Source organism: Dapis brunnea BLCC-M229 (assembly GCF_050015995.1).
Taxonomy (GTDB): Bacteria; Cyanobacteriota; Cyanobacteriia; order Cyanobacteriales; family Microcoleaceae; genus Trichodesmium.
This window is the reverse complement of record NZ_JBNHEP010000058.1, coordinates 1-44,373: the sequence shown is the minus strand read 5'-3', so window position 1 is coordinate 44,373 and position 44,373 is coordinate 1. Positions and strand designations below refer to the sequence as shown.

Annotated in this window: 20 protein-coding genes and 1 pseudogene; 12 read left to right on the top strand and 9 right to left on the bottom strand. The window is 36.0% G+C overall.

Features of this window, described 5'->3' with window-relative positions:
• The 5 genes from ACP6PM_RS06430 to ACP6PM_RS06410 form a co-directional block, all read left to right on the top strand.
• A partial coding sequence (locus ACP6PM_RS06430; protein ID WP_426582913.1) for a two-partner secretion domain-containing protein occupies positions 1-2,720 on the top strand: 2,720 nt, incomplete at its 5' end.
• Between the two features lie 132 nt (positions 2,721-2,852).
• On the top strand, positions 2,853-4,535 hold the full coding sequence (locus ACP6PM_RS06425) for a ShlB/FhaC/HecB family hemolysin secretion/activation protein (protein ID WP_426582911.1): 1,683 nt from the start codon (positions 2,853-2,855) through the stop codon (positions 4,533-4,535).
• A gap of 713 nt (positions 4,536-5,248) precedes the next feature.
• Positions 5,249-5,827, top strand: coding sequence for a Uma2 family endonuclease (locus ACP6PM_RS06420; RefSeq protein WP_426582909.1), 579 nt, complete (start codon positions 5,249-5,251; stop codon positions 5,825-5,827).
• Between the two features lie 44 nt (positions 5,828-5,871).
• Complete coding sequence (locus ACP6PM_RS06415; RefSeq protein WP_426582907.1) at positions 5,872-8,526, top strand: CHAT domain-containing protein; 2,655 nt, start codon at positions 5,872-5,874, stop codon at positions 8,524-8,526.
• A 102-nt stretch (positions 8,527-8,628) separates the two neighbouring features.
• Entirely contained in the window at positions 8,629-9,159 is a 531-nt protein-coding gene (locus tag ACP6PM_RS06410) for a GNAT family N-acetyltransferase (RefSeq protein ID WP_426582905.1), read from the top strand.
• Positions 9,160-9,601: 442 nt separating this feature from the next.
• On the opposite strand, the gene ACP6PM_RS06405 is transcribed toward ACP6PM_RS06410, so the two are convergent.
• On the bottom strand, positions 9,602-11,038 hold the full coding sequence (locus ACP6PM_RS06405) for a BCD family MFS transporter (protein ID WP_426582903.1): 1,437 nt from the start codon (positions 11,036-11,038) through the stop codon (positions 9,602-9,604).
• Between the two features lie 369 nt (positions 11,039-11,407).
• Here ACP6PM_RS06405 and ACP6PM_RS06400 point away from each other — a divergent pair, with 369 nt between their 5' ends.
• From ACP6PM_RS06400 to ACP6PM_RS06390, 3 genes are all read left to right on the top strand, one after another.
• Positions 11,408-12,352: an aldo/keto reductase gene (locus ACP6PM_RS06400; protein WP_426582902.1), complete on the top strand. Its 945-nt coding sequence runs from the start codon at positions 11,408-11,410 to the stop codon at positions 12,350-12,352.
• A gap of 1,118 nt (positions 12,353-13,470) precedes the next feature.
• Complete coding sequence (locus ACP6PM_RS06395) at positions 13,471-15,900, top strand: calcium-binding protein (RefSeq protein ID WP_426582901.1); 2,430 nt, start codon at positions 13,471-13,473, stop codon at positions 15,898-15,900.
• A 741-nt stretch (positions 15,901-16,641) separates the two neighbouring features.
• Entirely contained in the window at positions 16,642-19,371 is a 2,730-nt protein-coding gene (locus ACP6PM_RS06390; protein WP_426582899.1) for a calcium-binding protein, read from the top strand.
• A 521-nt stretch (positions 19,372-19,892) separates the two neighbouring features.
• Here the strand turns inward: ACP6PM_RS06390 and ACP6PM_RS06385 are convergent.
• From ACP6PM_RS06385 to ACP6PM_RS06375, 3 genes are all read right to left on the bottom strand, one after another.
• Entirely contained in the window at positions 19,893-21,119 is a 1,227-nt protein-coding gene (locus ACP6PM_RS06385) for a DUF1501 domain-containing protein (RefSeq protein WP_426582897.1), read from the bottom strand.
• A 459-nt stretch (positions 21,120-21,578) separates the two neighbouring features.
• On the bottom strand, positions 21,579-23,060 hold the full coding sequence (locus tag ACP6PM_RS06380) for a DUF1800 domain-containing protein (protein ID WP_426582895.1): 1,482 nt from the start codon (positions 23,058-23,060) through the stop codon (positions 21,579-21,581).
• Between the two features lie 920 nt (positions 23,061-23,980).
• Entirely contained in the window at positions 23,981-25,717 is a 1,737-nt protein-coding gene (locus ACP6PM_RS06375) for a trypsin-like peptidase domain-containing protein (protein ID WP_426582893.1), read from the bottom strand.
• 465 nt (positions 25,718-26,182) lie between these two features.
• On the opposite strand from ACP6PM_RS06375, the gene ACP6PM_RS06370 reads away from it, so the two are divergent.
• Both ACP6PM_RS06370 and ACP6PM_RS06365 read left to right on the top strand, forming a co-directional pair.
• Positions 26,183-29,416 (top strand): EAL domain-containing protein, encoded by a 3,234-nt coding sequence (locus ACP6PM_RS06370; protein ID WP_426582891.1) that lies wholly within the window; start codon positions 26,183-26,185, stop codon positions 29,414-29,416.
• A 585-nt stretch (positions 29,417-30,001) separates the two neighbouring features.
• Complete coding sequence (locus tag ACP6PM_RS06365; RefSeq protein WP_426582889.1) at positions 30,002-31,252, top strand: CapA family protein; 1,251 nt, start codon at positions 30,002-30,004, stop codon at positions 31,250-31,252.
• Between the two features lie 308 nt (positions 31,253-31,560).
• Here ACP6PM_RS06365 and ACP6PM_RS06360 read toward each other — a convergent pair.
• The 3 genes and pseudogenes from ACP6PM_RS06360 to ACP6PM_RS06350 all read right to left on the bottom strand — a co-directional run.
• Positions 31,561-31,779 (bottom strand): annotated as a pseudogene (locus tag ACP6PM_RS06360) (Uma2 family endonuclease); the annotation flags it as partial.
• Between the two features lie 500 nt (positions 31,780-32,279).
• Complete coding sequence (locus tag ACP6PM_RS06355) at positions 32,280-34,190, bottom strand: hypothetical protein (RefSeq protein WP_426582887.1); 1,911 nt, start codon at positions 34,188-34,190, stop codon at positions 32,280-32,282.
• Positions 34,191-35,404: 1,214 nt separating this feature from the next.
• On the bottom strand, positions 35,405-36,448 hold the full coding sequence (locus ACP6PM_RS06350) for a Gfo/Idh/MocA family protein (protein ID WP_426582885.1): 1,044 nt from the start codon (positions 36,446-36,448) through the stop codon (positions 35,405-35,407).
• 1,248 nt (positions 36,449-37,696) lie between these two features.
• Here ACP6PM_RS06350 and ACP6PM_RS06345 point away from each other — a divergent pair.
• Positions 37,697-38,149, top strand: coding sequence for a COP23 domain-containing protein (locus tag ACP6PM_RS06345; protein ID WP_426582883.1), 453 nt, complete (start codon positions 37,697-37,699; stop codon positions 38,147-38,149).
• A 1,276-nt stretch (positions 38,150-39,425) separates the two neighbouring features.
• Here ACP6PM_RS06345 and ACP6PM_RS06340 read toward each other — a convergent pair.
• Positions 39,426-42,104 (bottom strand): AAA-like domain-containing protein, encoded by a 2,679-nt coding sequence (locus tag ACP6PM_RS06340; protein WP_426582881.1) that lies wholly within the window; start codon positions 42,102-42,104, stop codon positions 39,426-39,428.
• 422 nt (positions 42,105-42,526) lie between these two features.
• Here ACP6PM_RS06340 and ACP6PM_RS06335 point away from each other — a divergent pair, with 422 nt between their 5' ends.
• Entirely contained in the window at positions 42,527-42,964 is a 438-nt protein-coding gene (locus ACP6PM_RS06335; RefSeq protein WP_426582879.1) for a helix-turn-helix domain-containing protein, read from the top strand.
• Positions 42,965-44,062: 1,098 nt separating this feature from the next.
• Here ACP6PM_RS06335 and ACP6PM_RS06330 read toward each other — a convergent pair.
• Positions 44,063-44,373 (bottom strand): HEAT repeat domain-containing protein (locus tag ACP6PM_RS06330; RefSeq protein ID WP_426582877.1); only part of this gene is annotated, 311 nt, incomplete at its 5' end.

Below are 44,373 nucleotides of genomic sequence, written 5' to 3'. Positions count from 1 at the left end.
GCGTCTACTTCATAAATCCAGCAGGAATTGAAAATATATTAACTAGAATAACAGGGAATAATGCCAGCAATATATTAGGAAAATTAGGAGTAGATGGAGCAGCCAACTTATTTTTAATCAATCCCAACGGTATCTTCTTCGGCTCCAACGCCAGCCTAGACATTCGCGGTTCATTTATCGCCACAACCGCCGACGAAATCAGATTAGGAGAAAATGGATTATTCAGTGCCACAAACCCACAAAATAATAACTTATTATCTGTAGCACCATCAGCCCTATTTTTCAATCAAATAGCAACCCAAACAGGAAATATTATTAACCAAGCAACAGAAACAGGATTACAAGTACCGACAAGAGAAACTCTAGGATTAATAGGAAAAAATGTAGTTATTGATGGTGGAAAACTCACAACAAAACAAGGCAGAGTCGAAATAGGCAGCGTCGGAGCTAATAGTTTAATAAAATTAGAAAACACAAAAAATAATTATGTATTAAATTATTTAGAAGTAGAAAATTTGAACAACATTGAAGTGAAAAATAATGCAGTAGTAGACGTAAGTGGAGAAGGAAGTGGAGAGATACAAATACAAGGAAAAAAGATACAAATAAAAGAAAAATCAAGAATTATAGCCAACACATTAGGAACCCAACTAGGAGGTAACATATCATTAACCGCCAGCGAATCAATAGAAGTAAATGACAGCTTAGTAAACGCTGATGTGGAAATAGGTGCAACAGTCAATGGAGCAAATATCACAACCAATAGTCCAGGTTTAACACTCGCAAATGGAGGACAGATTAAGACAGCAACATTTGGAGAAGGACAAGGTGGAAGTATTGAAATCAATGCTGTTGATGTTGAAGTTACTAACAGTTTTATTAGTGCTGACAGCAATAATAATAACGATATCGCCAGAACTACCGGAAAAGGAGGAAACTTAACAATTAAGACTCAACGTCTCACCTTGAAAAATGGTGGGAGACTGCTAGCAGTTACATCCGGTGCAAGTCAAGGGGGAAATATTATGGTCAATGCCAGAGAAATCAAAGCATCTGGAATCTCCCCAGATGGTAACTTTGCCAGTGGTATAGACAGTCGAGTTCAATTGGGAGCTACAGGAAAAGGTGGCAACTTAACAATAAATACCGAACGTCTAATACAAACGGACGGAGCAGCAATTCAAGCGGGAGTTTTCAGTTCCGGTCAAGGCGGCGAGATTACAGTCAATGCTAGAGAGATTGAGTTATCTGGTAATGGTATAAGTGAGAATTTATTTCCAGAACTATCATCTGTCTTCGAAAGCCAAAATCCTGAAGTTCCCACTTCTTTGTTCACAACTGTTTTCCCTGGTGCCACAGGAAAAGGTGGAAACTTAACAGTCAATACCCAAAGTATGACCCTGCGAGATGGAGCGTTAATTAGTACAGGAACATTTGGTTCAGGTAACAGTGGAGATTTAACAGTAATAGCAACAGAAATTAATTTGATAGGTGTTAGACCTATTAGTCAAATTGCTAGTGGTTTGTTTACCTCAGTTTCTTTACCAGAGGCAACAGGCAATGGAGGCAACTTAACAGTCAATACCCAAAATCTGACCCTGCGAGGCGGAGGAACAATTACTACAGGAACATTTGGTTCAGGTAACAGTGGAGATTTAACACTAACAGCAACAGAAATTAATTTGATAGGTACTAACTCTAATGGTCAAATTCCCACTGGTTTGTTTACCACGGTTTTCTTTGGGGCAACAGGGAACGGTGGTGACTTAACTGTTGATACAGAAAGCCTCCGCCTCATAAAAGGTGCGCAAATCGGAGCAGGTACGTCTGGTGTGGGTCAAAGTGGAGATGTTACCATTAACGCCACTGACAGCATTGTTCTCTCTGAAGTCAGTGATTTTACTGGTGACTCCAGCGCTATCACTGTTAGCAGTTCTGACAGTGGGGAAGCAGGTTCCCTGAATATTACAGCTCCATCTATTCAGCTCAACAATGGTACTCTCAGCGCTGAAACTACTGCTGGAAACCAGGGCAATATTACTATACGAGCTTCAGAAATTAACTTAACGAATAATAGTGAAATTACTACAAATGCTACCAATTCTGCTACAGGTGGCGATATTAGTATTGATACTAAATTTATCATTGCTTTCGATAATAGTAATATTAGTGCTAATGCTTTAGAAGGTAAAGGCGGTAGTATTGCCATTGCTGCAGAAGGTGTGTTTCTCGACAATAGTAGCCAAATTACTGCGACTTCAGCTTTGGGTATTGATGGTTCGGTAGACCTGAATACTCAGGTAGACCCGACTCAAGGGGTAGTAAAATTATCTGCTACGGTCATAAATGCTGAGTCATTAGTGGCACAAAATTTATGCGTAGCAACGAGTGAGCAAAAACAAGGAAGTTCTTTTGTGATTACAGGTAAAGGTGGTCTTCCCCCAAACCCGACTCAACCATTGACAGTATTGAGGGGAACTGTGGGGTGGGAAAGTAATACACAAGAGGACACAAAAGTGGTGATGTCTGAGTCTCAACAATCAGTGATGGTTTATCGTAGGCCAAAAAATCAGAATTTGCCAAAAATTACTCAGGCAATGGGTTGGGTTATGACTCAATCTGGTAAAGTAACTCTGACATCTACTGCAAATAGAATTAATTCAGCTAGTCCACAATTAATTCATCCTAGTTGTTATCTATTTTTAGGGAGTAGGGAGTAGGGAGTAGGGAGTAGGGAGTAGGGAGTAGGGGACTTTGCTGATTTTAGTAAGGTGTAGAAAAAGCTCCTTGCTAGCTCCTGACTCCTGAGTGCTGACTCCTGAGTGCTGATAACTGATAACTGATAACTGAATATGATTGTCTGGATAATAATTCTAATTTTTTTCCCCTATTTTTCTGTTTCTAAACCTGTGATTGCTCAAATAACTCCTAGACCAGTTAACCCTATTCCTCAACCCTTACCACAAGTAAAACCATTACCACCACCAGATGATTTACTCCAACCACAACCAGTTCCATCTCTATCTCCCCAATCTCCTCCTCTGCAAATTCCTGGCAAGATTACTGTAAACCAATTTGCTGTTGTTGGTAGTACAGTTTTTAGTCCAACAGAATTAGCAGAAGTTCTCAAACCTTTTACAGATAGACCTATTTCTTTTGCAGAATTACTTGAAGCACAAACAACAGTAACTCAGCTATATTTTGACCAAGGATATGTTACTTCTGGAGCTTTTATTCCACCACAAACTTTGCAAGATGGTACTGTTGTTATAGAAGTTATTGAAGGACAAGTTGAAGAAATTGAAATTTCCGGACTGAAACGACTTAATTCTAGTTATATTAGCAGTCGTATTGAACCTGGTATTGAAACACCTCTAAATCAAAATCAGTTATTTCAATATCTACAGTTACTACAACTCAACCCCTTAATTGAAAGATTATCCGCTAATTTAACAGCAGGAACTCGTCCTGGTTTAAGTAGGTTAGAAATAGAAGTAGAAGAAGCACCTGCTTTTTTTGCTCAACTTTCTGCTGATAATTTACGTTCTCCTAGTGTAGGTACTGTTCGTCTTCAAAGTCAAATTTCTCATAATAACTTGACTGGGTTTGGCGATCGCTTTAATGTTACTTACTATCGTACAGAAGGTAGTGATACTCTTGATGACTTGAGTTATACTCTCCCAATTAATTCTAAAAATGGTACTATTAGTTTGCGTCATCGTCGTACGAGTAGTGAAATTATTGAAGATCCTTTTAATGAACTAGATATTGATACAAATTCTCAGACTTATGAGATGAGTTTTCGCCAACCTATTTATCAAACTCCTAGTACAGAAATTGCTGTAGGTTTAACAGGTTCTGTAGAAGAGTCAAAAACTACTCTTTTAGATGAACCTTTTCCAGGTTCTATTGGTGCAGAAGATGACGGGGAAATTAATATTTCTTCACTGCGTTTTTTTCAGGAATATGCTTATAGAAGTACCACAGATGTATTTGTGGCAAGGTCAGAATTTTCTCTAGGGATAAATGTTTTTGGTGCTACTGTGAATAATCAAGCTCCAGATGGGAGATATTTTTCTTGGCGAGGACAAGCACAATATTTACGTTTATTAGCACCAGAAACAGTTTTTTTAATTAGGTCAGATATTCAGTTAGCTCCCAGAAGTTTGTTTCCCCAAGAACAGTTTAGTTTAGGAGGAGGATTAAGTGGACGGGGATATCGTCAGGATGCTTTACTTGCTGATAATGGTATGTTTATTTCTACTGAGTTTCGGTTTCCTATTCTGCGAGTAAGAAGGTGGGATGCTACTTTACAATTAACTCCTTTTGTTGATTTTGGTACTATTTGGAATAGTAATGAATTAGAATTAATTGAGGATACTTTATCTTCTGTTGGTGTGGGTTTAAGATTTCAAGTTGGAACTCGTTTTTCGGCTCAATTAGATTGGGGAATTCCTTTTATTGATATAGATACTAATGGAGATTCTTGGCAGGAAGATGGTGTATATTTTTATCTTAGATATAGAGCGTTTTAAATAATTAATAATTATTAATTAACAATTAATAATTAAGGATATTCTAGGATGGCTGTGATAAATTACTAGAAAATAAACTCCATAAACTTTGCTATGTAAGAATTATATTCAATAATGGATAATGGATAATTGATAATTGATAATTACCTATCCCTAAAAGGAAGAGGATTGAATAAAAGGAAAATTTTTTCTTGTTTATCCTTCAAAGGAGAGGCTTTAAACCTTAATTATTTGGTCAAATAAATTCAAAATTAAAAATTATTAATTCGCTCATTATCACCTCTGCCTGTTTGCGCAGCATTCCGCAGGAAAGTCAGACGCTGGAAATCAGGAAAATATTTTTGATTTTTTCGTTAGGTACGAATGAGTCTTGAATCCTTAATTAAACAATTATTGAAATTAAGGAACGAACCAAAATTTTTGAACTTTGAATTTGGAATTTGGAATTCAAAAAATGGTCATAGAAAAAAGCAATTATAACAAAAATACCTTTTTATTTGGTTAAATACTCTGCTCTTTAAGGGTTTAAGGTCTTTTAAACTACTAAGAACCTATAACCAGTCTAGGAGAGCCATAATTAATAATTAATAATGAAAACTATCTCTAATTATAAATTGTAAATTATCTATTGGTAATGAAGCTGATAGCTTACTGCTGACTGCTTAAAACACATGGTATAATGATAAGTAATAACAATCAAATAAACTGAAATTATGAGTTTTTTAACATTAAATTTAGACACCGTTAAACTGAGTGACGAACAATTCTACAAAATCTGTCAAAATAACCGCGAATTACAATTTGAACGTAATACTAAAGGAGAATTAATTATTATGTCCCCCGTTGGAGGTGAAAGTGGCAATAGAGAAGCTGACTTAATTATTGATTTGGGAATCTGGAATAGACAAACTGGTCTAGGTTATACATTCAGTTCTTCGACTATTTTTAAGTTACCTAATGGTAGTGACCGCTCTCCAGATGCAGCTTGGATTCGCCGAGAACGCTGGGAGTCTCTGACTACACAACAAAGGCGTAAATTTCCGCCTATAGCGCCAGATTTTGTTCTGGAATTAAGGTCAGCAACTGATAATTTAAAAATGTTGCGTTCTAAAATGATGGAATATATGGATGCAGGGGTTTTATTAGGGTGGTTGATTAATCCCCAAGACCAGCAGGTAGAAATTTATCGTCGAGAGCAAGATGTGGAAGTGCGTCATCTTCCCACAGAATTGTCTGGTGAAAATGTGTTGCTCGGATTTAATTTAAGTTTATCTCAGTACTTTGAAATCTAGAGCAATAATAGAGTTTGATACTGAATTTATTCTTGGTTAAATATATGCTTAAAACCTGCTTTCTTTATTCTGCCTTTTTTATTCTGCCTTCTGCCTTAATGTTGGGAATTCAAACAAAACAAGTTCAGGCGATTTCTCCCAACAATAATCAATTCAAAGCTAGCAAAATAAATTGGGATATACTAACTCAAGCATCAACTATATCGGCTAGTAGATTGGAAGCAAAAGCACAACAACTTTTTGAAAAAGGAGATTTTTCTGGAAGTATACCTTTGTTAGAAGCAGCTATTAATAATTATGCAAATCTAGGAGATGATTATGGTCAGATAAGAGCGCTCAGAAATTTAGGTTTAGTTTATCTCAAACTAGGAGAATGGCAAAATTCAGAAGTAACACTTAATCGCTGTTTAAATTTAATTCAACAAATATCAAATAATCAAAAAACAGCACAACTTACTGCTAGTGTTTTAGAAGTAAAAGGTCAGTTACTATTATCTATTGGTCAAGCAGAAGCAGCTTTAAATACTTGGAAAGAAGCCAGTCAAATTTATAAAGAGATTGAAAATTATCTAGGATTGATTCGTAGTAATATAAATCAAGCTCAGGCTTTACAAGCATTGGGTTTATATTCTCAGGCATTTAAACAGTTAGAAATAACTAAAGAAAATTTGCAAGACCAGCCAGATACTATAGTTAAAGTAAAAGCATTACAAAGTTTAGGTGATGTACTACGAGGAACAGGTCAGGTACAAGCATCTCAAAAAGTTTTAGAGTCTAGTTTGGCAATAGCAGAAAATTTACAAGCACCAGAAGAAATAGCCATAATTTTAATTAGTTTAGGTAATACAGCTATACTTTTAGAAAATCCTGAAGCTGCTAATTTATTCTATCAAGAAGCAATAGAGGAATCACCTGTAGCAGAAATTAAAATTCAAGCAATTCTCAATCAGTTAAATCTATTCGTACAACAAAAAAAATATTTCGCTGCTACAGAATCAGTAAGAAATATTGATGATTTACTGAATCAATTACCAATTTCTCAACTTGCCATTTATGCCAGAATTAATTTAGCTAAAAGTTTACTAAGTTTACAAATAATAGTATTAGCAAATAGCAATAATAAACCATTATATTCGACAGCAAAAATTTCTGATTATTTGGTAACAGCAGTTCAACAAGCAAGAAATTTAGGAGACACAAGAGCCGAATCTTATGCTTTAGGCAATTTGGGAAAATTATATGAGCATAACCAACAATTGAATGAGGCGAAAGATTTAACAGAAAAAGCTTTAAATTTAGCTCAAGCTATTAATGCTGCTGATATTGTTTATCAGTGGAAATGGCAATTAGGTCGCATTTTGACAGCTCAAGAAAATAAAGAAGACGCTATATTAGCTTATTCTCAAGCAGTAGAAACTATCCGTACTCTGCGCAGTGATATAGTTGCCGTAAGTTCAGAATTAAAGTTTGATTTTCGAGATAGTGTAGAACCAATTTATCGTGAGTTAGTAGATTTACTTTTACAACCGTCTGAGTCTGGTCAAAAAGATATTATTAATCAAGAAAATTTGAGAAAAGCACGAAAAGTAATTGAAGCTTTGCAGTTAGCTAAACTAGATAACTTTTTTCGGAATGCTTGTTTAGATGCTCAACCAGTAGAAATCGATCGGGTAGATAAAAATGCAGCTATTTTCTATACAATTGTTTTGGGCGATCGCCTGGCAGTAATCTTAGCTATACCAGAACAACCTCTAGTTTATTACACAACAAATATATCAAAACTAGAAGTAGAATCAACTGTTCAAAATTTGCTGGATGCTATGGCAAATCCTCAAAAACGAATTTTTCTCGAAAACTATTGGGAACCCGCTCAAAAAGTATATAATTGGTTAATTAATCCTATTGAAAAACAATTAGAAGCTAATCAGATAAAAACTTTAGTATTTGTATTAGAAGGAAACTTGCGTAATATTCCTTTAGCTAGTCTTTATGATGGTGAGAAATATTTAGCTCAGAAGTATAATGTGGCGATCGCTCCTAGTCTGGAGTTAATAGATCCCCAACCATTAGCACGAAAGGAACTGGAAATACTGAGTATGGGAATAACTGAAAGTCGTCAAGGTTTTCCACCGCTGCCGAATGTGAGAAAAGAATTAGAGGATATTCAAAATCAAACTTCCAGTGAGATTTTACTTAATGAGTCGTTTACAGAAAATAAAGCTAATACTGAAATTGCTAATACTACTTATCAAGTAATTCATATAGCAACCCACGGCGAATTTAGTTCTAATGCTGAAGATACTTTTATTTTGACTTGGGATGAGAAAATTGATGTTGAGGAATTACGAAATATGATTAAATCAGGTATTCAACAAACCCGACCAATAGAATTATTAGTATTGAGTGCTTGTCGTACCGCTGCTGGAGATAACCGAGCAACATTAGGATTAGCAGGAATTGCTGTAAGAGCAGGTGCAAGGAGTACCATTGCTAGTCTGTGGTATGTGAGTGATGAAGCGACTGCTGCATTGATGAAAAATTTATATCAAGAGTTAACAAACCCAGAAATTACTAAAGCAGAAGCTCTGAGTCGAGCGCAACAACAACTTTTAAAGGATGCTCAAACAGGAATAATCAATCCAGAATTTGAGCATCCTTATTTTTGGTCAACTTTTATTTTAGTTGGTAACTGGTTATAGGGAATAGGGAATAATACTTTGTAGGTTGGGTTGAGGAACCAAAACCCAAAAGTTAATTTCTGAGAATATAGCAATCCTATTTTATTAACGCTAAACAAAAATATGATTAGACAAATAATTGAATCTGACTGGGGTTGCATTGCTGAAATTGAAAAGCAAGCTTATCCTTCCATTACAGAGTCTACTGGTGTCCGTAGGACGAATGCAGAGTCTATTGATGTCCTACGCGCGAAAAATATGCTTTCTCCTGAAACTTGCTTTGTATTTGAAGTTGATTCTATAGTTGTGGGTTTTTGTTTATCACACCCATATCCCGCAAACTCTGCTCCCAGCTTAGATAGCAAGATTGATGAAGTAATTCAAAATTCAAATTTGCTGATTCATGATATGGCTGTTAAACAAAGTCATTCTGGACAGGGTATTGCCACCAAACTATTTAACCATCTATTATCTGTTGCTGTAAAACTTAATTATCATTCTATGTCTCTCGTTGCAGTCCAAAATGCTTTTTCTTTCTGGGCTAAATTTGGTTTTGAGATTGTTGAAAACTTTTCTGTAGACTCATCCTATGACGAAACATCGGTATTAATGAAATTAGAAAATATTGCTGAAGAACTAGAATATATTCATTAATGGATAATTACCTCTCCCTTTTAGAGCTATCCCTTATAAGGAACTCCTGAAAACCTTATGGGAAGAGGGGGAGCGGGGGAGCAGGGAGCAGGGGAGAAGGGAGAAATAGTTATAGTAGCTAGGCAAAACTACTTAATTTCTCAAAACAAATGTAATGCATGAATACATTTTTTCTGTGAAAAAAGCCTTTTAAAGACCTGCACATAACTTGTCTGTAATGTCTAAGTTTTATGTTAAGAAAGATATTTATAAAGCATAGCTTTTAGAGAGAGGATTGACCTAGTAATATAGAACCAGGTTATATAAAATATGTTTATGATTCTATAATTACTTCAATATTCAATCTCCCCATCTCCCCATCTCCCCACCCCCAACTATACAATTAAGTATTCAACTATATTTGATATAAGGGGGTATTTAAAAAAGTCAAAATCTTTATTTTCTAATCTAATTCTCCTTCTAAGATAGTAGCGATCGCCACACTTGCATTGTCTTGAAATTCTCGTACATTGACTCTATTTAGGAGAAAAATTGACATTATCATTCCTATTCCTGCTAGTACAAAAACTAATCCATAAGAAAACATTGGTACATCAAATAAAAGCCGACCAAAATCCAACGCAGCACCACCAATAACTGTAGATAATCCTCGTGCCATTGCTTGTGCTAATCCCCAAGCACCAATAAAAGTTCCTGCTGTTTCTGCCACGGTTAAATCTAACATTAAACTGAGAGAAGCAGTAGTAGTTAAACCAGCAGCTAAACCATACAAAAATAAAGCACTTTTAAATAAAGAAGGCTTGCCAGTAAAGCCAGACATAACTATCAAGATAAAACTAATTGTTGTTGCCACACATCCAACTTTTAAAGAATTTTTCTTGCCCAATCTCGGTACTACTAAAAATCCTGTTGTACCTAATCCAATTAAAGTTCCCATTCCCGAAACAGCATTCAATCTAGTAGTTTCAGAAATTGGCATAGAAAATATTTCTCCACCATAGGGTTCTAAAACTGCATCTTGCATAAATAAACTAATAATTAGTACGAATACAAATGTAAAAAATAAACCTGTTTGCCGATTAGCTGTTAAAATCTTTAAAGTTGTTGCCAAAGTAATTTTATCTTCCCGGTTAGCAATAGTTGAACGACTGCGATAACGAGAGTATTTTTGTTCAACTCCCACAGTACCAACAAAAGCCAAAATCAATACAATTGCCGGTACTTTAATAAACAAATTATTAACAGATGCTTTAACAGTTTCTAATGGCGCATCCACACCAACTTGTTTAAGTAAAATACTACTGGTAATCGCTCCAATAATAATTCCTACCATCAACATTGACCATACTATACCGACAACTTTAGAGCGATTATCTTCATCAGAAATATCTACTAATAAAGCAGCAAAAGGTGTTCCACTGGCACTTAAAGCCAAACCATAAATTATAAACATTAAACCTAACATACCAATCCAAAAATAAGTAGGATTAGTCCAACCATTAGTTGCTAAACTATCACCAACCTGCCACATAACTTGCACAGCAAAAAAAGCAGTCACTGTAAAGAAAACTGCTCCTATCCACATATAACCAGTGCGGTGCTGACCAAATAAAGGTTTAGCATCAGACATTTGACCAAACCAAACTCTTGCTGGTGCCATAAATTGATATAATGACAAAGTTATTGCTACGATTGTGGCTGGTATTACTAATTCAGTAATCATTACTCGGTTTAAAACTCCGAGAGTTAAAACTGACATTATTCCCAAACCCATTTGATAGAAACCTAATCTAAACATGGTGAATAAATTAAGTTTGGGTGGAATTTTTTGATTGTCAATATTATCTGGTTTTCCGACTTGTAAATCTTCGATTGTCATGGCTATATTAATAGTAATGAATTAACATTTATTTAGAAACTGTTTGTCAACTCATAAAAACCTCTCTCCAAACCTCTCTCCTACGAGGAGAGAGGCTTAGAAATTAACCCCCATTCCCTTGTAGGGAAGGGGGGCAGGGGGGTTAGGTTTTTAGGATTCATCGGTTCCACGCAGTAGTTCTAAAAATAGCTTCTTAGATAGAAATTTGACTGACAATAGCTTGTCTAGGCGTAGGTTGGGTTGAGGAACCGAAACCCAACATTATTAAGGTTTTGTTGGGTTTCACTCCGTTTAACCCAACCTACATTTTTAGATGTGTTAGTCTACTACTAAACAAATCATTATACCGTAATTAGGAAATTTTTTTGCATGGCAACAACTACTTTAGGTAAAACAGGAATAACTGTTAATCCAATTTGTATCGGCACCTGGGCTTGGGGCGATAAACTTTTTTGGAATTATGGCAGTAATTATGGCGCAAATGAAGTAGAAGCTGCTTTTAAAACTTCCTTAGAAGCTGGCATAAATTTCTTTGATACTGCTGAAGTTTATGGCAATGGTTTATCAGAAGAATTGCTGGGAAAATTTATGCAAGAAACTGAACAACCTGTGCAAATTGCTACTAAATATGGTCCTGTACCTTGGCGTTTTTTTCCAGAGTCTGTTGCTGATGCTGTAACTGCTAGTCTTAAACGATTAATAGTGCCGAAAGTTACTCTTTATCAAGTACATTGGCCGTTCACATTTTTGATGAGTCAAGAAACTTTATTAAATGCTTTGGCAGATGAGGTTAAGCAGGGAAGAATTGAAGCGGTTGGTGTTAGTAATTATTCTGCGGAAGAGATGCGTCAAGCTTTTGAAATTCTGGAAAAACGGGGAGTAATGTTAGCAACAAATCAAGTGAAATATTCTTTGCTTTCTCGTCAAATAGAAGCTAAAGGAATTTTGAATAAAGCTAGAGAATTAGGAATTACAATTTTAGCTTATAGTCCTTTAGCTCAAGGATTATTAACAGGCAAATATACCGTCGAAAAGCCACCTATGGGCGCTCGTAAATTTGATTCTCGTTTTCAGAAGAGTGGTTTAGAAAAAATTGCACCTGTCATGTCTTTGTTAAAACAAATTGGCGAAAAATATGACAAAAGTCCGGCACAAGTTGCACTCAATTGGTTAGTGTTTCAAGATAGTGTAATTCCCATTGCTGGTTGTAAAAATTCTGAACAAGTTCGACAAAATGTAGGAGCAGTAGGTTGGGAAATGACTCAGGAAGAATTTAATCAGTTAGAGGAAATTACTCGTCCTTGGTTAAATTGAAGATGGGAGTGGAAGCAATTCCTATAGCAGTTTTCAGGTAGATGACCTCAAGTCAGATACAACAACCCTTTTAGTAGCGTGTCTAGATTAAAAATGTGGGTAAGTTTGCTGCTTGGTTAAGACCTCTCCCCCGATCCCTCTCCTGCTCCGAGAGGGGAGTTTCTCCCCCTTCCCTACCAGGGAAGGGGGTTGGGGGGTTAGGTTTTTTCAACCCACAATTTTAGTCTGGACGCTCTACTACCTCGTCTAGCTTGAAAATGTGGGTAAATTTGAGTCAATTTTGAGTCAATGAAGACCTCTCCCCCAACCCCTCTCCTGCAAGGAGAGGGGGGAGGTTTTACCCACAATTTTAGTCTGGACGCGCTACTACTGTTTTCTACTTCAAAAGGACTTACACAAAGTATGGAACCATATAACACTTGTAGGGGTTAACGGCCGTTAACCCCTACTATATATAGCGGTTATGCGTAAGTCCTGTTCAAAAAAAACTGCTGTAAATTCCTCCTAATGGGTACTCTAGAACATTTTCTCTGTTGATTTTTTCAACCACTGAATAAACCTGAATTTTCCTGAATAAAACTGAATTTTCCTGAATAAAACTCTCTTACATTTGGCGTAGATATCAGCCAAAATACCATCATACATTTGTCGTATATATACGCCGAAATACTGAGTAATAAATACTTATAAAAGATTAAATTAACATCTACTTCAAATAGCTAATTTCCAGTCCCAGAGTGAATTATCCCTGCATCAGTTTCTGGAAAAAATCGAAATTTGCTAGATAAATTTTCTCTCTAAAAAGTTCAGGAAAATTCAGGTTGAAAACTCCTGAACTTTCCTGAACTTTTATGTATTGTTTCTTCCGGATATCTCTGCAATACTAATATCAACAAGGGAAAAGAAAACAACTTCTGCCCAATCAAGCAAACAACAAACGATTAATTTAAGGAGAAATAACAATGTCAAGCTCTACTTTTTTCTCAAATAGAAGCGGATATTACTGGTTTACAGGTAAGTACTACGAGCTCCGTCTTGATGAAAATACAACCCCGAAACACATAACTGGTAATTATACGAATGGTAACGAATATTCAGATGGCAGTTACGGTCGTGTCTTGTATGAAAAATATACTTTCTACGATAAGATTATTGGTAACGATTCAGCTAACAGAATTAGTAGTCACGATCACAGGAGAGCAGGTTGGAATGTTCAGATCGGCACAAATAGTACCAGGTCAGTCACTAGAAGTTGGAATGACTCATTTGACGATCACTTTGACGGAAAAGATGGTAATGACGCACTCTATGGTAAAGGTGGAAGTGACACCCTCATTGGAGGTCTTGGGCATGACCTGTTGTACTCAGGTAGTTTGGTTAATGGTGCAAGCGATCAGCTAACTGGTGGGCCTGGCAGCGATACCTTCTTCTTGGGTGATTCCACCCTGGGAGAGTCAACTGTAGTTTCGGGATCGGGTGTTGACTGGGGAAATCTAGCTCTGAGCTTGGCTGGAGATGTCTCTGACCTAGCTTTTACACTTACTCCAGGTTTAGGAACCATCGGCAAAGTTACTAAAGAAATTGTACCGACAATATTTGATGTACTCAAAGCCACCTCAAATGAGGGGGAAACAGTTGTAGGTCCGAAAGCTGACACAGCTGGTTCTGCCACCATCACAGACTTTAACCCCGTCGAGGATGTCATAATAATTCCCAAACCAACAAGTGGTACGATCTCTCTGAATGAAAATTTTAATGGCGATAATTTGTTCCAGGTTATTTGGGACCCAGGGGAGAATGATCAGAATTTAACCACTGACATTATTGCAACGGTTAAACTGGATGATGCATTCAGTAGCCTTGAAGGTAATAATGATAACCAAGATATTAAGAAAGCCTGGTATAGTAGTCTTGAAAGCCGAGCGTTGATAGTTGATTCTGAAGATGCACAAGACTATAAAAGTAATACACCCCTCCAGATTCCCGCGGCACAGCGTGAAAACCTAGGAAACGAATTTATGGTTATTGGAGCCCATGGTGAATATGAGATAAGCGGCGGCAATAATGGCAACTATATGTATGGGACACAACATAACGATGTCATTGCTGGCTATGAAAGCAGCAGTACAGCACAGACTGCTGGTGATGATGTAATGTACGGATTTGCGGGAGACGATGAATTTGCAGGTGGACAAGGAACCGACCGTATTTATGGTGGTGATGGTTCTGATACATCGAACTACGCCCATTCCCAGGCTGGTATTAATGCTGATTTAAAAATAGTGGGTACTAATGAGTACGGTAGCTATGCTGAAGTCAGTGATGGTTTTGGAACTTATGATCAGCTCTACAGTATTGAGAATATCGTTGGCAGTGTGTATGATGACACAATTAAAGGAGATGATAATGCCAACGCTTTTGTTGGTCTGGGTGGTAATGACACTATCTATGGTGAGGGTGGTGCTGACATTATTGATGGTGGCGATGGCCAGGATTCTCTTGAGGGTGGTAATGGCGCTGATACGATAAAAGGTGGCGATCGCCCGGATTATCTGGATGGTGGTGAAGGCGACGATTCTCTTCATGGTGGAGCGTTTAAGGACACACTCATCGGTGGTAAAGACAATGATACTCTCAATGGTAGTTGGGGCCGTGATCTGCTCAAGGGTGGTATGGGCACTGATGTTCTCTATGGGGATCACAGCCACGATACTATTTATGGGGAGATGGGCACCGACGATCTCTATGGTGGTGAGGGAAATGATATTCTCAATGGTGGTAAGGGCTATGATACTATGACAGGTGGTGCTGGCGCTGATACTTTTATCTTGGGTGGAAACAGCCAAAAAGATATCATCACTGACTTCAATAGCGATGAAGGAGACACAATTGATATTGATAAGTCTATCTACGGTTTCAGTAGTGTCAGTGACCTCAGCTTTGATGGAATTACAGGTGAGTTAAAAGTTTCTGCAACTGGAGCTACGATTGTAACTCTGGAAAATCCAGTTAACTTTACTTTTGACGACATCTATCTTGACGGTGTTCAAAACACAGATCCTCTGGTAGTTACTGGAATTATCGAAGAAGGTACTAATGGCAACGATTATCTTGAGGGTATCCATACTCCCGATATTCTCAACGGTGGCGAGGGTAACGATACTTTGATCGGGTATGGGGGCGAAGATATTCTCACTCCTGGTTATGGTGTAGACATTCTTACCGGTGGTGCTGATGCTGATACATTTGTTTTTGATGTCAACGAGCGTCCTACTAGCCGTACTGCTAATGATAATTCTACTGATTTTATTACTGACTTTTCCACTGGAGAAGATGTAATTCACATTGACAAATCTGCATTTGGCACTCATACTGATAATATCACACGAAGAAGTCTTGAGTTTGATTACGATTCTAGTTCCCAATCAGGAGTTCTGTCGATTGGGTATTTAATAGGGAATTATGCCCTAGAAACAAAGATAGTTACTATTGAGAATCTAGCAAGTGCATCTGAATTTAATATGGGTACTGATGTTCAGCTCGTTTAGGTAATTGTTTAAACTATCAAAATCAATTCAATTAATTAGCTAAAATAGGTGATTTTTTCTTGAATCATCTGTTTTTTCGAGTCAGGAGTCATATCATGTCCGCTTGAATACTTATACTTTGGTGGAAGGAAGGTAGAGAGCAGAAGGCAGAAGGAAAAAAGTAGAATAACTTTCTAATATCATGTTCGGATAATCACTTATAATAAAGTTTTTGGGTTGAAGCCCTATCTACAGTTTGGGCTAAAGCCCTACTACGAACTTTAATTATAATAACTATTTAACCGAACATAATATAATGGGTTCTATAGAACATTTTCTCTATTGATGTTTTCAACCACTGAATAAAACTGAACTTTTTAGAACATTTACTCTATTGATTTTTTCAGCCACTGAATAAAACTGAATTTTCCTGAATAAAACTCTCTTACATTTGGCGTAGATCTACGCCAAAATACTGAGTAATCAATACTAAAAAAAATTTTAAAATTAACATCTAAAAAATAGCTGCTTTCCAGTGCCACCCTAAATCATAGCCACATTAATATATAGTAAAAATTGCAATTACTCAGACAAATTTTCCCTCCAAAAGTTCAGGAAAATTCAGGTGGAAAACTCCTGAACTTTCCTGAACTTTTCTGTATTGTGTTTTCCGGATATCTCTGCGATAGTAATATCAACAAGGGAAAGAGAACAAACTTTTCCCAATCAAACAACAAACTATTAACTTAAGGAGACAAAACAATGGGATGGGATTTCGGACCAAAAACACAAACTGGAACTAATGGTAACGATAAGCTTGTAGGAAAAACAGGGTCTAATTCATATTGGCACATACTTGATGCGGGAATGGTCACTACATACTTCTCTTACAAAGACGAAATAGAAGGTCTAAACGGACATGATACACTTGTCGGAGAGAAAGAGAGCGATACTCTTATAGGAGGAAACGGTAACGACTGGCTCTATGGTGGTAGTGAAACTACAGATCCAAATAGCGATAGTGGCTATAAATTTGTGCAGAATAATATTAAAAGCCATGACAGAGGAGCTGGAAACGATTCTCTGGTAGGAGGTAATGGAAACGATGCTCTGTTTGGAGGAGCTGGAAACGATACTCTGAATGGAGGTGCGAACAATGACATACTGCAAGGCGGAAACGGTACTGATTCTCTAGTTGGAGGACCTGGCAACGATGTGATTTTTACTGGTAAATTATCCTCAGGTAACAGTGACATCATATATGGTGGAGCAGACAAAGATATATTTTTCCTAGGTGATACAAGGACAACTGTAATTCCAGGGAGTCTTGATGCTGAAGGATTTGGGAACGCAATAACTACTGACATAACCGATTTGGGTTTTACTTTGCTCCCTGGCGCTGGTACTCTGACCAAGGCAGTCAAAGAAATTGTTCCCATGATTGTTAAAGGGGTAAATTCAGTAGTTGATGGTTATGTTGATGCACCCCCTGCAGGAGAATACGCTAAAGTTAAGGACTTCAACCCTTTAGAAGATGTAGTTATAATTCCCCTAAACTACGACAGTAGTACGGGTGAAGATCCCAACGTTTTCATTTCAGATGCGACAAATACCCAAAACTTTTTAAGTTTTTCATACGATCAAGCAGGTTCTACTGACATCTTTGCCACTTTGAATTTTGCCAATGCTGGAGATATTTTCCCTGGAGATACAGCTTTACCATCTGAGTATGTTAAATCAGTCCGAGAAAGCATTTTAGATAATGCAGTAATTGTGGATAAAAATGGGGTGTCTCAAGGTCTAAACAGCAACGGTTCAACAAACAAGATTCTAAATACAAATGAATTCAGCACACAAATCCAAGCAGAAATCAATAATATGGAAAACCCATTTTTGATTATGGGTGCGATTGGACCTGTATCGGTCGAGGGTAATACCTCTGGAAACTACCTTTACGGTAGTAACTTTAATGATGTGATTTATGGTTATACTTCCCAGGAAACAGTAAACAAGTCTTCAAGTACACTCAACTTTACACCAGGATCGGATGGTCACGATCAGCTCTTTGGTTATGGGGGTAATGATAGATTGTTGGCAGGTGCAGGAAATGATACCCTGAGAGGAGGTGACGGTTCTGATGCAGCAGACTACAGCGACTCTACCGGCAGAATTGAAGTCAATTTAAAAACCAATACTGCTAAGGACGGTTATGGAACTATAGATACGTTAGATAGTATTGAGAATATTGTTGGTAGTAATGTAGGTAACGACGAGATTTTCGGAGATCAAGAGGATAACATTTTCGAGGGTCTCGACGGTGATGATAGTCTCTATGGTGACGGTGGTGCTGATCTTATCGATGGTGGCAATGATGCTGACTATATCAAGGGTGGTGATGGCAACGATTCTCTAATCGGCGGAGTAGACTACAAACCTATTGATGGAAACGACACTATCTATGGTGAGGGTGGTAACGATTATATCCATGGTGGGGATATGCACGATTATCTTGATGGTGGTGATGGCAACGATTCTATCTTTGGTGGCTCGGATGCGGACACACTCATCGGTGGTAAAAACAATGATACTCTCAATGGTAGTTGGGGTTCGGATCTGCTCAAGGGTGGTATGGGCACTGATGTTCTCTATGGCAGTCACAGCAACGATACTATTTATGGGGAGATGGGCACCGACGATCTCTATGGTAATGATGGAAACGATATTCTCAATGGTGGTAAGGGCTATGATACTATGACGGGTGGTGCTGGCGCTGATACTTTTATCTTGGGTGGAAACAACAAAAAAGATATCATCACTGACTTCGATAGCACTGAAGGAGACACAATTGATATTGATAAATCTATCTACGGTTTCAGTAGTGTCAGTGACCTCAGCTTTGATGCAGTTACAGGTGATTTAAAAGTTTCTGCAACTGGAGCTACGATTGTAACTCTGGAAAATATACCTGTCCTTGCAAGTGACGACATCTATCTTGACGGTGTTCAAAACACAGATCCTTTCGTAGTTGCTGGTGGGATTATCCAAGAAGGTGGTAATGGCAACGATTATTTTGAGGGTGACAATGGTCCCGATACTCTCAACGGTGGCGAGGGTAACGATACTTTGCTCGGGTATGGGGGCGAAGATATTCTCACCCCTGGTTATGGTGTAGACATTCTTACCGGCGGTCTGAATGCTGATACCTTTGTTTTTGATTACAACGATCGTCCTAGTGGCTGGACTGCTAAAGATAATACCACTGATTTTATTACTGACTTTTCCACTGGAGAAGATATAATTCACATTGACAAATCTGCATTTAGCAGTGGTAATGTCAGACCATACTTTGATTACGATTCTAGTTCCCAATCTGGAATTTTGTCAGTCTCGTATGTAACTGGGAATGCTGCCCTAAGATCGAATATAGTTACTATTGAGAATCTCGCAAGTGCATCTGAATTTAATATGAGTAATGATGTTCAGCTTATTTAGGTAATTGTTTAAACTATCAAAATCAATTCAATTAATTAGCCAAAACAGGTGATTCTTTCTTGAATCATCTGTTTTGTTGAGTTATATTAAATCCGTTCAATAATTAATAATTAAGAATTAATAATTACTTCTTCTTATAACAGATAGGATTGGCTAAAAGGATTTTTTTTCTTTTCTTGGTCGATTTGATATGGGGTTTAGCGCTCCGCTAACGCCATATCTCGACCGCTTTTCCTCCATGAATGGAGAGGCTTTATACCTTTATTTTTCGGTAATGTCGGTATAAATAAAGCAGAGAAAGCGGGTTTATATCAAATGCCCTACTATTTTTAAGAATTGAGTTTGACTAATAGCAGTTTAAATTCTTAAAAAGTATTCCTGAAATTGACGGCAGATGAATCTTCAAACCTAGATTCATCTGCTTTGTTTGTGGTTCTATTAGTGGCCTAATAATTGATGCGATCGCTATTAGCCACAAAGACTACACTGTCGAACTTTTTAACTTCTCTAGTTGCCTCTCCTTACAATAAAGGTAAACTCTGATTAGAGTAATAACCAGGAAACACCCGTGATATTTGCGATCGCTCAAAACCAAGATGCTGTTGTAAAACACTAGAAATCACATTGCGGAAATCCGTTGTCACAGCTAAATCCCGTTTTTGGAACAATTCTGATTCATCTAAACCCGGCCACTGTCCGTAAACCTGACCCCCACGCACACCACCACCCAAGACCCACATTACGTTACCATGACCATGATCGGTGCCACCATTACCATTTTCTTTAACTGTGCGACCAAATTCTGACATTACTAAAATCGTGGTATCTGAGTAAAGCGGCCCTAATTCTTGAACTAGAGTCATTAAACCTTCCCCCAGAGGTTTTAATCTTCTTGCTAAAGCACCTTGACTGTTACCTTGGTTAACGTGGGTATCCCAATTACCAACAGCAAGAAATCCTAACTGAGTTCTGGAGTCACCAACCATTATTTGAGCTAAATTTTTAGCATCAGCAGCAAAACCTTTTGGTGGTGGTGCGCCCCCGGAAGCTTCTTCCATTTCTTTCTCCAGGTCAGCAAGTAATAAATCTCTTGCCTGACGACCTTCTTGGTAAACCCTACTCAGTTCATCATTACCGCTATAAAGGCGATCGAATGCTTCATAGATTCTAGGGCGATCTATTGGCAAAGCGCGGGTTGACTTTCTCCCTGTGGGGAGACTGGCAACTGGCATTTTACCCATGAGAATGCGGGGTGGTGTATCTCCTAAGTTAACTGCTTGAGTAGGTCTATCTTTTGGGAGATTTGCTAATAGGCGGTTCATCCATCCATCAGGAATTTTTTTATTACCTGGAATACCTGTTTCCATATAATATTGGGCATCAAAATGAGAGCGAGTATCGTTGTTTAAACCGCAAGCGTGAATAAAAGCTAAACTACGATTTTGCCAGAGAGGGATGATACTTGCTAGAGCAGGATGCAAACCAAATTGACCGTCTAAATTTATTGCTCCGTTTTCTTCTCCTGGGGCGGGAATTGCTATTTTTGGTCGTACATCATAATAAACGTCTTCTTGATGGGGAATAACTACATTTAATCCATCGACTCCTCCTCGGAGAAAAACAACTATTAATCGTTTACGATTATTGGTTTGAGCTAATCCTTTTGCTACCCAACCATGACTGCCAACAGAGATAATTCCTGAAGCAGATAATAAACTTGTTAATTGTAAAAATTTACGTCTTTTCATACTGCCTCCTAAATCAGTTATCAGTTATCAGTTATCAGTTATTAGCACCTCCTATAAGTTACAGTTTGAATGGTAAACTTATTGTAGTGGGGGAATCTTGCCCACGATATGTATACCTCACGAGCAATAGGAAAGGCTTTCATTAATGGATAATTAGAGCATTAGAGACCGGACTTATATCATGTCCGGTTAAATAGTTATAATTAAAGCTAGTAGTAGGGCTTTAGCCCCAAGTATAGATAGGGCTAAAGCCCTACTACAAACAATATACTTTTTTATCACTAATCATCCGAACATAATATTACGCAAAAAATGAAATTATACGCCATCTGTAGGGTTTAACGGCCGTTAAACCCTACTATATATGGTGGTTATGTGTAAGTCCTGAGAGAGTTAGATAGATTAGAGATTTAAAAAACTCTTTCATTATCAATTATCCATTATCAATTATCCATTAATTTATTTTCCCATCATTTCTGGACTACCTAAAATTAAGGCTGCTTGTAAATTACCTGGACTATTGCCAATTACGGCTTGAGTTTGGGCAGAAAAATTATTTCCTAAAGTTGCCCTAAGTTGCTGATGATTTATCCGTCTTGGTTTCCCTTGGTTTAGTTGACCACGAGATATAATTGTAGCAAAGCTAATTCGACGCATCATGGCATCGGGATTTAACCATGCTTCTTGAGTATTTTTATAGCCGTCAGGAGTTTTACAGCCATAAAGCTTCATTCCTAATTGGTCTAAAATTCTTTTAATTCTGCCAAATCTTGGTTTTTCGGTGCCCGTTGCTCTAGTAGTAGAAATAATATATTGATAAGGGGTTTTAAATTTGCTACCATAATATTTTTCATTCCAGAATTCAGGACTATTAAATAAAGTTTCTAACACATAACGAATGTTGCCATTAGTTTCTTGAAAACTTTTAGCGAGTTTATTAACTAAGCTACCAGGAGGTGTATCGGCAACAAAATATTGAGCTAATTTATAACTAATAAAACGGGCAGTAGATGGATGGCTCGCGAGAATATCTAAGGCTTTTTCTCCTTCTTCTATTCCACTACCTTTAATCGGTACTCCTAGAAATATTTTGTCACTATAATCATGGCGATTTGAATCGAACTTAAATCCAGTACCATCTCCACCACGACGTTGTATTCCCCAACCTGTAAAAATTCTTGCTAAAGTTATTATATCTTGTTGTGTATAGCCTCCATTTATTCCGATAGTATGAAGCTCCATAAGTTCACGGGCATAGTTTTCATTTAAGCCTTTAAATCTGCCACGGACACCTTGACTACCAGGAGCAGTATTAAGCCAATTATCTAAATAAAATAACATGGCTGGATGATGGGCTATTGCTCCTAATAAATTACGAAAATTACCAAGTGCATTAGGTCGAATAGCGTCTCTTTCGTAAGTACCTACCAAGAGGCGAGTTAAGTTACCTTTATCTACAGAAATATTGAAGTGGTTAAACCAAAAATCTACCATTACTTCTTGTAGTTGTTTGTTGCTAAATATCGCATTAAGTAAACGTACATTTTCTGATTCTCGTAAAACATTTCTGGTACTTTTGTTCATTTGTATTCGTTGTTTTTGAGTAAAGTCTTTAGCTCCTTTTTTGAGTGGAGGGACAGTTTTTTTATATAATTCTGTGGGAGCTAAGTAGAAGTTAGTTAACTTAGCCATTCTCTGTGTTAGTTGAGGAGATTCTCTAATAGTTTCTGGTCTCAGTTGAGATTGAATATAATTATCAATTCCCATAGATTGAACTCGTCCTATATCTCCTGGTCTAGGACCAAAACTGAGACGATTTAAAACATGGATTGTTTTGGTAGTAATAGATTGACTATCGGCATAGCTAGGACTTGGTAATCCTAACAAAATAATTAAGCCTAATAGCAAAGATATAATCCAGTACCTAGAGGCTTTTTTCATCAATTATTCCTCCTGAAATACTCTCAGATTTTGAATTACGGAATCTTATATTTGCCTCTATTCGTGTACAAATATGATTCTGATAAAGAGTTTTTAAGTAGAGCAACCTAATTAAATATAGCACTACGCATTATGGTTAGGAAACTTATAAATGCTTAAACTTAGTCAGGGATTATTTTTGACTTTTGAATGCATGACTTTTAACTTGCGCGTAGCGCTATATCACTATGTAATTGTGATTATCACAGAGTGTAAGGAAGCAATTTAAAGGGTTTTTGCTGGCGATATATCTTGTTAAAAATAGGTAATTCAAGAATTAATAATTAAATAATTCACGCTTTGAAGCCTCCCCTTGGATAGGGGAAAAAGCGGTCGGAAAGCGGAGCATTCCGTCAGGATGGGATGGATGGGTTACCTAACCATATCCAATCGACCAAGAGAAAAGAAAATATTCCTTATATTCAATCCTCTCGGTTAAAACCCGAGGTAATTATTAATTATCCATTATCCATTAATGAACTTGTTACATAGTTAGATTGATTTGCGTCTAACTATTTAGTAGACAGTTTTTACTGAATAATTAAGGTAAAAAGCCTCTCATGAGTAAGGAGAAACAAGCGGTCGGAAAGCGGAGCATGACCTAGGATGGGATGGCGAGGTCTCCCGCTCTTTCAGAGCCGCTCCGAATTGCACCATATCCAATCGACCAAGAGAAGAAAAAATTTTCCCTACCGCGTCAATCCAATCCGTTTTAGGGAGAGATAGTTATCAATTATTCATTATCAATTATCAATTATTTAAAATGCCATCTACAAAAAAGTATAACTTAAGTATTTTGATTTTACCACAATAAAAATTATCCGTAAAAATCAGGAATTATCTTATATTCTCTAAGTTCCTCAACTTGGTTTTTGCCGAAATTAAGGAACTTTCCAAATATTAATCTTCCGGTCCCAACCACCACTAACTATTGTTTGCCCATTAGGACTAATTGCTACTGAACTAATATAACTGTTGTGTCCGCTTAAACTTCCTTTTAATTTACCTGTACTTAATTCCCAAAATTTGATTGTTTTATCCCAACTACCACTAATTAAAGTTTTGCCATTAGGAGTAATAATTATTGACCAAACTCCATCTATATGTTCTTTTAAACTATGAATTAATTTACCTGTCTGTAAGTTCCAAATATTAATCATACCATCACTACTACTACTGGCTAATATCTGACTATCAGGACTGAAAATTACAGATAAAGTTGAGAGAGAATTAGTATTGATAGTACGAACTAGCTGACCTGTTGGTAAATTCCACAATTTAATCTGATTATCTTTACTACCACTAGCTAAAAATTGCCCATCTGGACTAATTGCGATCGCATTGATTATCTCAGAATGTCCTTCTAAGGTTTGGAGCAATTCCCCACTACCCAAATTCCAAATTTTAATGGTTCCATCCCAACTGCCACTTGCTAAAATTTGACCGTTGGGAGCGATCGCTACTCCATCTACCACATCAGTATGTCCTGTAAGAGTTCGCACCAGGCTAATATCAGTAATATTTTTATTTTTGGGTAGTTTCCATATTTTGATAGTTTTATCATCACTACCACTGATAACGAATTGTTCATCAGGAGTCACTGCGACTGAGTTTACTGACTCTGGATGCGCTTTCCAGGTAGCTATAATTTCCCCATTCTGAGTATCCCACACTGAAATCATACCGTTACTGCTACCCATAACGATGTAAGCATTTAGAGCAACTATAGAATTAACTATGCCACTAATTTCATCAGTAATTGCTTTTGCGAGAGTAAAGTTGACAGCAGTTTCGGTTCCGTTTTCTTCGGTGGAAGTAGTTGTAGAAACAGAATTTGTTGTTTCTGTTGGAGTTACTGGGGTTTGAATAGTTTGAGGTACTTGGGAAACAATTGGCAATGAAACCCGTTGTCGCCAGTTCCAAAAAGTATTAATTTCAATACCTCCTGAGACAATGACATCAGAGTTTTCTTGTAATTTGACAATACCGTTAATAGCTACTAAGCGACCTTCTGTATCTAGCACTGGTCCGCCACTCATCCCTGCTCTGACTAAATTATCATAGAGTAAACTATAACCAGCAACAGGTTGCTGACGACCTGTCACCACTCCTGGGGTACTGAGAAAAATTCGTTGCTTGATGTTGCTGCCAGAACGAGGCCATCCCCCGACAAATACGTTTGTTCCGGGAACTAACTGAGTTGGGTCTCCTGTTTCCACAATGGGGTAGTTTTGAGAACTGCTAAACGGTACGATCGCTAAGTCTACATTTGGCACTTGTTTGATTAGGGTATAGTAAACTGGGTGCATTTTTCCATCAGGTGTGCGTACTTGGTAATCTCCTACTTTATTAACAACGTGCCAGTTGGTGAGTACATAATATGTGTCTCCTTGTTTTTCCACAATTACTCCTGAACCACTTCTATTTTGTCCGTCAATTCTAACTGTAATTTCTGCTGCGATTTTGTTAATTTCTGATTCTGTCGCTCCAATAGCAATTTTTGGTGTTATTAGTGGAATAATGGTTGCGAGTCTAACAATAAAATTCCTGATATTTGTTGTATTTATATTGAGTAGATTGCTAATAATAATTATGATAATGATTCTCTTGAATTTCATGTTTTTGTTCTTTTTTTGTCAGTAATAATTTTTCAAATTAGATGTTTAATCCCAGATTTTATCAATCTAAACTATAGCTAAAATGCTATACATAATTAGGTAGTCCTCAAATAGTAAGGATCAAGGATATTAGAACTATTCCCTGTTCTCTACTGCTTATCATTACTTCTTTACCACTAACGATATTGATTATATTAAGCTTATCAAAATATTGCTACACTATGGGACTTATAAAACCAATAATGAGAAATAAAAACAATCGAATATTTTTGCCACCTTTACGATTTGCCAAAAAAATGCTATGTCTTGTGCCAAAACCATAATTAATTGTATGTAACTCCGCATATTTAACTCTCCACAACTACTGATGTCAGGATATTTCCAATATTTGATGTCATACTGTCAATCAAAGATAGATTATAATAGCAATGATAAACTCAGCTAATTTTATTAAGTTGCTTTTATATGGCAGAGCTAACACAGGCAAAGCATCAAATTATACCAGAAGCCAGCAAGGAACTACATTTGCTAATTGTGGAAGATATGATGGAAGATGTAGAGCTTATCCTAAGTGTATTAAATTCTGATGGTATAAAGTTTACTTATGATATTGCGGAGAGTGATCTAGATTACCGACAATTGCTTAAAGATAATGTATATGATGCAATATTATCAGATTATCATTTAGTTGATTTTGATATCTTTGACGTACTGAGATTACTACAACAATCAGGACAAGAAATTCCTGTAATTCTAATTACAAACGAATTACAAGAAAAGGAAGCTTTGTCAATTTTAAAGGCTGGAGTTAATGATTATCTTTTAAAAAATAGATTATTTACTTTATCAATTATTTTAGAGCGGGCGATCGCTGAGTCTAGATTAAAAAAAGAACAGCAATTAGCGATTCAAAAATTACAACAACAAGCTAAACAAGAAGTAATTATTAATCGCATTGTCCAGGGAATGCGAAATACTTTATTGCTTGATGACGTCTTACAAAAAACTATTGAGCAGTTACATGAAGTTTTGCAAGTTAGTCGTTGTTTCATTGTGAGACCAGACTGTCAAAATAACATTAAGCTTTGCCATTTCAGTAAAATAACAGTTAAATGTAGCAATCAAGTATGTTTCTGTTACCAAGTTCATCACTATTATTCTGAATCACTAGCTAGAGGAGAACAGGTAAAAATTAGTAAACTGGATACAACCATACTCCCAGAAGTGAAAAATATTATTAACAAGTGTCAAGTAATATCGGTTTTAATTACACCGTTGTTGTATCAGGATACTTATCTAGGCGGAATTATTCTACATCAATGCGATCTGGAAAGACAATGGAGTGAGGATGAACTATCTTTATTGAAATCAATTGCCGATCGCTGTGCTATTGCTATCCACCAAGCTGAGTTATATGAACAAGCACAAACAGAAATAGCAGAACGCAAGCGAGTAGAACAGGAACTACGCCAAAGTCAGGAACGTTATGCACTTGCTATTGAAGCAGGTCATGTAGGAATCTGGGAGTGGGATTTACAAACTAACGAAATTTACCTTGACCCTATATTGAAGGCAATGCTTGGTTTTGAAGATTGGGAAATTAGAAACCACATAGATGATTGGAGTCAGCTAGTTCATCCAGAAGACCGAGAACAGATGATGACAGCAAAAAATTATCACTTGGCAGGATTAACACCGAAATATGAAATGGAACATAGGATACAACATAAAGATGGCAGTTACCGATGGTTTTTCTGTCGTGGAGTTGCTATTAGAGATAGTCAAGGAAAAGCATTTAGGATGATGGGAACAAAGACAGATATTACAAAGTGTAAGCAAGCAGAAGAAACTGCTATTGCTAGTCAACAACAGCTTGTAGCGATGATTGCGATTCTGCGTAATATTACTCAGCGCAAACAAGCAGAAAAAGCCTTGCTAGAGAATGAACGGAGGTTTCGCGCTCTGATTGAAAATGCTACGGATTTGATCTTGATTATTGATGCTCATGGAATTTCTAGTTATGTCAGTCCATCAGTAAGGAAAATTTTGGGATATATACCAGAAAAATCTGTGGGTAACAGTATCTTCGAGCTAATTCACGTTGATGATTTGTTACTCATTACTTACACTATCAACAAAGCAATTGAAAACCCTGGTATAAGTCAATCACCTATTGAGTATCGAGTTAAGCATCGTTCTGGTTATTGGTGCTTCTTTGAAGGTGTTGTAACTAATCTTTTACACGATCCAGCAGTTGGAGGTATCATTATCAACAGTCACGATATTACTCAGCGTAAGCGAACTGAAGCACAGTGGAAACATGATGCACTCCACGATCTACTGACTAATCTCCCTAACCGTACTCTGTTTATGGATCGTTTGCAGCAAACAATTAAATATGCTGAACGCCGAAAAAACTTTTTGTTTGCAGTGCTATTTATAGATATTGACCGATTTAAAGTTGTGAATGATAGTCTTGGTCATCGTATAGGAGACGAACTGATAATCACGATCGCCAAGAAACTAAAAGGATTGCTGCGTAATGGAGATACGGTTGCTCGTCTTGGTGCAGATGAATTTGTAATTTTGCTAGAAGATATTTCTGCAGTTAGGGATGCTACCTCTGTTGCTAATCGTATCCACCAACAACTAACTTTACCAATTATTTTAGATGAAAATGAGGTATTTCTTACTGCTAGTATTGGTATTGCTCTGAGTTCCACAAGTATTAGCTCCAGTTCCACGAGTATTAGAGCTGCAGAACATATTTTGCGAGATGCAGAAATAGCTATGCACTCTGCCAAAGATTTAGGTAGAGGGTCTCATCAAATTTTTTGTACTTCTATGCACACTCAACTTCTAAAACGTTTAAAGTTGGAGAATAATTTACAACGCGCTCTTAAAAATCTTGAGAACCAATCACTTACTGAGCAATCTGAGTTTCTGCTTAACTATCAACCAATTGTTTCCCTTACAACAAATCAAATTATTGGTTTTGAAGCACTGGTACGTTGGCAGCATCCAGAACTTGGTTTAATTTCTCCTAGTGAATTTATTCCTCTTGCTGAGGAAACAGGGTTAATTATACCTCTTGGTTTATGGGTGTTAAGAAAAGCTTGCTTCCAGTTACGTCAATGGCAAAATCAATGGCCGAATAATTATCCGTTGAAAATGAGTGTTAATCTTTCTGTAAAGCAGTTTGCTCAAACAGATTTAATCGATCAAATAGACAAAATTCTTTTAGAAACTCAGCTTGATGCTAGAAGTTTAAAACTGGAAATTACCGAAAGTGCTTTGATTGAAAATAATGAGTCTGTCACAGAAAAAATGTCTCAGTTAAGGGCGCGGAATATTCAGTTATGTATTGATGATTTTGGTACGGGATATTCTTCTTTGAGTTATCTACACCGTTTTCCAATGAATACTTTAAAAATTGACCGTTCTTTTGTCAATAGAATAGGTATTGTTAATTTGGTAAGTGAGGGTTCAATTGAGCCAACAGAAATTATCCGTTCAATTATTACTTTGTCTCACAATTTAGGTATAGATGTTGTTGCTGAGGGGGTAGAAACTTCAGAGCAAGTGATTCAGCTTCAAGCTTTAAGGTGTGAATATGGTCAGGGTTATTTATTTTCTAAACCCCTAGATATGGCAGCAGCAACTGGTTTAGTTGCTAGTATAAATAACAATTCTAATTAGAAATAATTAGGGAGAAGTCAGGAGTCAGGAGTCGTTTCAGTTATCAGTTATCAGTTATCAGTTATCAGTTATCAGTACCTCTGCAATAAGGAGACTTGACATAAGGAATAGTCTCTTTTTTTATCCCTTTAAAAAGGGAGACTTTAGACCACAATTTTTAGGTAAAATTATTTTGATAAATAAAGTATTTTTTTGATAAAAAAAACTATTGAATAATATCATGTTCGGATAATCAATGAGACATGATATAAGAGACTGTTTTTCAATAATGGATAATGGATAATTACCTCTCCCTAAAAGGGAGAGGATTGACTAAAAGGAAAAAATTTATTTCTCAAGGGGAGATTGGATATGGCGAGGAGACCTCGCCATCCCATCCTAACGGACTGCTCCGCAAACGACCGCTCTCTTGGTCGATTGGAGGCAAGCGAGGAGACCTCGCCATCCCATCCTAACGGACTGCTCCGCAAACGACCGCTTTTTCTCCTTGAAAGGGGAGGCTTTAAACCTGAATTATCTAATTATTTAATTGTTTAATTGTTTCGGTAAAATAAGTATTAAGAAACCTGTTGAGCCACCAATATAATGAAAAATAATAGTATCTTCCCCCTATTCCCTATTCCCTATTCCCTATTCCCTATCTTCAAATTCATTTGTTTTAGTGCAATACTATTTATTTCTGGTTGCAATATATTTCCTGAAAGTAAAGCAGAAAAAACACCAGGAATTTTGCCTGTAGAATCAATTCAATTACCTCTACCAACTCCTTATTTTACGGAAGCAAAATTAATTGCTGTTGGAGATATTATGATGCACGGTATGCAAATCAAATCGGGTTATAATTCTCAAACTAAGAGTTATTCTTATCAGAGTTTTTTCACGGAAGTAAAGGATATTTTGTCTGCTGGTGATTGGGTGATTGGGAATCTAGAAACAACTTTAGCTGGACCTGAATCTGGATATACAGGATATCCTTTATTTAATGCTCCAGCAACATTAGCTGATGCTATTAAATGGGCAGGTTTTAATATTTTAACTACTGCGAATAATCATTCTTTGGATAGAAGAGAAAAAGGTGTCTTGAAAACTTTAGAAAATTTGCGCGATCGCGACATTTATCCAGTGGGTACGGCAGCTTCTTTAGCTGAATCTCAAGAAATTTTAATGGTGGAAAAGAATGAAATTTTGATAGCTTTTTTAGCTTACACTTACGGCACTAATGGCATTCCTATTCCTGAAGGGAAAGATTATCTGGTAAATTTAATTGACGAACAAAAAATTATTCAAGATATTAGTAAAGCAAGACAACAAGGGGCAGATCTTGTTACAGTTTCTCTACATTTTGGTGCAGAATATCAACGTCTACCTAATACTCAACAAAAACAATTAGTAGAAAGTTTGGTTAATGGGGGAGCAGATATTATTTTGGGTAGTCATCCTCATGTAGTTCAACCTTATAAAATTTTTAAAATTACTGAAGAAAATGGGGATACTCGTCAGGCAGTTGCGATTTATTCTATGGGGAATTTTATTTCCAATCAGACTAGAAAATATACTGATTTGGGAGTAATTTTTCAAGTTAATATTCAGAAAAGTTTTCCAGAAGAAACGATTGAAATTTCTGCCGTGGAAGCTTTACCGACATGGGTACATCGTTATCGGAAAAATGGGAAATTAAACTTTCGGGTTTTGTCTTTAGAGCAGGTTGTTACTAATAAAAACTATCCTTTACTTAAGTCTAGAGATTATTTGTTATTGGAAAAATATTTAACCCAAATGAAGAGTCATATTAATTCGTTGAATAGATTAGAAGCAGGGAAAGTGTCAAAGGAGTAATATTATTAGGACTTACGCAGTACAATGTATTTTCGTAATTGCGACCGACAGGGAAGCAATCTCAAATCCTAGTTTTTCCTACCTCGTGGGTAAGTCCTGATTATTTTCAGATAATTATTTATAATGCCGTAGTAGCGTGTCTAGATTAAAATTGTGGGTATTTGAGCGAGCAACGAGCGAAGACCTCTCCCCCAACCCCTCTCCTGCAATGAGAGGGGAGAGATACTCCCCAACGCTAGTAGGGAAGGGGGTTGGGGGGTTAGGTTTTTTAACCCACATTTTCAAGTTTGACGCGCCAGTAGGTTGGGTTAAGTGACAGCGCAACCCAACTCAATACAATATATTTCATCCACTTGAATATTAATACTCGGAAACCTTTGAATAGATAAATTTTGACCCCGCTGTAATTTTTGCACTTGTTCGTAACGACTGGCAATAAGTTGTCTATATACCTCCACACATTGGTCATTAATATCTACCAACCAAACTTCAATAATATTATCTTCTGTATAGAGAGGAATTTTGACTTCACGGGTAGAATTGCTCTAGCCCCAGAAATATCTATCTTATACCATTTCTCAAAAAGAATGCTACACCCGATCGGGTAGGGAAGTGTGCGGAGTGTGGGACGTGGGGGGGAGGTTAAAAGTAGGAAAAATAATTATTAACCGACTAATAATTGTCAAAAAAAGACTTTAAATCTTAGTAATTATTGAGGTTTTGAAGTATAGCTGAATTATAGCATTACTTTTGGTAATTGGTATTAGGGCTAAAGCCCTACTACAAGCTTTAATTATAACTATTCAACCGGACATAATATTAATTATAATTCTTTTTTTTGGTAATTTTAGTGATTATAGTGTTGGGTTTCGTTCCTCAACCTACTAGCTTGTCTAGCTTTAAAATGTAGGTAAATTTTATAAAATACATACCTATCTCTCCCCCCTTTCCAAGCAGTAGGGGGGATTCGGAGCGTTGGGTTTTACTCACAAATTTAACCTAGACACTCAACCTACCCTATTTATAATTAATCATTCTCTTTACTCCCATCTTCAGCTTTTAACTCCATTACTGTTGTAGGTATAATTTTAGGAATAGTTGATTCAGAATATTTTAAACTAGGTTTAACATAACTATTTTTAACTTCTTCAAGCCAATCAATAATTAAAATTTCTATTTCATCAAAAGTTTGTTTTTCCTGTAATTCTGAGACTAACTTACTGCTAAAGTGTTCTACTAACTGTTGTCTAAGCTTGATACTTACTGGATCTGGTGGTGTATCATTTTGATAGGCTTTTTGGGGAGCTGTAGTAATTGTACTAGATATTTGTGTTACTAAATTATTAACAATTTGATCTGGTAAGCGACGAATAAAAGGTATTTTTTGCAAGCCTCGATATATAGATAACTGCTGCATAGATTTTTCAACTTGATAATGCAAAAAATCTTCAAGGTCTTTATGAATTTCTGGAAGAACTTGACAAGCAGTTACTTGGAATAAACGGTTAATAATTTCTTGAATTTTGCCTGAATCATTTTTTTCTGCATAAACTCGATCGGGCTTACTTTTTGACTCAAAAATAGCTTTTTTTAGAAAACCTTTACTCACATTCTTTTGTAGCTTCTCAATACCTCCACTGACTACAACTTGAGTTATTTCTTTAGCAAAACTACGAATTAACTTGAAGCGAATATCAGTATATAACTGTTCCATGTTTGGTAATTTAACTTTGTCTAAACGAATAAAAGCAGTAATCATTCGTAGTTCAGGTAGCCACGGTTGCAATAAAAAAACATCATACCAACGCTGTTTAATAGCACCCCATAAAGTTAAATTACGACTACGAATAATTACTAAAAGACGTAGTAGAAACTCTATCCAAAATATAGCCATCCAAGGCAAGTCTACTAACCAAAATCTATCTACAAATTTCCCATTTTTATCTAAATTACGGAAGTAATAGGACTGCATCAAAAACTTAATATTTTTATCAAAAAAATCTAACTCTCGTTCCCATTGATATGTTTCTAGATGTTGGCGACTCCAGAATATATTAAATGCTGCTTTTGATGATTTATCTGCCCACAAAATATCTGGTGCTAAATATTGAAGCCAGTTTAATGATTGTAAAAATTGGAGGGTGGGAGTTAAATAAATATCAATATTACTGTCTATAGTCTGGCTATAAATATGTTCCTTAATCTGGTATTTGATTTGAGTTAAAACTATAACTTGATTAACTATCTGGAAATAATAATCTCTATCAATTAATTCGGTACTACTGTTACGCAAATTTTTGAGTAAGGGTTCTATTTCTGCTGCTTCTAGACCTTGTTTTTCCAGCAGTATTCTCAGTTCATTAACTGCGATCATATAATCTTGTGAATCTCGGAATGGCTCTATTCCCTTAATTAAATCGTACCATATTTGAGGTTCATACAATAACATTAAAGGGCGGATTTGTTCATTGAAAAAATCTAACTGACTTTGCCAACTCTGTGCTTCTAAATAATCTTCTTGCCAGAATACTTGTATTGCTTGTGAAAAACTTTCTCTGCCAAGATGAGTCGTAAATCTTTGCTTAATTTTCGCTAAAGCACCATAGTCATCTATGACTCGAAATGGAGGGCGATTAATAAATATTTGGATACTACTAAGCCGCAAATCTTCTAATAAATTTTCTATGTTTGATGAATTTAAACCATTTTCTGCTAATTCTTCTTCTAGCTTATCTACTTTTTGCAGATATTTTTCTTGGGGAGTATCAGTAAGTTTTTGTAAGTTTAAATCTGCTTTCAGATACAGATCGCGAAATTGTATATAGGTAACATCAAATATTACTAAAATTACGTTGGCAAGAATTAGTAATGCCATAATTCGTTCACTTAAGAATAATAAAGGTGAACGGTTAGATTTAGGAAATTTTGGGGATAACATAATTATGTAATTTTGACTGGAAGATTTCCCACTGCTGAACCCCTAATTGAGACGATTGAGGAATATTTCAGAAGGTAGGTAGGGAAGATATACCTGACTCCATTCTTTAATTTGGCACTTGATTTAAAGGTTGTTTTAGGATTTATAATTGAGGAATAAATAAATATTAGAAAGTATAGAAAGACTGACAAACTAATAATCAAATCTTAGACTAAATTATATAAGTAAAAAAAATCTTTTCTACTCAACTTACCTCAACCAATATTATAGGGGCTTTAATATTATAGGACTTAGGGACATCAACCCGGTTTGTACAATAAATTGTTGGTATAAATAATAGACTCTCAATTATAAGTATGATGTGTAAAACCAGCGTTTTGAGGGAGTATTGTTTTTTGTTTATTAAGTAGACCAAGCTAAAAAAAAGACGTTGCATATTTAGTCACAAAATGCTTCAAAAGAATGATATAACTGACTTTTAAGCTAATTTACAATTTGATACATAACGCACAAAATTTACCACGCTCTACTTATTAACTTTTAGATTGCTCAGTTAAAGATTTCATTTCAACTGGTTAGGAATGATATAAATTCTTTGAGAAGAGAATGAAATTAGCTTCTTTTTTTGACTTGTTGGTATTATATCAGACAATCAATTTGTTCTGATGATTCCTTGATATTTATCCAAATTTTTCCAATTATTTAACTTCAGTAGTTAGCCCTAAAATCTCAAACTTATGTATCTCGCCAATTTGAGAAAGCCTATATTTTTAATCCTACAGCAGTACGAGCTAGTATATCTATAAAACTTGTTGGACTCATAATTTCTATAAAGTATTATCCGATCGGTTTTTTATTCCCTCTATTGCCTGTTGCCTGCGCGTTTGCCTCAGCAATGCGCGGGAAAGCATTATAGATTGGAAAAAGTACCTAGAACCAGGTTGATAAATTGCCGATCAAAAAATAATTACCGAATAATTAATAATTATTAATTAAATACCTTGGTTAAAAGCCTCCCACCATAGGGGAAAAAGGGGTCGAGGTATGGCGAGAAAACCTCGCTAGCCTCCAATCGACCAAGAGAAAAGTGCTAGAATATTTTCTTATATTCAATTCCGTTGCGGTTTTAACCAAAGGTAATTATCCATTATCCATTATCCATTAATGAAGAGGTTTTATCCGATACCTAGTTCTAGCACTTAGTTAGAAATTAACTAGACCATTTGTAACGACTTAGCAGTAAATTCTAGTCCCATCCAACTACCTCCATTATTACTAGAATGATTGGCTTTTTCAAGTAGATCTAGAACTAAACCAGCTTCCATTAATGGGAATGGTTCAGTATTTCCAGTATTAATACAATCTAGTAAATTATCAATCAATCCATTAAACCAATTTGCATGACCAGGATCGTCAAAATATGTAGGTACAAAAATATGTTGAACTGGTCGATCTTTCACACTCAAAAATATATCGTTATTCTCGATACTAATTTCCCCTTCTGTGCCCTGAATTCTATAATAAGCTTTTGGTATTGAACCTAAAGAGCTTAAACTAATATTAATTAATTTGCCCTCCCAATCTAAACAAAAAACAGCTAAATCTTCTAGTTGACCCTCTGTTTGATTGAGACTTCTAGTATGGGCAGATATGCGTTGGGGAGAACCACCAAATAAAGTTTGAGCAACAGAAATTGCATCTAAACCATGGTCGATCATAATACCTCCACCAGAGAGTTCTTTATTTTTTCGCCAGTCTGGTTGCCACTGAGGTACGCCAGTTTGAAAACCTGCACCAAATATGTTAAAAGATGCAAATAAAGGTTGCCCTATTTCACCCGAATTGATTAAGTAGGCAGCGTGAACTATTGCTGGAGCAAATTTGTAATTATGACATGGATATAAAATACGTTTTCGTTGATTTGCTATTTCTACTAATTCATAATATTCAGCTTTATTTAAAACTAATGGTTTCTCGCATAAGACGTGCTTATCTGCTGCTAATGCTCGTTTAACATTTTCCATATGAAAAGCATTAGGTAAGCAAATATCAACTATATCTATTTCATCAGAATATTCTTCTAGTAAGTCATCGAATGTCTCATAAACTCGGATGTTTTGGTATTGTCGTAGTGCTGCTGCACGTCTCGCTGTTACAGGATCTACTACTGCTGTGAGATGAATATCAGAACGATCTCTGTAGGCTGGAATATGACCTTTCTCGGCACTAAATCCAAAACCAACAATGGCTACTTTCACAATCTAAAATCCTCTTACTATATAAATTTTTAACATTTTTGTAACAAAAGTTATAACTTTTGTCAAGTCTTTTTTTTTAAGTCCACTCTTAAGTATTTTTCTGATTTTATTTATATATAATTTTTACCCAATTTAACTTAATAATTTAGTAATTATAGCTTAAGTAAGTGAAATTTTCCCTTAATTTGAAAATCAAAACTAAGAAATAGATATTAGTCTTGAAGATTTCTCAGATATATTTAACTGAAATTTAATTCAAGCAAGGATTAAGTATAACTGATTAAATGATTAGTTTATCTTATGCTTATTGAAATTTGATTACCATAAATATAGAAAGTTTAAGTTATTCCTGTACTCAAAGTCAAAAATAGGAAGTCAGAAGTCAGAAGTTTTTTCTATTATAATTTTCGGTTAAGACTTTCTACTTCTAGACTGAGAAATAGGTTTTAAGACCCCAGCTATAAATTGAATTTTATAATTTATTTTAGCGGTTTAAAATTATTGGCGAGTAACAATCTCCCATTAATTTTCACTTCTTACTTTCTTGCGGAATGCGGAGCTAACACACTTCTGATTTCTGACTTCTTTTCTTTTGTATGGCGGTATTCAAGCTTTAATATTTAGTTGATAAACAGTCTCTTAAACTCAACATTGAAAGAATTAATAGTTAACTGATGAGTGATACCAGTTTGAAAAAAAAATGCTACAAAAAGGTGCGTCTGGATCGGAGATAGTCAAAAAGAGCTTCTACAATTTATTTGAGAAAGCTATATTTATCATTTTCCCTTTTTTTCTTCAATATTTATTCCAACTTCAGTCTTCCTTTTTCTCTCTTCCCTACGGACGTTGTATGCAACGTCCCTACCATTTGTAAAAAACATTTATCGCGCTTGGTATAATAAATTTAACCTCAGTATTTCTTTTTTTCTTCTAGATTAAGAGTAGAGAATTAGTAACTCTGTTTGTAGGGCAAGAGTTTTTAGTATAAATTTGATAAGTTGAGAAAAATATTCTCGGTTTACCCTTAACCGAAGTTAAGGTAGATAATAAGTTTGATTAGGGATATAAGCAAGCCAACTAATTAATTAATCGGAAATGATAAATATACAAAAACTATTTACAATCAGAATTTCCAGGATTTCCCAAATATACTTACCTAACTTTTTGCTTAAATTCCATTACTGAGCGTCAAGAAGTATATATAAGTTTATAAAATATCAGTAGTGTTATATATGTAGATTATAGTCCATGAAAATTTTATCATTAACTTCTATTGTTACTGCTACGGTAATTGGATTTTTAAATTTCCCTATCAGTAACCTTTCTGCTAAGGCTCAAACTCCTAATTTTTTCTGCGGTAAAATTGGCGCAACTCCAGCTACAATTGCTAATAAACAAGGCAAGAATATTCCGATTATTCTCTGGGGTGCTAACAATTATTTTGCTCAATCAGGAGAAGATGCTCTTACTAGATGTACTAGAGTATCTGGAATTTTATCTACTCAACAACGAAATGGATATCGAAATATTACTGTTAGTATATCTAAAAACGGACAACCTATTATTTGTGCTGCTATAGGTGGTTCTTGTCGGTTATTATATCAAGTTCCTCGTGGTCAAAATCCTCAACAAGCTCAACAAGAATTATTGAGAAGAGTTGTTAATCCTCAACCAAATTTACCACCTATTACTATTTATTGAATTAAGAATTTAGAATTAAAAAGTATTTTTATTGCTCTGATTATTCGTAATATTCTTTTTTTACGCTTGGTATAAGAAGGAATAAATATTAAAATCAAAGATAAAAATGATATAAATAGCTGTCTAAAATGAGTTTGAGAAGCTATTTTTAAGCATCTATTTCCAGATACAGATATTGACTACTATAATCAAATCCTTGTATTGCAGACATCTTAATACCAATTCCTAAAAGTGATGCTATACTTCTGTAATACCAATTTGATAAATGTTTGCTACAAATATCTAGGAGAATTTTTAGGAGTCAGCAGTCAGAAGTTAGGAGTCAGAATGAATGGTATTGAAACCATTTTTTAGTTCGTAAATCATCTTTTTTATCAAAGGGCTATTTGCTGTAAAATCTTTTTATCGCCCTTACTATTCGTAACATTCTTTTTAAAAATTTTATATAGCCATCCTAAATGATTTGTGAAAATTTTTATAACAGTTAATATTAACGGAAAACCTTGAAAATTCTGAATCCTGACTCCTGACTCCTAACTACCACCAAAATATTACAACTGAAATAGGATTGCTATAACACTTCAGTTATTAAGTAATTAAAACTAGCCTAATAACATTTTTGCTAATTATTCGGGATTTATAGATTGTTTGCAAAAGAAATATAAAAAGGAGATAGGGAACAGGGAATAAGGATGAGGAAATCAAGACAACTATTTGTCACTTAAAAATCTAGGAATATATGTGCCAAACACCTCTATGTCTAACAGATTTCAATGCCTTGAAGTACTACTGCTTTGAGACTTTACTTATTATTTACTATCTTAATAAGTAGTCGTGCTTTTAGGAATTTCCTAATTGAGAGAGGGAACACTTAACTGGAAACAGGCAATAGGGAGAAAGAATTGATAATTTATGGATAATATTGGAGATGTAGAATAAAATGTGTAATTAGGGTTTGCGCTCAAAAGTCTTTTTTTAAGGAGTAGGGAAGCGGGGAGAGTAGGGGAGTAGGGGAGTAATTTTTTTGTCTCAACTCTTGCCCAAAATACTAACTTTTTGAGCAATAAATAGCTGAAAACTAGGTACTTTTTTAAGACCTAAAAAAGCTCAAACCTTTATATGTAAATGCTTTTAAATTTAATCAGCAAGCCCTAATTAATTTTGCATAAGCACTTACTTACTTTGACAAACAGTCTCTTAATATCAATTATTATTTTGTTTACTATTCCCCGACTCCCGACTCCCCGACTCCCCGACTCCCCGACTCCCCGACTCCCTACTCCCTAATGTTCTGACAAAATTCTCCTACTCTCATAAAATAGTTTGGTCTTTCTGCTAAAAATCTACAACCTTTACTCAAAAGTTGATCTAAATCTTCCACAGACCTTAACCAAAGTTGACCATTACTATCAGCTACAGCAATTTTTTTTCCATCTGAACTAAAGGCTATATCAATCACATTTTCGGAAAATTCAAATTGGCTAATCTGTCGCCCCGATAAATTCCAAAGTCGCACAATACTATCAATTCCAACAGTAGCTATTAACTCTCCGTCAGGACTAAAATTAACTAGCTTAGTATCTAAATGTAAACTTTGAAAATTATTTACTAATCTACCTGTATAAATCTGCCACAATTCTACTACTCCATTTGATGTTGCGGTTAGTAATGTCTGAGGTTTATTGATGCTAAAGTTCATACTAATAGCTTCCACATCTAGGGTTTTGAATTTATTGTCAGATATATTCCACAACCTAATAGTAGATTTGCCATCTAATGTTGCTAGAAAATTTCCATTAGGACTAAAACGAACACTTCTAATCAAACCATTATCATTCAAAATTTCATTAGAGGATATAGTTATGGGCGATGATGATAGGTTCCAAATTTGCACAGGAAGATCTATGCCAGCAGTTGCCAAATATTTACCATCAACACTAAAGCTAATACTATTAACTTCGGTTTGAGATATTTCTAATACATATAATTTTTTCCCTAAAGTTTTTTCCAATAGACTCCATATTTTTACCGTACCGTTACTACCAGCAGTTGCTAAATATTTACCATCAGGATGAAAAATTAGACTATTAACTGATTTTTGTTCTGTTTGCCACTCTGTAATTTTTTTGCCTGACAAATTCCAAATAATTACTTTCCCATCTACTCCTGCTGAAGCTAAAAATTTTCGATTCCGGCTAAATTTTACACTGGTAACTGCACCCTGATGACCTTGCAGAATAATTTTTCTTTTCTGAAGTACACTATCTTTAAATTGTTCTTGTTCGTCAAGTTTATCGAGAATCATTTGTAAAGCTAATATTGGTCGAGTCGCAGGATATTCTGCTAGAGGAGTATTGTTATTTACTAAAGATTTTAATCTTTGTCCGGCAGATATAGCTTTGGGTAAAGCTTCTAACAATGCCTGATTTGTTGCCGACTTTTTGATGGCTAATAACAAAGCATCAGTGCCAGTTTGTTCAATTTCTCTACTAGATTGTGCTAGTTTAAATCTTTGATGAGCTAATAGTGAAAAACCTATTGAGAAAATTAAAGATATCCCGAAAATAGTCGAACCTATTTTAATCCAACGTTTAGCTTTTTGTTGTGCTTTGACTACTTCCGCTTGAGCTTTTTGAGTTTCTATTTTTGTTAATTCTAAAGCTTCTGTCTGAGCATCTAATACTAATTTTTGGCTAGTAGTCAAAAATTGGAAATCTTGATTCCTTAAACTTTTTCCTGCTGCCCAAACTAAAGCAGATTGTAAATTTTTACCTTGCAATAAATAGGATTTATCTTCACAATTAGAACTGAACCATGCTTTGATTGCTTCCGAATATGGAGGCAATTTTTCCAATTCTTCAAGAATCATGTCTTGATGAAAAACTTCAGCATATATTGGATTAGCAACTATTAACTTACTATCTCGTTTAGCTACTAATCCAGATAACCTAAGTTCCATCTGTTCGGGACTACCATCTGCTACTATTCCATTCAAATTATTCTGTAAAGTTTCCTGATATAATCCCAATCTTCTGACTATTCGTTCATCCTTTCTCAAAATTCGATCGCGAATAGTCTTCAAATGTTCTGGCACATCCTGTGTTTCCCAATTATCAAGAATTTTCGACCTCACAATTCCTGCTACTCCCTCTACAGAATTAACTATTAACTCTCCATTTTCAATTAATAGTTTACAAACCTTTTGAGTTAAAAATGGTTGCCCTCCAGTCCAACCTAAAACCTCTTTTAAAACTGCTTCTGGTTCTTGACAAATTCCGACTAATCCATCCATCAATGGTAAAGCTTCATCTAATTGAAAACCAGTCAGTTCAATCGCTCTTCCAATATTAAAAGGTGTACTACTTTTATCCTGACATAAATCTTGAGGCGTACTAACTCCTAACAAAGCAAAAGTTAGACGATTATACTCTTGATTATTAGCACGTTTGTTGTAACAAGCGCGGATAAAACCTAAAAAATCATCCACGGTAAAATCTAAAGCCAGAATACTATCAATTTCATCAATAAAAATCACAATATTGCGATTAATTTGTGCCAGTAATACCGTTTCAATAAACTCACTTAATCTTTGCACAGGAGCCAAATAATCTCTTTCCCGCCACCAAGTACGAATATTCACATATTCTGATAGATTAAAATTATTTTCTAATATCCGCAGAATACCCGCATACCACTGTTCAGGAGTTACCCCTCGATTACCAATTTCTGAAATATCGATCGCCACACAATAAATACCCTCTTCTTGTAATCTTTGAATTGTCATAACTTGCAAACTAGACTTTCCCATTTGACGAGAATTAAGAACATAACAAAACTCACCAGCTTTAAGACCTTCATAGAAATCTTCATCTGCTCGTCGCTTAACATAATTAGGTGCATTTCTAGGAAGACAACCACCGACTTGATAATAAGATTTTTGAGTTGAAGTATTCATAGTAAAGAGGTATTTCTCAGATAGTCGAAAGGAGCGATCGTTTTTTTCTGCTCGACTAAATTTATAGGTAAATTTCTCTATAAAGATTTGATTAGCATAATTATAGCTAACATTTGTAAAGATTCGGTAAAGATTTTGTCAACTGAATATAAATAAGCCGATAAATTAAACTGAATTCTAAATATTAAACTTAATGTATTTACACAGATGTGATAAGGTGTTATAGTATAAACATCTAAACCATAAAACCGTAAACAACATTACTGCAGATAAGAAATAATCTTAAGTTGTAACGGTTGATTGGGACTTTACAGGGTCATCTACATTGAGGAAAGCGATCGCTAGTGCTAGCGAAACTTAGTCTTATTGCTTTCCAGAGTTGAACTATTTATATTTCATACCCCTGATTAAAGTAGAAAAAGATGCCTAAAAAAGCCTATCTCAAATCCCACCTGAGCGAAGCAGAAATCAAAACTCGCTATCTCCAAATTAGAGATAGAGTCGAATCTCGACGCTGGCACCTGCTCTGGTTAGTGTCTCAAAAGTGGACTATCAAAGAAGCAGCTCAAGCTTTGGGTCTTAACTATGATTATGCCAAGGATATAGTAAAAAGTTACAATCAAAAAGGACCGGATGCAATTTTAAATCGACGGAAAACCCGGAAATTTTACCCTTCTCATGCTTTACTGACTCCAGAACAACAAGAACAATTACGCATAGCACTAAAAAGTCCACCTCAAGACCAAGCCACATGGACTGGGCCAAAAGTGGCAGAATGGATTGCTAGGACTATTGGACGCGATCGCGTTTCCCCCCAGCGTGGTTGGGAATATATGAAAAAATGTAGTTCAACTGTCTGATATAGCTTTAAGCATTCAGCATTCAGCTATCAGCTTTTACTACTGTAGGTTGGGTAGAGCGATAGCGAAACCCAACGGGAGCAATTTTGTTGTTGGGTTTCCTTTGTTAACCTAACCTACTAGCGTGTCAAACTTGAAAATGTGAGGCGTAAAAACCTAACCCCCCAACCCCCTTCCCTGCTAGCGTTGGGGGGAATTTCACCCCTCTCAAAAGCAGGAGAGGGGTTGGGGGAGAGGTCTTCGCTCGTTGCTCGCTCCTAACCCACAATTTTAGTCTAGACACGCTACTACAAAACTTACTCGCATTTGAGTTATGACGCACCGTTAAGATAATGGTGCGTTACGTTCTGCTTTTCAATCTAATCAGGACTTACGCATAACCACCATATCTAGTAGGAGCAATTCGCGAATCGCCACTACAGATGGTGTATAATTTGATATTTTGCGTAAGTCCTGCTAATGAGCATTCCTATTTTCTAATCTCTGCAATTTCTTTTTTGCCCACTCCCGCAGTTGTTCGTCTGGGTCGTTTGCTGCTCTGTCTTGTATAGCGCTACTTGAATCGGGAATAGGGAATAGGGAATAGTAAAGTGTCAAAGGGTTTCAGGATGTATAAATGTCCTAACCTTAATGCGTAGCGCTATAATAGTGGAATGGTTTGCGGATGGTCTGGGTAATATTTGACTATTGCTTCTAGAACTTTGGTTAAGTTTAGGAGTAGGGTGTGTTTTTGCTAATGAAAAGCGTCAGCACAACACACCTCAATAAAATGTAATACAACATAAGACCTCTTGCAAAAGTTTTAATTATATCAATTCAAGATCTAAAATCAACAATTTCATCTCCCTCCATACCTATTCCCTATTCCCTATTCCCTGACTTCTGCAAGAAGTCTATACTATACTATGTACTATTGGACAATAGATGAATAAAACATCAATTTATGGAAAAGAGAGCGAGAGTAGCGATCGCTACTCATGTAGGTTTGGTTGTAGCTTGCTTCTGCGTAGCGGTACGACAGTGAAACCCAACAGGTACAAGAATATGTTGGGTTACCCTGCGGGATCTTGCTACGTACCTCAACCCAATCTACAAAACTTAATCCGCTTCATCCGTATATCCGTGCCATAATCCGTGTGAGCGCTGCAATTTCTCTTTTGCCCACTCCCGTAGTTGTTCGTCTGGGTCGTTTTCTGCTCTGTCTTGTAATAGTGGGAGAGTTTGCGGATGGTCTGGATATTGTTTGACTATTGCTTCTAGTGCAACTTGTCGAGGGTTGTCTTGATACTTATATTCACGTTGAAAGGGGTCATTGAGGGCGGTGTGATAAAACAATTCAAACATTCCCGGTTCATTTTTCCAACCAGTAGCTATTTGTCGCACCGCTTCAAGTCGCACATCCGAATCTT

Excerpts from the sequence above, each read along its gene's own strand:
- ACP6PM_RS06425 (WP_426582911.1), top strand. The coding sequence starts at position 2,853 with ATGATTGTCTGGATAATAATTCTAATTTTTTTCCCCTATTTTTCTGTT.
- ACP6PM_RS06420 (WP_426582909.1), top strand. The coding sequence starts at position 5,249 with ATGAGTTTTTTAACATTAAATTTAGACACCGTTAAACTGAGTGACGAA.
- ACP6PM_RS06415 (WP_426582907.1), top strand. The coding sequence starts at position 5,872 with ATGCTTAAAACCTGCTTTCTTTATTCTGCCTTTTTTATTCTGCCTTCT.
- ACP6PM_RS06410 (WP_426582905.1), top strand. The coding sequence starts at position 8,629 with ATGATTAGACAAATAATTGAATCTGACTGGGGTTGCATTGCTGAAATT.
- ACP6PM_RS06405 (WP_426582903.1), bottom strand. The coding sequence starts at position 11,038 with ATGACAATCGAAGATTTACAAGTCGGAAAACCAGATAATATTGACAAT.
- ACP6PM_RS06400 (WP_426582902.1), top strand. The coding sequence starts at position 11,408 with ATGGCAACAACTACTTTAGGTAAAACAGGAATAACTGTTAATCCAATT.
- ACP6PM_RS06390 (WP_426582899.1), top strand. The coding sequence starts at position 16,642 with ATGGGATGGGATTTCGGACCAAAAACACAAACTGGAACTAATGGTAAC.
- ACP6PM_RS06385 (WP_426582897.1), bottom strand. The coding sequence starts at position 21,119 with ATGAAAAGACGTAAATTTTTACAATTAACAAGTTTATTATCTGCTTCA.
- ACP6PM_RS06380 (WP_426582895.1), bottom strand. The coding sequence starts at position 23,060 with ATGAAAAAAGCCTCTAGGTACTGGATTATATCTTTGCTATTAGGCTTA.
- ACP6PM_RS06375 (WP_426582893.1), bottom strand. The coding sequence starts at position 25,717 with ATGAAATTCAAGAGAATCATTATCATAATTATTATTAGCAATCTACTC.
- ACP6PM_RS06370 (WP_426582891.1), top strand. The coding sequence starts at position 26,183 with ATGGCAGAGCTAACACAGGCAAAGCATCAAATTATACCAGAAGCCAGC.
- ACP6PM_RS06365 (WP_426582889.1), top strand. The coding sequence starts at position 30,002 with ATGAAAAATAATAGTATCTTCCCCCTATTCCCTATTCCCTATTCCCTA.
- ACP6PM_RS06355 (WP_426582887.1), bottom strand. The coding sequence starts at position 34,190 with ATGTTATCCCCAAAATTTCCTAAATCTAACCGTTCACCTTTATTATTC.
- ACP6PM_RS06345 (WP_426582883.1), top strand. The coding sequence starts at position 37,697 with ATGAAAATTTTATCATTAACTTCTATTGTTACTGCTACGGTAATTGGA.
- ACP6PM_RS06340 (WP_426582881.1), bottom strand. The coding sequence starts at position 42,104 with ATGAATACTTCAACTCAAAAATCTTATTATCAAGTCGGTGGTTGTCTT.
- ACP6PM_RS06335 (WP_426582879.1), top strand. The coding sequence starts at position 42,527 with ATGCCTAAAAAAGCCTATCTCAAATCCCACCTGAGCGAAGCAGAAATC.